This window comes from Mycobacterium sp. pUA109, assembly GCF_041287095.1.
Taxonomy (GTDB): Bacteria; Actinomycetota; Actinomycetes; order Mycobacteriales; family Mycobacteriaceae; genus Mycobacterium.
On record NZ_JBGGKS010000006.1, the window covers coordinates 55,933 to 111,637 of the forward strand.

The following is a 55,705-nucleotide window of genomic DNA, read 5'->3' on the forward strand; positions in this document are numbered from 1 at the left end:
CGTTTCATCACCGCTACACCTCGGGGCGGGTGGTGAGCCGGTTGACCAACGACGTCGACGCCATCCAGGCCATGTTGGAAACCGGATTCGACAGCCTGGTGACCGCCGTGCTCACCCTGGCCGGCACCGCGGTGCTGCTGGTGACGCTGGACTGGCGGCTGGGGCTGATGTGCCTGGTGGCCTTCCCGATCCTGGTCGCGCTGACCGGATGGTTTCGCGCCGAATCGGCCAAGACCTACCGCGAGGTGCGGGACGCCGCCGCGTTGGTGATCGTGCAGTTCGTCGAAACCATGACCGGGATCAAAGCCGTGCAGGCCTACCGGCGGGAGCCGCGCAACCAGCAGATCTTCAACGACGTCGCCGACCGGTACCGGGCGGTAAACGAGAAGACGTTCACCCTGCTGGCGGTGTTCATGCCGGGAGTGAAGCTGATCGGCAACCTCACCACCGGGGTGGTGTTGCTGTACGGCGGTTGGCGGGTGCTGCACGGCCACATGACGATCGGCACCCTGACCGCGTTCCTGCTGTACCTGCGGATGTTCTTCGAGCCGATGCAGGAGATCACCCAGTTTTTCAACACCTTCCAGTCGGCGTCCTCGGCGTTGGAGAAGCTGGCCGGGGTGCTCGCCCAGCGCCCCGCCATCGCCGATCCGGCGACCGCGGTGCCGCTGCCCACTGCCGCCGGTGCGGTCGCGTTGCACAACGTGCGGTTCGGTTACGTGTCCGGCCGACCGGTGCTACCCGACCTGACGCTGCGGATCCCGGCGGGCCAGACCGTCGCGCTGGTGGGCAGCACCGGCGCCGGCAAGACCACCCTGGCCGCGCTGATCGCCCGGTTCTATGACCCGACCGCGGGTGCGGTGACGCTGGACGGGGTTGATTTGCGCGATCTCGCCCAGGCCGAGCTGCGCCGCCAGGTGGTGATGGTGACCCAGGAGAACTTTATGTTCGCCGGCACCGTCGCCGACAACATCCGGTTCGGCCGGCCCGACGCCACCGACGCGCAGCTGCGGCACGCCGCCGAGGCGGTCGGCGCCGCGGCGTTCATCACCGCGCTGCCGCAGGGCTATCACACCGACGTGGCGTCCCGCGGCGGCCGGTTGTCGGCCGGGCAGCGGCAATTGGTCGCCTTCGCCCGCGCGTTCCTCGCCGACCCGGCGGTGCTGATCCTCGACGAGGCCACCTCCTCGCTGGACATCCCCAGCGAGCGTCAGGTGCAACGCGCGCTGCGCACCGTGCTGGCGGATCGGACGGCGGTGGTGATCGCGCACCGGCTGTCCACGGTCCAGGTGGCCGACCGGGTGCTGGTGCTCGAGCAAGGCCGCGTCGTCGAGGACGGCCCGCCGGGGGAGCTGATCACCGAGGGCGGACATTTTGCGGCGCTGCAGGAGGCGTGGCGGCGGTCGCTGGCTTGAGTGGTGCGCACGGCTTTGCGCCGAGATCGACGCTGGCGCGCGCCGCACTCGACATTTCCCGCGGTGCGGTCGATCTCGGCGCCGGGACTAGCTGGGCAACCCGATGCGCCGATAGCGGGCCAGCCGCGCGGCCAGCCGGGCCTCGTCGGGCAGGTCGCGCAGCGTGTACAGCTCGGCGGCAATGGCCCGCGACAACCGTTTGGCGAAGTCGATCGGCTCGTCGGCGGCATCCGGGTGCTCGGGCACGATCGCGTCGACGATCCCGGCGGCCAACAAATCGGCGGAGCGAATGCCCTGGGCCACCGCCAACTCGGGGGCGTGGTCGGTGTCACGGAACACGATCGCGCTGGCGCCCTCCGGTGGCAGCGGCGCCAGCCAGCCGTGCAGTGCGGCCAGCACCCGATCGGCGGGCACCATGGCCAGCGCCGGGCCGCCGCTGCCCTGCCCCAGCAACACCGACACCGTCGGCACCGCCAACGTGACCAGCTCGGCCAAACACGCCGCGATCTCGCCGGCCAGCCCGCCCTGCTCGGCCTCCACCGACAGCGCCGGGCCGGGCGTGTCGATCACCAGCACCAGCGGCAGCCGCAGCCCCGCGGCCAGCGCCATCCCGCGGCGGGCCTCCCGCAGCGCCGCCGGCCCGAGCAGGCCGCGGACTTTCTGCTGGCCCAGCACCACCGCCGGTTGGCCGCGGAACCGGGCCAACGCCAGCAGGGTGGTGGCCGCCTCGCCCACCCCCGTCCCGGACAGCAGCACCTGCTCGGTGGCGCCGTGGCGCAGCAGCCGCCCGACCCCGGGCCGGTCCGGGCGGCGCGAGGCCAGCACCGACTCCCAGGCCGGCACGTCGGGCACCGCCTCCGAAACGGGTGGTGCGGGCGGTGGCGAGGGTGGATCGATGAGCACCTTGAGCGCCCGCTCGCACGTGCGGCGCAGCCACTTGAGCGGCACCACCCCGTCGATCACGCCGTGGCGCTGCAGGTTCTCCGCGGTCTGGATGCCTTCCGGGAACGGTTCGCCGTAGAGCTGCTCATACACCCGGGGTCCCAGGAACCCCACCAGCGCGCCGGGTTGGGCGATGGTGACGTGGCCCAGCGACCCCCACGACGCGAACACCCCGCCGGTGCTGGGATGCCGCAGGTAGACCAGGTAGGGCAGGTGGGCCCGCTTGTGCAGCTCGACCGCGGCGGCGATCTTGACCATCTGCAGGAACGCCACCGTGCCCTCCTGCATCCGGGTGCCGCCCGAGCACGGCGACGCGAGCAGCGGCAGCCGCTCGGCGGTGGCCCGCTCGACGGCGGTGGTGATCCGTTCGGCGGCGGCCACCCCGATCGACCCGGCCAGGAAGTCGAACTCGCAGGCGATCACCGCCACCCGGCGGCCCCGCACCCGGCCCTCGCCGGTGAGCACCGCCTCGTCGCGGCCGGTGGCCGCGCGCACCCGGGCCAGCTCCGCGGTGTAATCCGGGTCGGTGGACACCGCCACCGGGGTGGTGTCCCAGCTGATGAACGATCCGGTATCCAGCACGGCGTCGCGCAGCTCGACGGCCCCGATCCGCTCCACGGGACAACTTTAATAAGCTGGCGCCATGATCGGTGTGATCCGCGACGGCAACGTCTTGACCCTGGAGCTGCAGCGCCCGGAGCGCCGCAACGCGCTGAACTCGGAATTGGTGGATGGTTTGCGCGAGGCGGTGGAGAAGGCCACCGCCGAGGATCTGCGGGCCATCGTGCTGACCGGGCAGGGCACCGTGTTCTGCGCCGGCGCCGACCTGTCCGGCGACGCGTTCGCCGCCGACTACCCCGACAAGCTGGTCGCGCTGCACAAGGCCATCGACGCGTTCCCGATGCCGGTGATCGGCGCGGTCAACGGCCCGGCGATCGGCGCCGGCCTGCAACTTGCCATGATCTGCGACCTGCGGGTGGTCGCCCCCGAAGCGTTCTTCCAGTTCCCGGTCGCCAAATACGGGTTGGCGTTGGACAACTGGAGCATCCGCCGGCTGACGTCGCTGGTCGGGCACGGCCGGGCCCGGGCGATGCTGTTGACCGCCGAGAGGTTGAGCGCCGACGTCGCACTGCAGACCGGGATGGCCAACCGGATCGGCACCCTGGCCGATGCCCAGGCCTGGGCGCAGGAGGTCGCCGGGTTGGCGCCGCTGGCGTTGCAGCACGCCAAGCGGGTACTCAACGACGACGGCGCCTACGAGGAGCAGTGGCCGGCCCACAAGGAACTGTTCGACAAGGCGTGGGGCAGCCAGGACGTGATCGAGGCGCAGGTCGCCCGGGTGGAAAAACGACAACCGAAATTCCAGGGGGCCTGATCGAGATGCTGCGCGGGGCGCTGCGGCTGGCCGCGGGAACGGCCACGCTGGCCGCCGGAAGCTGGGCGGTCCGCGCCCTGCACGGCGCCCCGGCGGCGCTGGGCGCCACCCCGGCCGCGATCCGGGCCGTCGCCGAGCGGTCACCGAACTACCGCGACGGGGTGTTCGTCAACACCGACCCGGCGTCGATGATCAACCTGGACCGCGAACAACAGCGCCTGGTCCTGCGGGAGCTGATCGGCGGGCGCGCGGCCAGCCGGCCCGCCGCCCCGATCCCGCTGGCCACCCCGGAGCCCCGCGAAGACCGGGAGGCCGCCGGCGGGCTGGCGGTCACATGGTTGGGTCACGCGACGGCGCTGGTCGAGATCGACGGGTACCGGGTGCTCACCGACCCGGTCTGGAGTGATCGCTGTTCCCCGTCGGACCTCGTCGGCCCCGAACGCCTGCATCCGCCGCCGCTGCCGCTGGAGGCGCTGCCCGCCGTCGACGCGATCGTCATCAGCCACGACCACTACGACCACCTCGATATCGACACGGTGACCGCGCTGGCCCGCACCCAGCGGGCGCCGTTCTTCGTGCCGCTCGGTGTCGGTGCGCACCTGCGTGACTGGGGTGTGCCCGAGGAGCGCATCGTCGAACTCGATTGGCACGAACGGGGCCAGGTCGACGAGCTCACCTTGGTCTGCACCCCGGCCCGGCACTTCTCCGGGCGGTTTTTGACCCGCAACCTCACACTGTGGGCGTCGTGGGCGGTGCTCGGCCCGACGCATCGGGTGTATTTCGCCGGGGACACCGGCTACACCACGAGCTTCGCCGAGATCGGTTCGGCCCACGGGCCGTTCGACCTAACCCTGATGCCGGTCGGCGCCTACAACGCGGCCTGGCCCGACATCCACATGAATCCCGAGGAGGCCGTGCAGGCCCACCGCGACGTCACCGGGCCCACGCCCAGCCTGTTGGTGCCGATCCACTGGTGCACGTTCCGGCTGGCGCCGCACCCCTGGGACGAGCCGATCCAGCGGCTGCTGGCGGCCGCCGAGACCGCCGGCGTGCAGGTGGCGGTGCCCAAACCGGGTGGACGGGTGGATCCCGCGCAGCCCGACGGGTTGCAGCCCTGGTGGCAGCTCTGACCGCGACACTGGCCGCCGGGCTCACCGACGCCGACGTCGCCCAGCGGGTCGCCGACGGCAAGACCAATGACGTCCCCACCCGTGCCGCGCGCAGCGTTCCCGAGATCATCCGGGCCAACGTGTTCACCCGGATCAACGCCATCCTGGGGGTGCTGTTGGTCATCGTGCTGTCCACCGGCTCGCTGATCAACGGGCTGTTCGGCCTGCTGATCATCGCCAACAGCGTCATCGGGATGATCCAGGAGATCCGGGCCAAACAGACCCTGGACAAGCTGGCGATCGTCGGACAGGCAAAACCGGTGGTGCGCCGGCAATCCGGAACCCGGGCGTTGCCGCCCGGCGAGGTGGTGCTCGACGACATCATCGAACTGGGCCCGGGGGACCAGATCGTCGTCGACGGCGACGTCGTCGAGGAATCCGGGCTGGAGGTCGATGAGTCGCTGCTGACCGGGGAGGCCGACCCGATCACCAAAAGCACCGGGGATCCGGTGATGTCGGGCAGTTTCGTGGTCGCCGGCACCGGGGCCTACCGCGCCACCAAGGTGGGCGCCGCGGCCTACGCCGCCCAACTCGCCGAAGAGGCCAGCAAGTTCACCCTGGTGAAATCCGAACTGCGCAGCGGCATTAACAAGATTCTGCAGTTCATCACCTACCTGCTGGTCCCGGCCGGGTTGTTGACTATCTACACCCAGCTGTTCACCACCCACGTCGGCTGGCGGGATTCGGTGCTGGCGATGGTGGGCGCGCTGGTGCCGATGGTGCCCGAGGGTTTGGTGCTGATGACCTCGATCGCGTTCGCGGTCGGGGTGGTTCGGCTGGGGCAGCGGCGCTGCCTGGTGCAGGAACTGCCCGCCATCGAGGGGTTGGCCCGCGTCGACGTGGTGTGCGCCGACAAGACCGGCACCCTCACCGAGAACGGGATGCAGGTCTCCGGTGTCGCCGAACTCGGCCACCCCACCGACGGTGTCGCGCAGGTGCTGGCCGCGCTGGCCGCCGCCGACGCCCGCCCCAACGCCAGCATGGCGGCCATCGCGACGGCCTATCCGCATGCTCCGGGCTGGACGGTGACCGCGACGGCGCCGTTCAAGTCGGCGACGAAATGGAGCGGCGCCTCCTACGGGGAGCACGGCAACTGGGTGATCGGCGCGCCCGACGTGCTGCTCGACCCGGCGTCGACGGCCGCCGCGCGCGCCGAACAACTCGGCGCCCAGGGGCTGCGGGTGCTGTTGCTGGCCGCCGCCGATGTGCCCGTCGACCACCCCGACGCGCCGGGCACGGTGACGCCGGTCGCGCTGGTGGTGCTCGAGCAGAAGCTGCGGCCCGACGCCGGCGCGACCCTGGACTACTTTGCCGCCCAGCATGTCTCGGTCAAGGTGATCTCCGGGGACAACGCGGTCTCGGTGGGTGCGGTCGCCGGCAAGCTCGGGTTGCACGGCGAGACGATGGATGCGCGGCAGCTGCCCACCGAGCCGGCCGAACTGGCCGACGCGGTGGCCGAGCACACCACCTTCGGGCGGGTGCGCCCCGACCAGAAGCGGGCCATGGTGCACGCCCTGCAGTCCCGCGGACACACCGTGGCGATGACCGGTGACGGCGTCAACGACGTGCTGGCGCTCAAGGACGCCGACATCGGGGTGGCGATGGGCGCGGGCAGCTCGGCGGCGCGGGCGGTCGCGCAGATCGTATTGCTGGACAACAAGTTCGCCACCTTGCCCTACGTCGTCGGCGAGGGCCGCCGGGTGATCGGCAACATCGAACGCGTCTCGAATCTGTTCCTGACCAAAACGGTGTACTCGGTGCTGCTGGCGCTGCTGGTCGGGATCGCCGGGTTGAGCTCCAAATGGTTCGGCGCCGACCCGCTGCTGTACCCGTTCCAGCCGATCCACGTCACCATCGCCGCCTGGTTCACCATCGGGATCCCGTCGTTCATCTTGTCGTTGGCGCCCAACAACGAGCGGGCGCATTCCGGCTTTGTCCGGCGGGTGATGACGGCCGCGCTGCCGTCCGGGCTGGTGGTCGGGATCGCCACCTTCGTCTCGTACCTGGTGGCCTACCAGGGCCGCGAAGCCACCGCCGCCCAGCAGCTGCAGGCCTCGACGGCGGCGTTGATCACCTTGCTGGTGTCGGCGATCTGGGTGCTGGCCGTGGCGGCACGCCCATACGAGTGGTGGCGGCTGGGGCTGGTGGTGGTCTCGGCGCTGGCCTACGTGGTGCTCTTCTCCATCCCGCTGGCCCGGGAAAAGTTCCTGCTCGACCCGTCCAACCTGGTGGTGACGGCGACCGCGCTGGGCATCGGCGCGCTGGGTGCCGCCGCGATCGAGGTGCTGTGGTGGATCGAGGGGGCGGTTCTGGGCGAAACCCGACAACTGTGGCGCAGGTAAGATCTGCGAACGCAGAGGTATGGGCTCCGCACCGAAAGGATTGAGTGATGGGATTCCTGGACAAGGTGAAAGGCCTGTTGTCGCAGAACGCCGATAAGGTCGGCCAGGCCATCGACAAGGCCGGCGACATCGTCGACGACAAGACGCAGGGCAAATACTCCGACACCGTCGACAAAGTGCAGGAAGCGGCCAAGAAGGCCGTCAACAAGGACGAGCAACAGAACTAACCTATGGCGAAACTCTCCGGATCCATCGATGTCCCGCTGCCGCCGCAAGAGGCCTGGGCCTATGCGTCGGACCTGTCGCGCTACAAGGAGTGGCTGAGCATCCACCGGGTGTGGCGCAGCGCGCTGCCCGACACCCTGGAAAAGGGCACCGTCCTGGAGTCGATCGTCGAGGTCAAGGGCATGCTGAACCGGATCAAGTGGACCATCGTGCACTACAAGCCGCCGGAGGCCATGACGCTGAACGGCGACGGCAAGGGCGGGGTCAAGGTCAAGCTGATGGCCAAGGTCAAGCCCAAGGACGACGGCTCGGTGGTCAGCTTCGACGTGCACCTGGGCGGTCCGGCGCTGTTCGGGCCGATCGGCATGCTGGTGGCCGGCGCGCTCAAGAGTGACATCAACGCATCGCTACGCAAGTTCGTGTCGGTGTTCGCCCCCGCGGCTTAGCGTGGCCGATCTCCGCGCCGAATATCCGTACCAGGATGCGGCGCTGTCGATCGAGCAGCGCACCGAGGACCTGCTGTCGCGGCTGGCGCTCGACGACAAGGTCGCGTTGATGTTCCACACCATGGCCGTCCTCGGTGACGTCGGCCAGTTCGGGCCGGAACTGCCCATCCCGGCGCTGTCGGCCCTGCTGGAGAAGGGGTTGACGCACTTCAACGTGATCGGGGCAGCCGCCGACGGGCGGGAATTCGCCCAGTGGTGCAACGGCGTCCAGCGCATCGCGCTGCAACGCGCACCCCACCCCATCCCGGTGACCCTGTCCACCGATCCGCGCCACCACTTCACCGACAACCCGGTGGCGCAGATGGTGGCCGGCGCGTTCTCGCAGTGGCCAGAAACGCTGGGGCTGGCGGCGATCGGCGCACCGGAGCGGGTGCGGCAGTTCGCCGACATCGTCCGGCAGGAGTATCTGGCGGTCGGGATCCGGGTCGCGCTGCACCCGCAGATCGATGTGACCACCGAACCGCGCTGGTCGCGCATCAGCAGCACCTTCGGCGAAGACGCCGATCTCACCGCGCGGCTGGCCGTCGGTTACCTGCACGGTCTGCAGGGCGAGTCGCTGGGCGCCGATTCGGTGGCGGCGATGATCAAACACTTTCCCGGTGGGGGACCGCAAAAGGACGGCCTCGACCCGCATTTCCCGTGGGGACGCGAACAGGTCTACCCGGGCGACAACGCCGACTACCATCTGCGACCGTTTCGGGCCGCGTTGGCCGCCGGCGCCGCCGAGGTGATGCCGTACTACGGGATGCCGGTCGGAACCGCCTGGGACGAGGTCGGTTTCGGCTTCAACAAGTCGGTGATCACCGGGTTGCTGCGCGACCAACTGGGCTTCGACGGGGTGGTGTGCACCGATTGGGGACTGATCACCGACCGCCCCGAACTCGGTGACCTCAGCAGCGCCCGGGCCTGGGGCGTCGAACACCTCGGCCGTGAAGAGCGCGTGCTGCGGGCTGTCGGCGCTGGGGTGGACCAGTTCGGCGGCGAAGAATGCACCGAGATCCTGGCCGGTCTGGTGCGCGCCGGTCGCATCAGCCAGGCCCGCATCGACGCGTCGGCGCGGCGACTGCTGCGGATGAAGTTCACCCTCGGACTGTTTGACCGGCCGTTGGTGGACGAAGACCACGCCGCGGTCACCGTCGGCCGGTCAGACTTCCGGGCGGCCGGGCTCCAGGCCCAACAGGATGCCCTGACGCTGCTGACCAATACCGCCCTCGCCGACGGGAAACCGGTGCTGCCGTTGAGACGCGGCATCAAGGTTTATGCGCCGGAGCTCGATCAGGAGGCGCTGGCCGATTTCGCCACCGCGGTGGACACCGCCGCGGCGGCCGACGTGGCGATGCTGCGGCTGAAAGCCCCGTATGAGCCCGCCGACGGCGGCATCGCGCAGTTCTTTCACCACGGCTCACTGGAGTTCGGCGCGGCCGACGTGCAGCCGGTGCTCGAGGTGTGCGCCACCGTGCCGACCATCCTCGACATCACCCTGGACCGGCCCGCCGTGTTGACCCCGCTGGCGGATGCGGCGGCGGCGATCATCGCCAACTTCGGGGTCAGCGAAACCGCGTTGCTCAACGTCCTTTTCGGGGTGTCGGGTCCGCAGGGCGCGCTGCCGTTCGACCTGCCGTCGTCGGATGCGGCGGTCGCCGCCAGCCGCACCGACGTCGCCTTCGACACCGCAGACCCGCTGTTTCGGTTCGGGCACGGGCTGCACTACTGATCCGACCGGACAGATAAATCGGTTGCGCGCAACGCCGCACCGCCGCTAGCGTGGCCGGCGTTGTTGTCCTAGGAGGTCTCGTTGTGACAGGCATCGCCGGTTACCCGCCGTCGCCCGCGCGCTGATCGCCGACGCATCACCCGAGCACACCCCCAGTTCGGTCCCGGTGATCAGCGCATCCGCTGAACCTCCCGGAGACCTGCATGGCTCATCCCGTCCCGCCCGTCGTCGCCCTGACCGACGTCGGTTACCGCTGGCCCGACGGCAGCCCCGCGCTGTCCGGGATCAGCGGCACCTTCGGCGCCGGTCGCACCGGCCTGATCGGGGCCAACGGCGCCGGTAAATCCACGCTGCTGCGGCTGGTCGCCGGCCAGTTGGCGCCCACCACCGGCCACCTGGTCACGTCCGGGGAGGTTGCCTACCTGCCGCAGACGCTGGCCCTCGACGTCGATGCGCCGGTCGCCGATCTGCTCGGCGTCAGCGAGCGGCTCGCCGCGCTGCGGGCCATCGAAAACGGGGACGCCACCGAGCGGCACTTCGACGTCCTGGGCGACCAGTGGGACATCGAGACCCGGGCCGACACGGCCTTGCAAGACATCGGGTTCGGGTCCGCCGACCTGGATCGGCGGGTCGGGGAGTTGTCCGGCGGGGAGGCGATGCTGGTGGCGCTGACCGGGGTGCGGCTGCGCCGCGCACCGATCACCCTGCTCGACGAGCCGACCAACAACCTGGACCGGGACGCCCGCGCCACGCTGACCCGGCTGATCGCTTCCTGGGCGGGGGCGCTCATTGTGGTCAGCCACGACACCGCGCTGCTGGAGGCGATGGACCACACCGCCGAGCTGCACGACGGGCGGCTGACCGTGGTCGCCGGTCCCTACAGCGCGTGGCAAGCACACCTGGACCGGGAGCAGACGGCCGCGGCGCAGACCGCCCGCGTTGCCCAACAGGCCGTCAAGGTCGAAAAACGCCAGCGCGTCCAGGCCGAGACCAAGCTGGCCCGGCGTCGTCGGGCCGGGCGGATCGCCGCGCAGAACAAGCGCGCGGCAAAAATTGTGATGAACCAAAACGCCAGCACCGCACAGGTTTCGGCCGGCAAACTGCGCGCGAACCTCGACCAGCGGGTGCGGACCGCCCAGGCCGAGCTGGAGGCCGCCGCGGCCCGGGGCCGCACCGACGAACGCATTCGCGTCGACCTGCCCGACCCGCAGGTGCCCACCAGCCGGCGCCTCGCCGAACTGCCCGGAACCGGGGGCCCGATCGTCGTGCAAGGTCCGGAGCGCATCGCGGTGACCGGCCCCAACGGGGTCGGCAAGACCTCGCTGCTGCAGTCCCTGCGGGCCGGCACCGCGGGTCGGCTGCTGACCGACCGGGTGGGCTATCTGCCGCAGCGCCTGGACGGCCTGGACGACGCGGCGTCGGTGCTCGACACCGTGCGGGCGGCCGCCCCGACCGCGTCACCGCAGGCGATCCGCGCCCAACTCGCCCGCTTCCTGCTGCGCGGTGACAGCGTGGCGCGCCCGGTCGGCACGCTGTCCGGCGGTGAACGATTCCGGGTGGCGCTGGCCCGGCTGCTGCTCGCCGACCCGCCGCCGCAGCTGTTGCTGCTCGACGAACCCACCAACAACCTCGACATGGCCAGCGTGGATCAACTGGTCGACGCGCTGGGCAGCTACCGCGGAGCCTTCCTGGTGGTCAGCCACGACGACGGGCTGCTGAACCGGCTCGATCTGTCCAAGACGTTGACCATGGCGCGGCACGGTGAACTCGCCGACAACGGCTAACCTCGCAGCTATGACTCGCCTGCACGCCGGTTGGCTGGTTGCGCTGTTCGCCGCGATCCTGTCGGTGAGCACCTGGCTGCCGTGGTTGACCACCGCCGTGAGCGGCGGCGGCCACGCCAACGCGATCGGCGGCAGCGTGGGCGCCGTGACGCTTCCACCCCGCTTCGGGGCGGGGCAGTTGATCGTGTTGCTGGCATCTGCCCTGTTGGTGGCGGGTGCGATGATCGGCCGCGGGCTATCGGCGCGGCTGGCTTCGGTTACCGCACTAGCCATTTCGCTGCTGGTCGTGGCGCTGACCATCTGGTACTACCACATCAACGTGGTGGCGCCGCTGAGCGCCGGCTACGGGCTGTACCTGGGGGCGGCCAGTGCGGTCGGTGCGTTCGCGTGCTCGATCTGGGCGTTGGCGTCGGCCACGGTGCGGTAGCGCGGCGGGAAACCCGGGCGGTCCCGCCGGCTCGTGGTCTGAACCAACGAGACCTAGCAGGCGTGTCCGTCGACAAACACACCCACCTGCTGGGCGTATTGCCCCGCAGGGGGATTGATAAACGCGCCGGTCTCACGAGGGCAGCTCATCGGGCGGTGTGACGGTGCCGATGTCGGTGTGCGCAAAGTCATCGCCCTTGCACAGCAGCGGCTGACCGCTGATCTTGGCCAGGGCATAGGAGAAACAGTCGCCGTAGTTCAGGGCCGCGCGATGTCGTCCCTTGCCGTACCGGCGGTACGCCACACGCGCGGTGCCTGCCTGGTCGGTATCGACGGGAACGAGATCGACCGCGGCGCGGTGTAGCCACAGATCCAACTCGCGCCCGCCCGGTTCGCCGAAACGGGTTTCGATCACGATCGCCGTCTCCAGGTACGACGCTGTCGACATCAGCCGGACCGGGTCGGCTTCGACCGCGGCCTCGAACTGGTCAGCTTCCGGCTCGTCGCTCAACATCGCCACCAGCGCGGAGGTGTCGATCACCATCAAGCAGGCAATCCGTGCTCGTCGTAGCCCAGGATCTGCTCTGCCGTTCGGTTGTCGATTCTCGGTAGCGTCGCGCACCGGCGGCGGATCGCCGCCAATTCCTCGCGCAGCGGGGTGGACTGCGCACGTCCTCGTTCGCGGGTGAGCCGCTCACGGAGCGCCACCACCACTGCCTCGGTCAGCGTCTCGCCGGTGCGAGCGGCGAGTTCGCGCGCCAACCGGTCGGCTTCGGGATGCTTGATGCTCAACGCCATGAGGATGATTCTATATAAGAAGCTAGATTCTAGACGCTCATTTCATTGTTCGAGCCCGCCTGCATCCGGACAGAGAAACATACTTTGACGTGCAGAAAAACGGTGAGAGTGCCCCCGGCAGGATTCGAACCTGCGACACCGGCTTTAGGAGAGCCGTGCTCTATCCCCTGAGCTACGAGGGCGGGGGACCTATTGAAATAGGTGTCGAAAACACTAGTGGATCGCCGATCGCGGTTCGCGTGCGGTTGGATGGGGCGTCGCGGGCTTGTCGCGGAGGCGCAGATGACACCTCGTGGATATGTGTGGCCTGCGGCGATCGCTCGGGGCAACGCTGCTCGACCGCTGTCCACTGTGGAGACGAGTGCGGTTGGTCGCATCGAGCGCGCCGATAGTCATGGCTGTTTTGGGTCGGGCTGGTGCATGAACTGGGACAGCATGCGCCCCACCATCGATTCGATGGTGGATTCGATGGATGCAGCCAGGGTGCCGCTGACGGCGGCGACGGCCAGGGTGCGGAAGCCGATGAGGGTGGTGATGAGTCCGCTGATTTCGGCGTCGTCGGGCAGCGGTGTGCTGGGGGTGATGCGCAGGGCGGCGTGTTCGGCTCCGGCGCGGATCAGGATGTCGCTGATCGCCTCGATGTGTGGCAGCACTTGCTCGTGCACGTCGATGAGTTTGTTCATGCTGACGCCGTAGTCGCGGATCTGGGCAAACGCGTCAAGTAGATTGGGCCGCAGAACAGTTGCGGTGTCGCCGTGCACGCTGATGAGGTTCAGTGCGACGAGGCGTTCGAACGCCGGTGGGTCGGCGACTATGTCTTGAGCTTCGGTCAGCGCAATGAGGTGGGGCTTCTCGGCGGCCCAGGTGCCCGGTGTGGTGGACGGCACGCCCAATAGGTCAGCGAGGCTCTTGCCGTCTTCCAAGGCGCCGAGTAGCTCACGAAGGTTGGCGATGGTGTATCCGCGCGCCAGCATGGAGCTGATCAGCCGTAGCCGCGTTAGGTGGGTGTCGTCGAAAAATGCCAGCCGGCCGGCCCTCCGCGGTGGCGGCAGGAGACCGCGGTCGCGGTATACCCGGATGTTGCGGGTGGTGGTACCGGCCAGCCGGGCCAGTTCGTCGGTGCGGTACTGGCCACTGCCGGCGCCTGCTGGGGCGCGGACCGCGGCGTCGAACAGTTGCGCCACCGCGGTGTCGATGATGTCGCGCCCCTGGCGGCGCACCCGCTTGGGCGCGCGCCGCAGGTTGGCCACAATGGTGGCCATCGGCCCGCCGGAAGAGTGGTGTTTGTGGTCGGAGGGCATTTCAGGCGCTCGAACGGGCAGGTGCGGGGGTGTTGGCGTCCCGCGCGACGGCGGAGTAGTCGCTGAATTGGAAGTCGCGCATCTGTCGAAGATACTGGGTGGCAAAGCCGGGATACATCGTCGCGTTGAATCCATCCTTGGTCAGATACCAGCTGCTGCATCCTGTCATCCAGGTGGTCTTCGTCAATCGCTGCTGCAGTCGCGAGTTGTAGGTGCTCTGCACGTTTTCGCGCACATCCAGGTAGCGCAGATCGTTGTCGACGATCGTGGTGATGGCCCGCACGGCGTAGTCGAGTTGGCCTTCGACGTAGACCAGCAGCGAGTTGTGGCCGGGTCCGGAGTTTGGGCCGGACATGAAGAATAGATTCGGGTAGCCGTGGGCGCTGGCACTCTTGTAGGCCTGCGCGCCGTCGCGCCATTGGGCTTGCAGGGACCTCCCGCTCAGGCCGTGCACCGGGAACGGCGGCCCGGTCAGGTGAACGTCGTATCCGGTGGCGAACACGATGGCGTCCAGGTGGTGCTCGATGCCGTCGCTGGTACGGATCCCGGCCGGGCTCAAGGTGGCGATCGGCCAGTCGATGAGTTTGCAGTTATCTTGTTGCAGGGCCGGATAGTAGTCGCTGGAGACCAGCATGCGTTTGCAGCCCGGGGTGAAGTCGGGAGTCAATTGGCGGCGCAGCCAGGGGTCCTTGACCTGCCGCCGTAGGTGGGCCTTTCCGGCCCAAGCCACGGCCTTGGTCAGCGGTGAATCCCACACCAGCGCGGTGGCGCTGGCCTCGTGCCCTATGAACAGCGCAAGACGTGCAAGCCGTTGGGTGGCGGGCATGGCGGCGAACATCTGCTGCAGGCGCGGTGGGATGGGGACGTCGGCGCGGGGCAACACCCAGCCGGGCGTGCGTTGGAATACCTTCACGTGGCCCGCTGTCTTGACAAGTTCGGGGATGATCTGGATGGCGCTGGCGCCGGTCCCGATCACCGCGACCCGTTTGCCGGTGAAGTCGTAGTCGTGATCCCAGCGAGCACTGTGAATCTTGTGCCCTTGGTAGTCATCGAGACCACGGATATCTGGGAAACTGGCGTCGCTCAATGGGCCTGAGGCCAGTATCACGGTCCGCGCCCGGTAGGTGCGGCCGCCAGTGGTGGCGATGCTCCATTGGCCGGCATCTTCGTCGAAGGTGAGCCCGCTGACTTCGGTGCCGAAGTGGATGTGGCGGCGCACATCGAAGCAGTCGGCCATGTCCTCGATGTGGCGGCAGATTTCCTCGGCCGGTGAGTAGGCGCGTGACCATGTCGGATTGGGGACGAACGAGAACGAGTAGAGCAGCGAAGGGATGTCGCAGGCGGCGCCGGGATAGGTGTTGTCGCGCCAGGTTCCGCCGACCCGGTCGGCGCGTTCGAGGATGACGATGTCGTCGACCCCGGCCTGGCCGAGTTTGATGGCGGCACCAAGGCCGGTGAAGCCCGCGCCGACGATCAGCGTGGTGTAGACGTGGGTGTCCAGAGGTGTCATGGTGATCAGGCCGCCGGCTCGTAGGTCAATTCTTTAAACCAGGTGGGGATCGGTTTGAGCAGTTTCTTCGGGTAGCGATCCGACGCCCAGACCATCGAATTGGCCAGCAGGTGGTAGGGGTGACGGGGGTTGACCACCCAGCGGGCGTGCATCTTGAGGATCTGGTAGGTCGGCACCCTCCTGGAGTACTCGGCGCGATCGCCGAGTTGCTTGAATCGTTTCATCGCGGCGTAGAGCCGTTCGGGTTCTAACCCCATCGCAACGATATTGTTGCGCATCCGGTTGAGCAGCGGCATGTACATCAGGGCTCCGATGATCACACCGGGGGAGGCGACGTTGCCGACGAACTGGATCGCCAGACGGCGCAACGTGGCGTTGCCGATCATGTTGAGGACATCGAAATCAACCGCGATATGGCGTGATTCGTCGTTGTTGATCTTCTCGAAAACCTGATGACACACCGGGTCATGAACTTCTTCGAGTAAAAACTTCAGCAACGCACCGTCGAGGGCGACCTCCAGCATCGGTATGACGGTGCCCAGGATGGAGAGCGGCATTTCGTCGGAGTGCTTGTCCAGCCATTCGATGGCCAGCCGGATATTGACGTTGGGTTCGGGGATCTCGCCATCGTCTTCGAGCATTCCCCACCGCTTCATCAGGGCCAGTTCGGCGTTGGCGTGGCGTTGCTCCTCGGCGTGGAAGTAGCGGTAAATCTCGGCCAGGGTGGGAGTGGGTGCCTTCTTGGCCAGTGCGGCGAATCCGCGGGCCCCGACGTTCTCAATCCAGCACAGATCGGCCATGAACGCCTTGAGTCGGGGCCGGAACTCATCGCTGATGGTTTCGGCGCCCGGTGCGTCCCAGTCGATATCGGCCAACGCCCACTGACGGTCTTTGATCTTGGTGAGCATGACATCCATGTCGATAGCCATCGTGTTTCTCCTCTACTTGGGCCGGTGAACGGGAAGGTTCAGTCGCTGAGGGAGCTGAACAGGTTAGGTAGCCGTGCGGCGAGGCCGATCCCACTGCGTCGATGTCACTGCAGACCACCCGTCCACCCCGCTGCGCGAGTTCGACGGCGAACGCCGCACCGATACCGCTGCCCGCGCCGGTGATCACCGCATCCGCGTTCTTGCTGACTGCGACCTTCGATCCGAACATCGCTACCGCGACTTGACCGTCACGGCAGGTGCCTCCGAGGCGTCAGGGAGCCGATTCGCCGGATTCTTCGGATGCGAGTCCTGGGGTCCGGCGGCCTGCAACGTGGCGGTGACGAACCGTGCCGCGTGCACAAGGGCCGCGGCAGCATCCCGGGTCAGACGCGGCAGTGCCTGGAACACGTGCACCTGATCCGGCCACACCTGCAACTCGCATTCGCCGCCAGCGGCTCGAATGTCCTTGGCGAGCTGCTCGGCATCCCCGCGCAGCATTTCCGCGCCCCCGGCCTGAATCAGGCTAGGCGGCAGTGTCGGCCCGCCCGCGACGTCCAAGCGCAGGCGGGGATGATCAGGGGCGATGTCGCGGGTGTACAACCGCACCAGACGTGCGGCGTCAACCACCCGGATCGCCGGATCACGCCGGACCCGCTCGCGTGCACCGGCGAGGGTGAATGTCAGATCGATCAGCGGCGAAAACAGCACCAGACCCGCCGGGCGCCGGTCGGCCGCCTCGTGCAGCAACAGGTCCACCGAGAGGTGGCCACCGGCCGAGTCGCCAACGATCACAACCTGGTGCGGCGCAATGCCGCGCGCGCCCGTCAGCCACTCCCAGCCCGCTGCGACATCGTTGGCCGCGGCCGGGAAGCGATGTTCGGGCGCCAGCCGATAATCCACGCAGAACACCGCCAGGCCTGTCGCCTTCGACAGCGCCGAGACCAACCGGCGATGCGTGCGGGGCGAACACAGCGCGAACCCGCTGCCGTGCACGAAGTAGATCGCCGCACCGGTCCTGCTGACTCCAGGAGCGCATACCCATTCGCCCCGAATGTGTTGCCCATCGGGCAGTTGGGCGCGGACCGGCTCCACGCGGGTACCGCGCAGTGGTGACCCACCGAAGTCCATGATCGATGCCACGATCCGGCGTGACAGCCACAACCCCCAACGCGGCTCTGGTGGAATGACCATGCTCAGCGGCCGCAGTGTCAGCATGCTGAGGCCCGACGCCATCCTGGTCCGTAATGACCCGCGGGCCGGGATCCTGGCGTTGCCCGAAATAGCCGAGGGTTCGACTGTCCGGGGTCGAGTCGCGTCGCTGTTCACGCCGTCACTGCATCACAATTGTCGACATTAGTCAATGTCACCAATGCAGAATGTCGACTATTGATCGCATCGAGGCGGTATCGGCAGCGTTTTCGACCAGCTCAGGTCTCTGTCGGGCCGCGGTTCAGCGGCCCGCCGATGCCGACGCGCTGTGCGTATTACGGGCCCGACCTACGGTGTCCGCAGGTCATTTGAAGATGGTCGGGAGAAGGTCCCAGTATCGACCTCGGCCTTGTTGAACCACCGGCGTAGCGTTCTTTCGACACCCCCAAACGCGTGGCGACCGCGGTCAGGCAGGCCGTGCGGCTGTGCATCAAACCCGGGGTGGTTCAGGATTCAGCATCTGGGATTCGCCAGAGGGGTAGGAACTGAGCGCGCTGTAGGGCCATCATGTTGGGCCGTCGAGGGTCCACGTGTGTTAGTGACTGATCGGAAACGCAGGCGGGGTTGATACCGGCGACTGGCTAGCGGTGAATGTGGTTGCAGTAAAGCAAGCTTGGTGCCCAAGCTGATTTGCGAGGCGAGTGCGCGTATTCCATGGCGAAGCTCGGCCGGGTGAGCGGCCAGCCCGCGCAGCAGGCGCTGTCCCACGGGCAATATTTGTCCTGGCGTTGCGGCTTTGAGGGGTTTGACTTGTTTATTGACGACCTTAGTCAACCTCTCGGCGAAATGTGGTTGAACGGCGGCATAGCCGAACAGCGCGTCACCGAGCGCTGTCGGTATGTACGGTTCGCCGAGAATGCAAGCTAGCCAGTACATCTGCCAGCTATCACTATCGCGCCAGCGCCACCATTGGATCATCTCGGTGTCGATGCAGCCTGCGTTCAAGCCGTGCCCGATATGGTCGGCGAGGCATTCGGCTTGGCGAAATGCGTCGGACATCCCTTGTCCAGGGGAGAAATCCTTGAAGTGTCCGGCATCGCCTACGAGCACCCAGCCCGGACCAGCTGACTCACGAAAGTAGCTGTGCCAGTTGCTCATGATCCGGATAGGACCGCTTTGCTGGCCTGATCGGACGACCTCGTACAGCTCAGGCCATCTACGGACTTCAGCTTCGAAGTTTGCCCTGCGTTCGGCCAAGAACGCCCTTCTGCGGTCCATGGGGGTGTTGACCGAAATCAGGTAACAGCCATCTGAGGGCATGCCGAGGTAGCCCGTTGTGCCCTTTACTCCCAAGAACGCCTCGGCGGATTCATCGTAGCTGGTGTAGTACGCCCAACTGCTGAGCCTGCCGCCAGGCAACGCTAGATATTCGCGGGAACCAACGGATTTGGCGACCACCGAGTTGCGGCCATCGGCGCCGATAACAAGGTCGGCGTAGATCGGCCCCTTGCGCGTTTCCACCCCCCTGACCCGCCCGTGTTCGATGATGACGTCATCGACTGAAAGCACTGTCCGTACGTCGGCGCCAGCTTCGGAAGCGGCCTCTGCGAGGATAGGATCCATTGTGGCGCGACGGATTCCAATCAGTGTCCCGTAACCATCCGGATCGGGTTCGAAGCTGAACGATTCGCGAGTGCTTCCTACGGTTACTCGTTTGATGACCGTCGCGCCCGAGGCGATGAGGTTTTCCAGCACTCCCAGTCGGCGCAGGACATCGACGCCGTTGGTCTGGAACGCGTTGGTAGACGGAACCTCGTTGGACAAGTGCGTCTTGTCGACCACGCACACACTAAATCCCTGCCGCGCCAGAAAGGTGGCCAGCGGAGCGCCGGCGCATCGAGCGCCCACAATCACGGCATCAAACTTCTGCACTGGATGTCCGATTCTTTTGGTAGACCAGCGGCGTAATCCCAAGTTCCGACTAGACGTTGCAGCGCCGACGCGCCCCACCGCTTACGGCTGCCGGCTTGCCTAGGCGGTACCGTCGGTATCGAGTATTTGGACTGTACTGTGGGCATGGCCGGGTTGTCCAGGCGTGGCAAGCATCAACGGAATATGCGTGCAAAACGCGCTCGGTGCGTTTCGCGCGAATGCCCTGGGGACGGTGATCCCTCTGACGTGAGCCGTTCGTATTGGTCCAGGTGTTGTGCGACTCTGATGTCCGAGGTTCGGGCATGCTGTCGATTCTTCCGAGCCGCACTCGCACCGCACCCCCTCAGACCCGTGGAGCCGCCTGTACCTCGATCAGCCCCGGGGTGCGTGCATTTTGTCGATTCCACCAGCCGCCTGCCACCACCCATACCGGCGGGCATCCCGCCGCGCAACGGACGGCACTGACCAGAGCCAAGGCCACTCCAGACTGATAACACCCGAGCAACATTGTGGCTGACGCAAGCCAACATGCATGTGCAGACGTGCTGGTGACGGAGGACGGCATGCCTGCCTGCTGCGGCTTGGCCGCGTTCCGGAATCGCAGCTACCGCATTCCGGCCCGGAGAATCGAGCCATTGTTGACCAGCATGGTCAAGGTTTTCAACAGGTCCCCGAGGGCGGGGGACCTATCGAAATAGGTGTTGAAAACCCTAGTGGATCGGCGGCGTGCGGTCGGAAGGGGATGTCGGCGGCTTGCCGCGGAGGCGCGTGTGACACCTGTGTGCAATCTGCGCTTTGTGAGGCGTATGTGACGGGCGACGAGAACGGCCGCCATCGAGCAGCCGGCGTACTTGTTCAGGCGGCGAGCACGACGGTGATGCTTGCGCTCTACACATCGGGTACCGGCGGGCCCAGCCCTTTGAGTAGCTGCCGCTTGGCAATGCTGATGTAGACGTACACGGTATGGCGCTCGACGTCCGCGTAAAAGTGGAGGAGTTCGTGTAGCGGGCGACGGCGAGGTTGGCAGTCTGACCGCGCACGTGTAAATGTCGGAAACGCCTCGCCGAAAGCGGCGGTCCGAATATCTACGGGCCGTAGGCGGGCACGGTCGAGCTATCGCGGTATCAGCGGAACGCTCCGGCTCCTCCGTCGGCCAGGAGTGTTTGTCCGGTGAGATAGCTGGAGTCATCGCCGACGAGAAATGCCACGATGGCGCCGATGTCATTTGTCGGGTCGCCGATGCGTTTGAGGGCGGTGCTGTTGGCGACTCGCTGGTAGTGGTCCGGCGCCATATCGCGCAGGACCCTTAGGCCGTCGGTTTGGGCGAGCGGGCACACAACGTTGACGCGTATTCCATCGGTACCCCATTCCAGGGCCGCGACTTTCGACATCCCTCGAATGGCCTCTTTCGCAGCGCCATAGGCACCGAAGAGAGGTTCGCCGGCGGCGCCGGCCGCGCTGCCGAGGTTGACGATGGATCCGCCGCCCCGGGCGAGCATGACAGGGTGTACCTGCTGCATCAGTCGAAACGTCGCGCGAGGGCCGGTATCGAACACTTCGTCGTAATCGGTGCAGGTGAGGTCGACGAAAGTTTTGGGCCCTGTGCTGGCGACGGCATTGTTGACCAGAGCGGTTACCGTGCCGAACGTGTCGACGGCGGCGTCGACGAGACGCTGGGCGCTTTGTGGATCTCGAAGGTCTGCGATGCAGGGTGCGACGGTGTACCCGGCAGCGGTGAATTGTGCTGTGGTGTCGGCCAAGACGGCGTCGATGATGTCGGTCACCAACACGGAGGCTCCTCGACTGAGCAGCGCTTCGGCGATGCCTTTGCCGATACCGCGGGCTGCTCCAGTGACGATGGCGACATGGCCTTCTAGCGATCGGTGGTGACTGTAGGTCGCCGCGGTGGAATCCGACACGCCAAGCCTTCCTGGTGAATGGGGGGGAGGCCCTGCTCGGCCATCTATGTGGCACGGTAACGCATATTGACACTCGGTGTCTACCGGCTCTACCGTGCCCAGTATGGGAACGAAGCCCAATGGGCGTCTTAGAGTCATTCAGTGGGCCACAGGTGGGGTCGGTCGAGCTGCGATCGAAAATATTTGCAATCACCCACAATTGGACCTGGTGGGCTGCTGGGTGCACAGCGCGGACAAGGCGGGAAGTGACGTCGGCCAACTCCTGGGCGCCGACCCCATCGGTGTACGCGCCACCGGGGATGTCGAGGAGTTATTGGCCCTGGACGCCGATTGCGTTATGTACAGCCCGCTGACAGCGGACCCCGCGGTGGTCGCATCCATCCTGCGATCGGGCAAGAACGTCGTCACACCGGTCGGCTGGGTATATCCAGATCTGAACAATCCGAAAGTCCGAGCCCTGGCCGACGCCGCGATCGAGGGCGGCGCCACACTGCATGGCTCGGGGATCCATCCCGGCGGGATCACTGAGCGGTTCCCGTTGATGGTGTCATCGTTGTCCTCGGCGGTAACCCACGTGCGCGGTGAAGAATTCTCCGACATCCGCACCTATAACGCACCCGATGTCGTGCGCCACATCATGGGATTCGGCGGCAAGCCCGATGAGGCACTCAACGGTCCGATGGCAACGATGCTGAGTTCGGGGTTCAAGAGCTCTGTGCGAATGGTGGCTGAGTACATGGGGTTTCGGATCGATCCGAAAATCCTGACGACACAGGAGGTGGCCGTCGCGACTCGCGACCTGCGGTGGGACGTGACTCCGATCAAGGCCGGCACGGTCGCCGGTCGCCGGTTTCGCTGGCAGGCTGTCGTCGACGGCAATCCGGTGATTACCGCCGCGGTGAACTGGCTCATGGGCGACGCCGAACTGGACACGGGGTGGAGGCTCGGCGAGGACGGGGAGCGCTTCGAGGTGGAGGTCCAGGGTGATCCCAATGTGAACCTGGTATTTCGCGGCCTTCATCCTGAATCGGTATCCCAGGGCCTGTTGCGTAATCCGGGTGTCGTGGCAACGGCCAATCATTGTGTCAACGCCATTCCTTATGTCTGCGCTGCAGATCCTGGCATCAAGACCTATCTGGAGTTGCCGTTGATTGCGGGGCGCCCGCTGGCGGCCTTGGCGAAAGGGCACCAATGATTCTCGATGACTTCCGGGTGACCGATCGGGTGGCTATCGTGACCGGGGCCGGTGTGGGCATCGGCCGGGCTATCGCGGTCGCATTGGCCGAAGCCGGCGCAGATGTGGTGGTTGCCGCGCGCACGCTGTCCCATCTTGATGAGACAGTGCGTCAGATAGAGAAGACGGGTCGGCGCGGATTAGCGGTGGTGACCGACGTCATGATCGAGGATGAGCTGCAAAGCTTGGTATCAACGACCGTCGAGACATTCGGCAAGTTGGACATTTTGGTCAACAACGCGGGCGGAACACAACCGCGGCCAGCGATGAAGACCTCCACGCGTTACCTGACGACGGCGCTGCAGTTCAACGCTGTCGCCCCATTCGTCCTGAGCAAGATCGCGGCTCAGGCCATGGTTGACACCAACGGTGAGGGCGCGATCGTCAACATCTCATCGCGGTCCGCTGACATGGTGATGCCCTCGTTTGTCGCCTACGGGGCCGGCAAAGCGGCCCTGAACATGATCACCCAGAACCTCGCCGCTGATCTGGCTCCACGAATCCGAGTCAACGCGATCGGGGTCGGCGGTGTACGGACCCAATCGATGGACTTCGTTATGAGCGACGACACCCTTCGCGACGAGTATCTGCGCAACACGCCGATGAATCGGATCGGTGAACCACGCGATGTTGCCGCGGCGGCGCTGTATTTGGCATCACCGGCTGCCTCGTGGGTGACCGGCGTCGTCCTTCGTGTTGACGGCGGCACCACCAAGCCCTCGTTCGCCATCCCGTCGAGTCCCCCGATCCCCACATCGATCTCAGCGCCCGACCGCGCACACTAACGAAAGCCGAGCACGAGAAATGAACACCGACGGTCCTGCGGCCGACATCGACAGCCGCACAGCGGGTTCAGTTGCGCTACCCGATGTCCGGTTCTGTCACCTCGTGGTGGGGGTATCGGATATGGATCGCGCTCTGGCGTTCTACCGGGATGTGCTCGGCATGGACGTGGTGTTCGACCAACTCATCTCAGGGGAACCTTTCGATGCCGTATTGCATGCGACACGTCAACAGCACGGGCGGGTTGTCGGTGGGCTGGTTGGGGGCCTGATGATCGAACTGCTCAGTCTGGGGTCCACGTCCGCGCCAACGACGGGACCAAAACGCGGGATCCTGGGAAACCAGAACATCGCGCTGTCTGTGCCCGACGTTGACGAGGCCTACCGGGCTGTCGTGAAAGCTGGCATGCAACCGGTTCAGGAGCCTTTTGCCATCGACAAGGTCCGTATGTTCTTCGTCAACGATCCCGATGGGACCGCCGTGGAATTCATCGAACTGCCCGCCGGCGCCCGCAGCAGCTACGAGATGCACCGTGGAACGCCAATCATGCTGGGGCCACGGCAATGACGTACTGGCATCGAGATTCCCTGGGCGGGATTGCAGTCGTCGTTACCGGCGCCGCGCGCGGCATCGGTAAAGGCATCGACACCAGCGCCGACGCCGTCATCGCGGCGGCCATCGAAACTCTCATCAAGGTCGACGGCCTGGTCAACAACGCGATGGCTACCAACGAGCCCAAGCCGTTGGTCGACGTCAACGACACCAGCCTCACACTTGACTACGCAGTTGGCCCCGCCGCGACGATTCGGCTCATGCAGGCTGTGCACCCGATCATGAAAGCCAACGGCAAAGCGTCCATCGTGAATCTGGGTTCAGGCATTCGCGTCAACATGGTATGCCCCTTCGCGGAAACCGAGGCGACGACGCCGGATACTTGACAGGGCAGACCATTCACGTCGACGGCGGGCCCGGCGTCTTCCGGTGACAGGAGCAGGATCAACGATGAACCCCGACCACGAACCCGAACAGCCACGGTCGCTGCGAGAACGCCAACGCGCAGCCATCCGTAGCGATCTCCGACGTGCGGCCTACCGACTGTTTGCCGAACACGGATACGACACAGTGAGCGTTGATGACATTGCCGCTGCGGCCGGACTGTCGCGTCGAACCCTGTTTCGCCACGTATCGACAAAAGAGGAACTTCTCCTCGGACCCGTACGCAACGGTGGCGCTGCGATCGCGCGGATCCTCGAAGATCAAGTCGTCGGCCTCAGCGCGGCCGAAGCGCTGAAGGAAGCGATTGTCGCGAGAGCGGCAGCATTTGAAGACGACGAAAGCCAGCAGTGGCTGGCAGCGGTATCCAGCGCACCTGGGCTGCTCGACAAAGTCACGATGGTCACCGCGGCCGACCGCGACCGGATCCTGAAAATCATCGCCGCCCAAATGGAAACCGACACCTCCGACTTGATTCCTGGGCTACTCATCCATCTAGCCTTCGCCGCCGGAGACTATGGATTTCAGCGATGGATCCACGACGCCGGTCGCAGCGGGCGCCCACTGCGTGACTGGGTGACCGAAGCGCTCGACACCACCATCAACCCGCCATGGACAACAACACCTTCAACCACTCATAGACCACAAGGATCCCGTCAATGACATCGCGCTACGCCCAACCTTGATCACAACCGGCTCGCGGTGCTAGTTACCGAGCCTCCGCTGTGTGGGTTTATGATGGACCGCGCGGGAATACGTTGGTGCATCTAATAATTCGGTTGCGCTGAATGGAACAAATCGTGATCGAGGAGTGGCAGGTCGCCCGGCGGCGGTTGGTGTGCGGCCGTGGGAGGAGCATGCAGGTGCCGGTGCACAACGGCAGGCGAATTAGCGTTGCCAGTGTACTGGCCCGGCCCGCAATGGGGGCGCATCCTCGGCGGGTGCGGTGTGGGAGACGGTGATCTGCACCGGAGCGGGTCGTTGGTGGGTACGGTGAGTGCGGTCGTAGTCGGCGCGGCGGCGCGGGTCACGCAGCACGGCGTAGGCGGCAAGAATTTGCCGCAGCTGTTCTTCGGCCCCGGAATTGGGTCCCTGGACGCGCAGGTCCGGATGATGGTCGCGTAGCTGGCGCCGGTAGGCGCGCGTGATTTCGGCTTGCGTCGCCGTCGGTGGCACCGCAAGCACCGCGTAGGGGTCAGTCATCGTCGCGCACCGCTTCTTTCGCCTGTGCTGATGCGTGTAGATGCTGCGGGGTGGACGCGTAGCATCCGGGTCGCATCCGCGCCCACCCCTGTGGGTGATGAGCCTCGTGCGGTCCACCCAAACTGCCACGATAAGTGGCGGTGCGCGAGTGCGTCGAGTTACGTCAGCCGCGCCGATACCTATCCACAGTCGTGGACGGCACGAGGTCACCACCTGGGCTTGTCGACGTGTCCGCGCATCACCTCCCCACAGTCACATGGCATCGTCGGAAACCCAGGCCGCGCCGACGCAACCCTGTGTCAATCGGGAGCTGGCGGCGGCGCGGCCCTGCGGGCGCTCAGGCGTTGATCGCGGTGCGCTCGCCGTCGTGGCTGATCTCGATGCGGCGCGGCTTGGCCTTTTCGGCCACCGGAATCGCCAGCCGCAACACGCCGTCGTGGTAGCTGGCCTCGATCTTGTCGGTGTCGAGGTTTTCGCCGAGGAACAACTGGCGGCTAAACACGCCCCGGGGCCGCTCGGCCGAGACCATCTCCCGACCCTGGTCCAGGTCGGGCCGTTCGGCGCGGACGGTGAGCACGTTGCGCTCCACGTCGAGATCAAGGGAATCGGGCTTCACGCCGGGCAGATCGAACTCGACGATGAACTGGTCGCCGTCGCGCCAGGCGTCCATCGGCATCACCGCCGGCCGGGCCGCGGTGCCGAGCACCTGCTGGGTCCAGCGGTCGAGGTCACGAAACGGATCTGTACGCATCAAAACCATCTTTTAACCTCCCGGTCAGGGCAGACAATCTATGTCTGCAAGCACAGGTTTGTGATACCACTTCGTGTATACTCGCGCAAGTATCAGTGAGAACTTTTTTGAAGGAGAAGTGGGTTGACCGGGGATTCGGCCACACCGCGTTCCGCGCGCGGGGTCTACGGCATCTCGGTGGCCTCCGAGCTGTCGGGCATCGCCTCGCAAACGTTGCGGCTCTACGAGCGCCGCGGACTGTTGACCCCGTCGCGCACCGATGGGGGCACCCGCCGTTACAGCGATGACGACCTCGAGCGGCTGCAGCGGATCACCGAACTGGTCGACGAGGGCGTCAACCTGGCGGGCATCGCCCAGATTCTGGCACTGGAGACCAGAAACAGCCAGCTAGAGTCGGACTACACCCAACTCGAGTTGGCCAACGCCGAACTCAAGGCGCGGCGCAAACCGACACCAAACCGGGCCGCCGCGCCCAAGACGTCAAGGAGGAGTGGCCGATCATGACCGACGTCGACAGCATCGTTTTAGCCGATGACACACCGCAAGCCGACGCGGTCGACCAGCGCCTCGCCGTCGATCCCGACGCCGAAATCGTCTTCGACGGCAGCTACCTGGACGTCGGGGGTGACCGCGACGCCAACGACGCCGACCTCATCGATCAAGCCATCATCGTCCCGGTCCCCGACGGCGACTGGGACTACAACCCACCGGCCTAATCGGACTTCAGGCCAGGGCGATTACTAGGTCGAGGACGCGAGCTGGGTCGTTAAGGTCGTCACCGAGGATCTCGCGGATCCGGTCCATGCGGTAGCGCACGGTCTGGGTGTGCAGGACGAGCTGACGGGCTACGTGCTCACGGCGACCTTGATGGAGCAGCCAGGCGCGCAACGTTTCCTCGTACCGCGCGCGGGTGTCGGCTCGCAGGTGGTCGAATGGCGCCAATGCCGCTGCCCGCTGGCGCTCCCGGGTCTGAGGGTCGGCGTGAATTACCAACTCTGCCAGTGTTTTTTCGGTGTCGATCGGCCAAGACTCCGGTTGGCAGCATTTCCGTGCGCGGGCTGCGAGTGCTGCGGAGTACTTGACGTCGAGCCACGGTTGCTCGGGCCCGACGGCCGCCTGGACATCGGTCAGGCGCCGGATCAGGGCTGGCCGGGGTGTTGCGGTGGTGACCGGAACCAGCAGTGTGGTCAGGCCCGACCGTTCCAGGCCGGGCAGCAGGTCCTCGTTGGACCGCAACGTCCGATCGTCGAGCAACGGAATCACATGGTGGGTATCGGCGCGCGCGAGGACGATCGCGACCATGGTGGCTGGGGTCTGCCAGCGGGCCAGTCGGGCGGTTTCCATGATTTCCTCGCTGCCGGCACCGAGCAGCAGTTGTTCGGCCAGCTGTTCCCGCTGACGCTGCAGGCGCCGGCTGGCGGTGGCCAGCTCGTCGGCGTGGCCGCTGACACAGGCGTCGGCCAGATCGTCGAGGTACTCGAAGTGCAGCTCGGCGAACCGCACGATGTCCGCGGTGTTCATGTCGTGGTCCTGAGCGACGGTGCTCCAGTGTCGCCAGGCGATGCGTGCTCCGAGCCGAAACGCCGCATTAAGTGGGTCGATGGAACGTCCGATGCGCGCCTCGTAGCGTCCCAGGTTGAAGGCGGCCTGTTGCACCGCCCCGATATCCACGGTTTGCCGGTCCGGCCCAGACCCGCAGGCAGCCCCGAGGAAGCCGGCCAGCATGGTGTCGATGGCCGCCTGAGCGACTTTGCCCAATTCGCTTTGGAGCGCATCAGCGAAAATCGGTAGCTGCCTGGTCACCGCCTCGACGATGTCTGCGGTGGTCGTGGGGAGCCTACGGAAGAGAGCCTCGGCGGTACTGGCCGGCACCAAAGGCGAGGCGTGTGCAGCGCTGTTCATACCGCCAGTATGAATCGCCGCCGAGGATTTACTCCTCGTGGTCAAGAAATGGCGCTTTCGGTGCAGAGACAATGGGGTAGCCGGCGAACAATCATGACCGGCCCGCAACAAACCTCCAACCACCCAACCCTTTCCAGGAGTGACGATGTCGTTCTCAGTGCAGCTCAGCGATGACGTGATCGCGGTGCGCGACTGGGTGCACCAGTTCGCCGCCGAGGTTGTCCGCCCCGCCGCTGCCGAATGGGATGAGCGCGAGGAGACACCCTGGCCGGTCATCCAGCAGGCCGCCAAGATCGGTTTGTACTCACCCGAACTGTTCGCCACGCAGGCCGCCGAACCCAGCGGGATCGGCATGCTCACGGTGTTCGAGGAGCTCTTCTGGGGCGACGCCGGCATTGCCCTGTCGATTCTGGGCACCGGCCTGGCGGCAGCAGCGCTGGCCGGCAACGGCACTCCCGAACAGCTGGGCCACTGGCTGCCCGAAATGTTCGGCACCGCCGACGACCCCAAGCTCGGGGCGTTCTGCTCGTCCGAACCGGACGCCGGCTCCGATGTCGGCGCGATCCGGACCCGCGCCCGCTATGACCAAGCAACCCGTGAATGGGTGCTCAACGGCACCAAGACCTGGGCCACCAACGGTGGTATCGCCAACGTGCACATCGTGGTCGCCTCGGTGTACCCCGAGCTCGGCTCACGCGGGCAGGCCACGTTCATCATCCCGCCCAACACCCCGGGACTCGCCCAGGGCCAGAAGTTCAAGAAGCACGGCATTCGGGCGTCGCACACCGCCGAGATCGTGCTGGACAACGTCCGGCTGCCCGAGGACCTCATCCTCGGCGGCCGGGAGAAGTTCGAGGACCGCGTCGCCCGGGTCAAATCCGGCGCATCCGCCGGCGGGCAGGCCGCCATGAAGACCTTCGAGCGCACCCGTCCGACGGTTGGGGCGATGGCAGTCGGGGTGGCCCGCGCCGCGTATGAGTACGCCCTGGAATATGCCTGCCAGCGCGAGCAATTCGGACGCAAAATCGCCGAATTTCAGGCTATCGCCTTCAAACTGGCCGACATGAAGAGCCGTATCGACGCGGCCCGGCTCCTGGTCTGGCGGGCCGGTTGGATGGCACGCAACAACCAGCCCTTCGACAACGCCGAGGGGTCGATGGCCAAGCTGGTAGCCAGCGAGACCGCGGTCTACGTCACCGACGAGGCGATCCAGATCCTCGGCGGCAACGGATACACCCGCGACTACCCGGTGGAGCGCATGCACCGTGACGCCAAGATTTTCACCATCTTCGAAGGCACCAGCGAGATCCAACGGCTCGTCATCGCACGGGCATTGACGGGCCTGACCCTGCGCTGACCGGTATCGGCCGCCGCGCCCGCGGCTAGCGCAGGCTGGCCGGTACCTGGAACCGCTTGCCGTAGCGGGCGGCGAGCTCGTCGGCGCGCGCCAAGAAGGCGGCCTTGCCGCCGCCGGGGTAGCCGGTGATGAACTGGCGCACCCCGCCGGTCCACGCCGGGTAGCCGATGGCGAAGATTGATCCGACGTTGGCGTCGGCGTCGCAGCCCAGCACGCCGTCGTCGAACACCCGCTGGGTTTCGATGGCCTGAATGAACAGCATCCGGTCGATCAGATCCTGAAACGGAACGCCGGGTTCGGTGCTGGTGCCGAAGGTTTCGCGCAGTTGCGACCAAAGCCCGGCGCGTTTGCCGTCGGCGTAGTCGTAGAAGCCGGCCCCGCCGGCTTTCCCGGTGCGTTTGTGCTGGTAGACCATGGTCTCGAGCACCCGCACGCCCGCGGCCTCGGCGTCGCTGAGCTGCTTGCCTTCCCGCGCGTAGGCCGCCACCGTTTCCTGTTGAACCTTTTGCAGCGTGGTGAAGTTCAGCTCGTCGGACAGCTGTAGCGGCGCGGCGGGGTAGCCGGCCTGCAGCCCGGCCTGCTCGATGGTGGCCGGGTCGATTCCTTCGGCCAGCATCACCCATGCCTCGGACAGGAAGGTGGCGAATACCCGCGAGGTGAAGAAACCCCGGCTGTCGTGGACCACGATGGGGTACTTCTTGATCGCCAACGTGTAGTCGATCACCCGGGCGACCGCCTCATCGGAGGTCTTCTCTCCGCGGATGATCTCGATCGGTGCCATCTTGTCCACCGGGGAAAAGAAGTGGATGCCGATGAAATCCTCCTGACGCTTGACCCCGGTGGCCAGCAGGCTGATCGGCAGGGTGGAGGTGTTGCTGCCGAGCAGCGCATCCGGGGTGACGACGTCCTCGATCTCGGCGAACACCTGATGCTTGAGGTCGGGGTTTTCGAAGACGGCCTCGATCACGAAATCTACGCCGGCGAAGTCGGCCGCGTCGGCGGTCGGCGTGATCCGGTTCAGCAGCGCCTGCGACTTCTCTGCGGTGGTGCGGCCCTTGGCCAGTGCCTTGGCCTCTAGTCCCTCGGAGTAGTCCTTGCCCTTTTGGGCTGCCTCGAGGGTGACGTCCTTGAGCACCACGTCGATGCCGGCTTTGGCGGTGATGTAGGCGATTCCAGCGCCCATCATCCCGGCGCCGAGGATGCCGACCTTGCCGATCGTGCGTGTGGCGATGCCGTCGGGACGCGATCCGCCGCCCTGCACCCGCTGCAGGTCGAAAAAGAACGCCTGGATCATGTTTTTCGCGATCGGCCCAGTGACCAGGCGGGCAAGGTAGCGCGACTCGATCATTTGGGCGGTGTCGAAGTCCACCTGCGCGCCCTCGACCCCGGTGGCCAAGATGGCTCGAGGCGCGGGCATGTTCTGGCCGTTGAGTTGCTTGCGCAAGTTGGCCGGGAAGGCCGGCAGGTTGGCGGCGAACGCCGGTGTCGCCGGGGTGCCGCCGGGGATCTGGTAGCCGTCGACATCCCAGGGCTGGGTGTGGTTGTCGGGGTTGGCTTTAATCCAGGCCTTCGCCCTCGGCACCAATTCCTCGACGCTGCCGACGACGTCGTCGATAAGGCCGGCCTGTTGGGCTTTGGTGGGTGTGAACCGGGTGCCCGGCAGCAACACTTGCATCAGGGCGTTCTGGATGCCGAGCATCCGCACCGTGCGGACCACGCCGCCGGCGCCGGGCAGCACCCCGAGCATCACCTCGGGGAGCCCGATCGCGTTGCCCGGCACATCGGCGGCGATGCGGTGATGACAGGCCAGCGCCAGTTCGAGGCCGCCGCCGAGCGCGGCGCCGTTGATTGCGGCCACGACCGGTTTGCCCAGGGTTTCCAGGCGGCGCAGCTGGGCCTTGATCTCGGTGGCCTCGTCGATGACGGTTTGCGCGTCATCGGGGCCCAGGTCCATCAGTAGTTCGAGGTTCATCCCGGCGAAGAAGGTCTTCTTCGCCGAGGTGAGCACCACACCGCTGATGCGGTCTTTCTCGGCCTCGAGCCGATCCAGGGTGGCCGCCATCGACGATTTGTACAGCTCGGTGATGGTGTTGGCGCCCGCATCCGGGTCGTCCATGGTCAGCACGACGATGCCGGCCTCGTCGCGGTCCCAGCGGATCATGGTGTCGGTCATATGGTTCGGTTTCCTTACACTCGTTCGATGATGGTGGCCACGCCCATCCCGCCGGCCACACACAGGGTGATCAGCCCGTAGCGGCCGCCGCGGCGTTCGAGTTCGTCGAGCACGGTGCCGATCAGCATTGCGCCGGTGGCGCCCAGGGGGTGTCCCATCGCAATCGCGCCGCCGTTGACGTTGTACTTCTCGTCGGGAATGCCGAAATGCTGCTGAATTTTGACGGCGACGGCCGCGAACGCCTCGTTCATCTCGAACACGTCGATGTCATCGATGCTCAGATCCGCGATCGCGAGCGCCCTGTCGACCGCGGGGATCGGGCCGTGGAACATCAGCACCGGATCGGCGCCGCTGGTCGCCGCCGACACGATCCGTGCCCGCGGCGCCAAACCCGACGCTTGGCCGGCGTCTTCGGAGCCGACCAGCACCAGCGCGGCGCCATCGACGATGCCGGAGCTGTTCCCGCCGGTGTGGACATGATCGATGGTTTCGATCCAGGGATAGCGTTGCGTGGCCACCGCGTCGAACCCACCGAACTCGCCGATCCCGGCGAACGCCGGCGGCAACTTGGCCAGGTCCGCGACGCCCGTTCCGGGGCGCATGTGCTCGTCGTGGTCGAGGATGGTCAGCCCGTTGATGTCTTTGACGGGCACCACCGATTTCGTGAAGTATCCGCCGGACCACGCTGCCGCGGCGCGGTCTTGGGAGCGCACGGCGTAGGCGTCGACGTCGTCGCGGGTGTAGCCCTCGATGGTGGCCAGCAGGTCGCACGCCACACCCTGGGGGATGAAGGAGTTGTCGTAGGCGGTCGACGGGTCCATCGCCATCGCCCCGCCGTCACTGCCCATCGCCACCCGCGACATCGATTCCACGCCGCCGGCGATGATCAGTTCGTCGAAGCCCGACCGCACCCCCTTGGCGGCAACATTCACCGCGTCCAACCCGGATCCGCAGAACCTGTTGAGCTGCACACCACCCACCGTGTCGGGCAGGCCCGCGAGATTGACCGCGGTGCGCGCGATATCCATGCCTTGATCACCCACCGGAGTCACACAGCCCAGCACGACATCGGAGATCCGGTCTTCATCCAAGTTGGGGAAGCGTTGCCGCAGCTCGTGAATCAGCCCGACGACCAGATCGATCGGTTTGACCCCGTGCAGGGCTCCGGTCTTCTTTCCCTTGCCGCGCGGCGTGCGGATGGCGTCATAGATGTATGCCTGGATCATTGCAGAGCGGTGTCCTTCCGGTTGATGTCAACGATGGGCAGCCGCAGCGCGCCGGGTGCCGATGCGGGAACGGTGGGGTGCCGGGGCGTCACCGGGGCGATCCGCCGGTAGCCCGTGCCCAGCGGCGGCCGCGGGTCGGGTTCGCCTTTGTTGGGCCACAACGCCATGGCGCGCTCGGCTTGGGCGGTGATGGTCAGCGACGGGTTGACCCCGAGATTGGCTGAGATCGTCGACCCGTCAACGACATGCAGCCCGGGATAGCCGTACAGCCGCTGGTAGGGGTCGACCACACCGGTGGCCGGTGTCTCGCCGATCACGCAGCCGCCGATGTAGTGCGCGGTGGCCGGGATGTTGACGAGTTCGGTGTACAGCGCGCGGGGCTCCCCGTCGACCTTGGCGGCGTAACGGCGGGCGACGTCGTGGGCGATCGGGATCCACTCCGGGTTGGGGTCCCCGATGCCCTGTTTGGTGGTCATCCGGTACCCGAACGGGCCGCGTCGGCGAAACGAGGTCAGGGAATTGTCCAGCGACTGCATGACCAGCAAGATGACGCTGCGCTGCGCGGCCCGGCGCAGGTCGAACAGCCGCAGAAAGCGCCACGGATGCGCCAGCGCCATCAGCACAAACCGCAGCAGCCGCCACGGGCCGCCGTCGACCAGGAACGTCGATCCCGCCACCAGGGCGTTGTGTCCGTTGCCGTATTTGCACACCTCGATGTGCGTGGCCGGTTCGGGATGGATCGACGACGTGATCGCCACCCCTTGGGACAGGTCATCGCGGGTGCGGCTGACGATCCCGATACCCGCTTCGGAATTCGTGCGGGACAGCTCCCCAAGTCGTGGGGAGACGTCGGGCAGCATCCCGGTGTCTTTCATCGCGTGCAGCAGTTGTTGGGTGCCGCGCGCGGCGGCCGAGAACACCACCTGATGCGCGGTGAAGGTGCGACGCCCTTGTCGGATCCAGCGGCCACTGCGCGCCGTCTGTACCGTGTAGCCGCCGTCCGCCATGGGACGTACCGCGGTCACCGTCGTCAGCGGATACACCTGCGCGCCGGCTTTCTCGGCCAAATACAGGTAGTTGGTGGGCAGGGTGTTCTTGGCGTTGTGTGGGCACCCGGAAAAACAACTTGCGCAGTGGATGCACCCGGCGCGGTCCGGACCGGCGCCGCCGAAGTACGGATCCGGAACCGTCTTGCCGGGCTCGCCGAAGAACACCCCGACGTCGGTGCGGTGAAAGGTGTCCGCGACACCGATCTCGTCGGCGACCTGCCGCAGTGCGTGGTCGGCGGGACCGAGTATGGGGGTGGTGGCCACCCCGAGCATCCTTTTGGCCTGGTCGTAATACGGTGCCAGCTCGGCACGCCAGTCGGTGATATGCGCCCACGCGGGATCGTCGTAGGACTCCTCGAGCGGCTCGTAGAGGGTATTGCCGTAGATCAGCGACCCACCGCCCACCCCGGACACGGTCAGCAACACCGCCTTGCCCAACACGGTGAACCGTTGCATGCCGGTCAGCCCCAGCTTCGGGGCCCACAGGTACTTGCGCAGATTCCAGTCGCTGCGCGGGAAATCCTTCGGTTCCCAGCGGCGGCCCGCCTCGAGAACCGCGACCCGGTAACCCTTCTCGGTCAACCGCAGCGCCGACACGCTGCCGCCGAAACCCGAACCGATCACGACGACGTCGTAGTCAAACGACATCACAGCACTCCCAACGCCGCGCCGCTTCACAGCGAGCGGCTGATGATTTCCTTCATGATTTCGCTGGTGCCGCCGTAGATCTTGTTCACTCGGGCGGCCGCATAGGCGCGGGCGATGGGGTACTCCATCATGTAGCCGTAGCCGCCGAAGAACTGCACACATCGGTCCACCACCTCGACCGCCTTGTCGGCGGCGACCAGTTTCGCCATCGACGCGGTCGCGGGGTCATTGCTGCCGTCGATATACCGTTGGATGCAGTAGTCGACCGTGGCCTTGATCGACAGCACCTCGGCTTTGAGTTCGGCGAGTTCGAACTTGTTGTGCTGGAACTTGATCAGCGGGCGTCCGAATGCCTCGCGCTCCTTGGTGTAGGCGATGGCCTCCAGCAGCGCGCCCTCGGCCATCCCGGCGCACAGCGCGGCGATGATGAGTCGTTCGCGGGCCAGTTGCTCCATCAGCTGGTAGAAACCCAGCCCTTCGGACTCGCCGAGCAGGTTGGCGACCGGTACCCGCATATCGGAGAAGAACAACTCGCGGGTGTCCTGCCCGTGCTGGCCCACTTTTTCCAATACCCGGCCCCGCTCGAAACCCTCAAGCGCGTCGTTGGTCTCGGCCACGATCAGTGACACCCCCGCCGCGCCCTGCGCGGGATCGGTTTTGGCGACGATCACCAGCAGATCGCAATGGGTGCCGTTGGAGATGAACGTCTTGGAGCCGTTGATGACGTAGTGGTCGCCGTCGCGGCGGGCGGTGGTCTTGACCGCCTGCAGATCCGATCCGGTGCCCGGTTCGGTCATCGCGATCGCCAGCACCTTCTCACCGCTGATGATGCCCGGCATCCAGCGCTGTTTCTGCTCGGCGTTGCCGTAGGTGTTGAGGTAGTGCGCGACGATGGGGGAGTGCACGATCCAGCCCGATGCCGTGTCGTGCGCGAGCGCAAGCTCCTCGGCGACGATCGCCGAGGAGCCGAAGTCGCCGTCGGTGCCGCCGTATTCTTCGGGCAGGTCCAGGCCCAGCAGCCCGGCGTCGCCGAGCTTGGTCCAAAATTCGCGGTCCACCATGTGCTGGGCCGCCCAGCGCTCCTGGTGGGGGGTGGCCTCTTTGCGCAAGAATTCCGCCGCGTGCCGACGCAGCTCGCGATGCGCATCGGTTTCCCAGGATGCGCGGTAGTCGGGGAACAGTTCGGACATGTCTACCTCACTCGGGTCAGGGGGATATCGGCCTGTGCGGCGATGGCCTCCAATTCGGCGGTGGTCGTCTCGGCGAAGGCGGCGCACATTGCCTCGTGGGTGCCATCGACGCCGAACGCCTGCAGCGTGCGTGCAAAGAAATGTGGTTCGATGGCGCCGAGCGCGACGTAGCCGTCGGCGGCTGGGTAGATGCCGTAACCCGGGAAGGCCCCGCCCAGGATGGCGCCGTCACCCATCAGGCCGTGACGCACCGCATCGCCGGCACGGGCCGCGGCCTCCTCAAGGACGACGCGGTGGGGACGTCCTTGGCCGGTCGCCGCGCGCATCAGCAGCGCAGCGATCGCGGTCGAGGCGGCGCGTTCGGCGCCGAGCATGTCGGCGATCGGTACCTTCGGCATGTGCGGCGGCGACAGCGTCCCGTGCACCGCTTGATAGTTCAGGTCATGACCCGGCACCTCGGCGAGATCCCCGTCGTGCCCGACGATCTCGATCAGCGACAACTGGGGGAACATCCGCTGCGGCTGGCAAAGCCCCAGCCGGGTCAGCGCCGAGGGCCGCATCGAGGTGATCAACAGATCCGCCTCGCCGAGCAGCTCCTCAAGCTTGGCCCGATCACCGGGTTGTTTGAGATCCAGGGCGACCACGCGTTGACCGGCAATCAGGCGGCGGTACCAGTCCGGAGCCGCGGCGGCCAGCGGATCCCCGGCCGGCGGCTCCACCTTGACCACCGATGCCCCCAACTCCGCGAGCCGGGCCGCGGCCAGCGGGCCGGGCAGGTTCACCGCCAGCGATACGACGCTGACAGCCTCCAGCGGTTGCATGGTGCGCACCTCCAATCCGCGATGACAATACAACTGTATTGGTATAGATGCAATCGTAACGTTGGCTACACTGGACCGAACGTTCCAGGGAGGCGAGATGGTGAACCCACGCGCGACCAACGAGGACCTGACCGCCAAGGCGCGCATCCGCAACGCCGCGCTGGACCTGTATGCGCAGTACGGCGAAGACCGGATCTCGTTGCGCGCCGTCGCCGCCGAGGCCGGCGTCACCCTGGGCCTGGTGCAACACCACTTCAAGACCAAGGCCGGACTGCGCCAGGCCGTCGACCAACTCGTCGTCGATTACTTCGCGCACGCGATCGCCGAGATCCCTCCCAAGGGCACCCCAAACCAGATCGGCGCGGCGCGCGACGAGGCGGTCCGCGCGATGCTTGCCGACAATCCGCCGGTGGTGAACTACGTGCGGCGCGCCCTGCTCGAACCCTCTGAAGACCGCATGCACCTGCTCGACGTGCTGGTCGAGCTGACCCAGCGCGAAGTCACCGCGCTGCGCAAATCCGGTCTCGCGTCAACCAAGCGCCGCGAGTCCATCCAGGTCGTCGCCGTGCTGGTCCGCCAGATGGGCGAGTTGTTGCTGGCGCCGATGGTCGATGCGGTCTGGGAGCGTGTCGCGCGGCCCGGCGACGGCGACAAGCCGCGGCTGCGGGTCACCGTCGCCGACTGATCGCCGCGTCATCGGACGTCGGCACTGTTACGACGTCGAACGGGATCTGCGGGGGATCGAACACACCGCCCGCCTGGCGAGCAGCGGCATCGATGGCATCGGTATCCCAGCGACCGCGCGCCGGGTGGATGCCGCTTCGTGCCGTCTCCCTCGACCCTTGTTCCGATACGCTCATGCTGTGTACAATACGGTTGTATTGGATCTCTCGTCCACCGCCGAAGCGAGGAATGTCGAATGGACATCGCGTCCGACCGCCCACGCACGTTGTGCGAGGCGTTCCAGGCCGTCGCCGCGGCGCGGCCTGACGCCGTCGCACTGCGCAATCTTGGTGATACGACGAGCATTACGTGGCGGGAATACGCGCGGCGGGTTCGCGCGATCGCCGCCGGTTTGGCGGGCCTCGGAATCGGCTCCGGTGACACCGTCGCGCTGATGTTGACCAACCGCTCGGAGTTTCACCTGTGCGACACCGCGGTGTTGCATGCGGGTGCGACGCCGTTTTCGATGTACAACACCAACCCGCCCGAGGTGCTCTCCTACCTGTTCGACAACGCCGAGAACCGGGTGGTGATCAGCGAACGACAGTTCCTGCCCACGGTTTTCGAGGCGATGCAGCTTGGCGGCAAGGTCGAGCACGTGGTGTGCGTCGACGGCAGCCCCGCCGGCACGATCGGCCTGGACCAGCTCGAGAACGCACCGGCCGAAGACTTCGACTTCGACGCGTCCTGGCGCGGCGTGGCACCCGACGACGTGCTCACCATCGTCTACACCTCGGGTACCACCGGACCGCCCAAAGGGGTCGAGCTCACCCACACCAACTTCATCGAAAACGCGAGAATCACCGAGGAGATGGGCGGCATCGGATTCGATGACCGCGGCTTGTCCTACCTGCCGGACGCGCACGGGGCCAACCGCTGGTTCACCCACTACCAGAACCTGCTCTACGGACTGCAGATCACCACCGTCGGCGACATCAAACAGGTCCTCGACGCGTTGACCCGGGCCCGGCCCACCCTGTTCGTCGGTGTCCCGCGGGTGTGGATCAAGGCCAAGGCGGCGTTGGAAGCCGCGGTCGCGGCCGAACCCGTGGCCAAGCGGGCGCTGGCCAACTGGGCGCTTGCCGTTGGGCGGGCCCGAGCGCGGGCGGCATCGGCGGGCCGGGGGTTCGGTCCCCTCGATCGGCTGCAGTACGCGCTGGCCGATCGGCTGGTGCTCGCCGGGATCCGTGCCCGGCTCGGACTGGACCAGCTGCGGATCGGGGTCACCGGTGCGGCGCCCATCCCACCGGACGTGCACGAATTCATCCTCGGTCTGGGTCTGCAGGTCTGTGAGGGCTACGGCATGACCGAATGCACCGCTGGCGCCACGGTCAACCGCCCGGATCGGATCAAAATCGGGACCGTCGGTGTCCCGCTGCCCGGCGTCGACGTCCGGATCGCACCCGACGGCGAGGTGCTGGTGCGCGGCGGCAACGTCATGCGCGGCTACCGCAACGATCCCGACAAGACCGCCGAGGCCGTCGATGCCGGCGGCTGGCTGCATACCGGCGACATCGGCGAGTTCGACGCCGACGGCTACTTGAAGATCGTCGACCGCAAGAAAGAACTCATCATCAACGCGGCCGGAAAGAACATGTCGCCGACCAACATCGAGAACGCGATCGCCGCCGACACCCCACTGGCCGGACCGGTGGTGGTGATCGGCGACGCCCGCCCGTACAACACCGCGCTGATCACCCTCGACCGCGACGCGGCGGCCCAGCGCTTCGGTGACCGGCCGAACAGCGAGCTGGCCACCGATCCGGCCGTGCACGCCGCCATCGAGGCCGGGATTAAGGCCGCCAACGCCAAGCTTTCCCGCGTCGAGCAGATCAAGAAATTCACCATCCTGCCCGACATTTGGGAGCCGGGCAGCGTGCATCTGACGCCGACCAGCAAGCTCAAACGCAAGCCGATCGCGGACAGCTACGCCCAGGCGATCGAGGCCATGTATCGACCGGCAGCCCGGTAGAACAAAAGCGGAAGTTGAAGGACCCAGGATGAAGATCGAAGGAAAGGTCGCCGCCATCACCGGCGGTGCGCGCGGTATCGGACTGGCCACGGCCAAAGCTTTTCTGGCTGCGGGGGCGAAGGTCGCCGTCGGCGACCTGGATGTCGAGTTGGCCGAGAAAGCAGCAGCGGAGCTGGGTTCCGAGCGGTGCATTGGGTTACCGCTCGATGTGGCCGATCACGGCTCGTTCGCCGACTTTCTGTCCGCGGTCCAGGATCGGCACGATCGGATGGACATCCTGGTAAACAACGCGGGCATCATGCCGACCGGGCTGTTTCTCGATGAGTCGCCGGCGATGACCGACCGGATCATCGCTATCAACGTTCGCGGTGTGGTCACGGGCTCCCGGCTCGCGGCTCAGCGATTCTGCGCCCAGGGCGGCGGGCACATCGTCAACGTCGCCTCACTTGCCGGTATCACCGGGGAACCGGGACTGGCCACCTACTGTGGGTCGAAGCACTTCGTTGTCGGGTTCACCGAATCGCTGCACCGCGAACTCGATCCGCACGGCATCGGTGTGAGCATGGTGCTGCCCGGTGTGATCAACACCGAACTCTCAAGGGGCACCCAGGTTCCGGCCTGGGCGAAATCCATTGCCACCGCCGAGCCGGAGGACGTCGCGGCGGCCATCGTCGCGGCGGTCGCCGACGAGAAAGTGCGGGTCACCGTGCCGAAAGCGCTCGGTGCGCTGCTGAAAACGATGTCCGTGCTGCCGGCCAGGGCCCGGTTCGCGGTGGCGCACGCGGCGCGGTTCGACCAGCTGGCCAGCGGCGCCGACCCGGAAGCGCGGGCCCGCTACCACCGCCGCATCGCAGAGCAGCAACAGTGAATGATCTACCGCACGGAAGGAGCTGGCAGGTGACCGAATGGAATCGCATCGACAAAGGCGCCGGCCGGCCACTGGTGCTACTGCACGGCGGCGGCTCTTCGGCCAACAGCTGGCTGCCGGTCATCGACCAGCTGGCGCAGCAGCGCAGGGTGATCGCGTTCGACTTCCCCGGGTTCGGCGACACCCCGGCGGTCCGCGATATGGCGTTCACGATGGATTGGGCGATGCAACAGCTTGCCGAGCAGCTGAACCTGCTCGGCATCGACACCCCAGTTGATATTGCCGGGAACTCGATGGGCGGATGGATGGCGCTGGAGGCGGCCAAGCGGGGAATGGCCCGCTCGGTGGTCGCGATCGGCCCTGCCGGACTGTGGGCCAAGGGCATGCCGCCGCTCACCCGCATCGCGTTCGCTGCCGGCATCGCCGGCTCGAGGGTGGCGGGCACCCGCGCCCGCGCCATTTTCGACAGCCCAGCTGTGCGGGCCGCGACGCTGTTCGCGCCGGTCAAGCACCCCCGTCGCCTCACCTCCGCCGAGGCGATCGGGCAGATGGTGGCCGCATCCAGCCTCGACGACATCATCCTCACCTCGGCGTTGACCGGCCTGCCCGCCAGCATGCTCAAACCCTCCATCGACCGTGTCGGTATCGACCTGGGCGCTCTGCAACGCGACGAGGCCGATGTCAGCGCGGTGCTCGCGCAGGCCGGCGTCACCAGCGTCTGGCGTGAGCTCTACAGCGCCGGACACTCGACCAGCGGCGTCAGCGACGTCCCCTTCGTCGCCGACCTTGTCGAACGAACCACTAAGCAATACTTCGCACTTGAGTCAGGAAGCGGAGACCCGACGCCATGAACGAAACCGCAGACGGCGCGTTCCACGCGGACGTGATGGCTCAGATCCGGGACAAGGGCGCGGTCGATGGCTGGCTTTCCCAGTTCGACATGTTGATCCTGCACACGCTGGGCGCCAAGTCCGGTCAGCCGCGGCAGAACCCGATGGCCTACCAGAAGTCCGAGGACGGTCGCGAGATCTTTGTGTTCGCCTCTAACAACGGTGCCGACCGCAGCTCGGCGTGGTATTACAACGCCCTGGCCCACCCAGATCAGGTTCAGGTGGAGATCGGTGACGACCGGTTCCCGGTTGCGGTGCGCGAAGTGATTGGCGCAGAGCGTGTTCGGATTTACCGCAAGCAGGCCGACACGTTCGAGAACTTCGCGGAATACGAACGCAAGACGACGCGGGTAATCCCGGTGTTGGGTCTGACACGCATCCACCGGTGACGTCGGTCGCGAAGGCAGGTGTCGCCTGTTCGGGGCAGTCATGATTTTGGGCATACAGCGGGACATTCGTATCGATCGAGAGCACGGCCGCCTCACATCTCGTTGGCGAGCTCGCGCCACAATTCTCCGGGCACACGAAACGGACCGAGTCGACCAGGGGCGGGCGGCTGCCAGGTGTCGGACGCCGCGTCGCGCCTCGGATAAATCCGCACCATGTGCTCGAGCCCGCGACGAACAACCTCGGCCAGGGTAATTTCGTGCTCCTGCGCGATCCGCTTGGCGTCGCGATAAAGCGCATCCGGGAGCTGAACTCGCGTTCGAATCACACATCGAATTTACATCTGTATCTAAACGGGGGACTACATCAAAGCGCCTCGTCCAGCATGGATCGCGGCGGGTGGGTATGAGACGATCACAGCCAGAATCCTGCCCGCTCCGGCCGAAATCGTGAGGGCTGTGAACATGAATTTTGACTATGACGTCCTCGTGATCGGGTCGGGATTCGGCGGCAGCGTCGCCGCCCTGCGGCTGACCGAGAAGGGCTACCGGGTCGGCGTGCTGGACATGGGACGACGCTGGACGCCCACCGACTTCCCGCCCAACAACTGGCATGTCCGCAAGGCCATGTGGGCGCCGAAACTGGGCTGCTTTGGCCCGCAACGCCTGACCGTGCTGGGCAAGACGTTTATCGCCAGCGCGGTCGGGGTCGGCGGCGGCTCACTCATCTACGGCAACACGCTGTACCAGCCGTTGGAGCGGTTCTACACCGACCCGCAGTGGGCGCACATCACCGACTGGAAAGCCGAACTCGAGCCCTACTACGACCAGGCGCGCCGGATGCTGGGCGTGACACCCACCCCGCACACCACCCCGGCCGACGAGGTGCTGCGGGCGGTGGCCCGCGACCTGGGTGTCGAGGACACCTACCATCCCACCAACGTCGGGGTGTTCTTCGGCGACGAGCCCGGCAAGACCGTCGACGACCCGTACTTCGGTGGCGCCGGGCCGGACCGGGCCGGCTGCATCGGCTGCGCGCAATGCTTCACCGGTTGCCCGCACAACGCGAAGAACACCACCGAGACCAACTACCTGTATCTCGCCGAACACGCGGGCGCGCAGATCCATCCGTTGACCATGGTCACCGACGTGCGGCCGCTGGACGACGGCTACGCCGTCGCCACCGTCCGCACCGGCCGGTGGCTGCGCAAGCACAAGCGGGAATTCACCGCGCGCCAGGTGGTGTTCGCCGCGGCGTCGCTGGGCACCCAGCGCCTGCTGCACAAGCTGCGCGACACCGGGTCGCTGCCGCGGCTGTCGGCCCGGCTCGGCGAACTGACCCGCACCAATTCCGAAGAGGTCCCGGTCGTGTTCGCACCCGACCGCGACGACTTCGCCCAAGGGATCGCGATCACCTCATCGATCCACCCCGAGGTCAACACCCACGTCGAGGTGTGCCGCTACGGCAAGGGATCCAACCTGTTGTCGATGATGGGCACCCACCTGATCGACGGCGGGCCGTGGCGCTTCGCCCGGCTGGTGCTGTCCATCCTGCGCCGCCCCGGGCTGCTCGTGCGCGGCCTGTTCCCGCGGCACGCGTCGGAGCATTCGATCATCGTGCTGGTCATGCAATCCCTCGACAATTCGCTGACCACCTACCGCAAGCGCGGCCTGTTCGGCACTCGGATGACCGCCAAACAAGGGGTGGGGGAACCGAACCCGGACTGGATTCCGATGGCCCACGAGGTCGCGCGGCGGATGGCCGAGAAGGTCGACGGGTTCGCCGGCGGCACCTATCTCGACGCGCTCAACATCCCGTTGACCGCGCACTTCATCGGTGGCTGCCCGATCGGCGATTCCCCGCAGACCGGGGTCATCGACCCCTACCAGCGGCTCTACGGACACCCCGGGCTGCACGTCGCCGACGGCTCGGCAATCACCGCCAACCTGGGCGTCAACCCGTCATTCACCATTACCGCGCAGGCCGAACGGGCCATGGCGTTTTGGCCCAACAACGGCGAGCCCGATCCCCGCCCGCCGCTCGGGGCGCCGTACCAACGCATCCTGCCCGTGCAGCCCACGCATCCAACGGTGCCGGAGGCCGCCCCCGGTGCGCTGCGCCTCCCACTGACGCCGGCCTGAGAGCAGCCCAGCGTTATGCGGGCACGGCTCGGGCGTGGAGTTCCTTGAGGGCCCGGTAACTCTGCGCATTGAATTCGATACCGGCCCGCTCATCGTCGGACAGTTCGCGGCGCACCTTGCCGGGCACGCCGGCGACCAGCGATCCCGCTGGGATGTCGGCACCTTGGGGAATCAGTGCGTTGGCGGCGATCAGGCAGCCGGCGCCGACACGGGCGCCGTTGAGGATGGTGGCGCCCATCCCGACCAGGACATCGTCGCCGATGGTGCAGCCGTGCAAGACGGCGTTGTGTCCCACGGATACTCCGGAGCCGACGGTCAGCGGAAAGCCGGGGTCGGCATGCAGCACACAGCCGTCCTGAATGTTCGTTCCCGCGCCGACCTCGATGGATTCCACATCGCCACGCAGCACCGCCGCGTAGAAGACACCGACATTTGCGGCCAGCCGCACCCGTCCGATCACGGTGGCGTTGGGGGCGATCCAGGTGTCGGTGCCGATGTCGGGGGTGTGGCCGTCGATGCTGCTGATCATGGTTGCCTCGCTTGATAGTGGTGGTGGAATCACTCCCATCATTGCAATTGGCGCTGCCTATAGTTGTTCGATGGAGCTGCGCCACATCCGGTATCTGCTCGCGGTGGCCGATCACGGCAACTTCACCCGCGCGGCCCAAGCGCTGCACATCTCTCAGCCGACGCTCTCCCAGCAGGTCAAGCAGCTTGAGCGCGCGATGGGGGTGGAGTTGCTCGACCGGTCGGGGCGGACGGTCCGGCTGACCGAGGCCGGCGCGGCGTACGCGCAGCACGCCCGGCTCGCCCTGCGGGATCTCGACGCCGCCGAGCGCGCGGTGCACGACGTGCAGGATCTCTCGCGGGGCCACCTGCGGGTGGCGATGACGCCGACGTTCACCGCCTATCTGATCGGGCCGCTGGTGCATCGGTTCCGCGCCGCCTACCCGGGCATCACCCTCGCCATCCGGGAGACGACCCAGGACAGCATCGAAGCCGACCTGCTGGCCGACCGCCTCGATCTCGGGATCGCGTTCGCGGGCCAGCACGCCACCAGCATCGAGTCCACCGTGTTGTTCACCGAGACGCTGAGCCTGGTGGTCGGCGCGGAGCACCCGTTGGCGGCGGCGCCGCGACCGCTACCGGTGCGCCGGCTCGGCCGCGAGCCGTTGGGCCTGCTCAGCCGCGACTTTGCGACGCGACTGCACATCGACGCCTACTTCGCCGACCGCGGGGTCGCGCCGGACATCGCAATCGAGGCCAACTCGATCAGCGCGCTGCTGGACTTCGTCCGGCGCGGATCGCTGGCCACCGTGCTCCCCGATGCCATCACCCGTGAGCACGCCGACCTGCAGCCGGTGCCGCTGGCCCCGCCGCTGCCCACCCGGACCGTGGAGTTACTGCGGCGCGGCTCCGCCTACCACTCGGCCGCCGCCCGGGCATTCGCGGAGGTCGTGCACGCCGACGCAGGTGAGCAGTGACCCCGACCGCAGTATTGGCGGCATCTATGGCTTCGAGGCGAATTAAGTATTGGACTCTATAGTCGCGACCACGCACCCTGGAGTTCGTCAGGCCGAATAGGCCACTCCGCCGGTTGGCGGCGATTCGACTCGAGAGGAACGAGAAACCATGGTGCACGCGCAGTGCGACCCCACCGCTCGCCAGGCGGTAGCGGTCGCGGCCGTCGCGGCCAAGACCGCGAAAGACCTCAGCTGGCAGCGGATCGCCGAGGCCGCCGGCTACTCGACCGCCTACGTCACCGCCGCCGTCCTCGGTCAGCACCCGCTGCCACAGCAGGCCGCCACCGCGGTGACCGAGCTACTCGACCTGGGTGACGACGCGGCGTCCCTGCTGCAGGCCATCCCGCTGCGCGGCTCAATTCCCGGTGGGATACCCACAGACCCGACGATCTACCGCTTCTACGAGATGCTGCAGGTCTACGGCACTACCCTGAAAGCGCTGATCCACGAACAGTTCGGCGACGGCATCATCAGCGCCATCAACTTCAAACTCGACGTGCGCAAGGTTGCCGATCCCGAGGGTGGCGAGCGCGCGGTGATCACCCTCGACGGCAAGTACCTGCCCACCAAACCGTTCTGATCACCCCTCAAGGACCGCAATGGACTTCGCACAACACACCATCGATCTCGCCCGCCGCAACGTCGAGCAGGGCGGACGCCCGTTCGCCACCGTCGTCGTCAAAGACGGTGCGATCCTGGCCGAAAGCGCGAACCAGGTCGCCCAGACCCACGACCCCACCGCGCACGCGGAGATCCTCGCCATCCGTGCGGCCTGCACCAAGCTGGGCACCGAGCACCTGACCGGAACCACCATCTATGTCCTGGCCCAGCCTTGCCCGATGTGCCTGGGCGCGCTGTATTACTGCTCGCCCGACGAGGTCGTCTTCCTGACCACCCGCGAGGCCTACGAGCCCCACTACGTCGACGACCGAAAGTACTTCGAGCTCAACACTTTCTACGACGAGTTCGCCAAGCCCTGGGATCAGCGCCGCCTGCCCATGCGCCACGAACCCCGCGACGGCGCGGTCGACGTCTACCGGCTGTGGCAGGACCGCAACCACGGCGACCGTCGGGTCCCCGGGGCGCCGACCGCGGGCTGATCACCGCGGCCGGTCAGCACAGTTCGGCGATGACCTTCGCGAAGCCCTCGGCGTGACTCTCCTGGACGGTGAAGTATGTCAGCCCATAGGTGTCCCGATACCCCCGCAACCGGTCAGCGATGTCGCCGGGGGATCCCGACAACACCGCGGGCATCTCCAGCAGCTGCTCGTCGGACAGCGTCGGCGCGAATCGCCGGGTCAACGACAGGTCGGGCATTCCGGAGTTATCGGCCGGTACCGCGGTGATCGCCAGGTTGAGCTCCAGCGCGCTGAACCGGTTGCCGGCGGCGTTGCGGACGAAAGAAATCCGTTCGGCCAGCGGATCATCCGCATCGGCGACGCGGGCCCCGGTCAGCCCAACGATGTCGGCGTGCCGCGCGGCCACCGTCAGCAGCCGGTCACCGTTGCCGGCGATCAGGATCGGCAGGTTCGGTTGGTGCGTGCCGAGGTACGCCGTCACATGCTCGAGGTACTCGATGCGGCGTGCGGCGCTGGGGAACGGCAACTCGGCGGCCTCGAATTCCTCGCGGACATAGCCGGCGCCCAGGCCGACCTCGAGGCGGCCGTCGGAGAGCAGATCCACCTCGGCGATGTCCCGGGCCAGCAGGGCCGGCTTGTAGAAGCAGGCGTTGAGCACATAGGTGCCCAGCCGGATCGTCGTCGTTGCCGCCGCGGCCACGGCTAGGAGCGGGAAGGGTGCCGGCGCACCGAGGTGGTCGGCGACGTTGAGCACGTCGAAGCCGAAATCCTCCAGGCGTCGCGCCTTTTCCTGCAACGCGGTCGCCGACTTGGCCCCCCGGATGCCGACGCCGAAGCGAAACTCCCTGGCCACCCACTACCTCCTCATCGCTGCCGGGGCCACTGGGCGGGATCCCAGCGGCGCAGAAAGTCAATCCACGGTTGGGGCAGCCCGTGGTGCGTCGCGCCGTCGACGATGCGTTCCAGGTATCCCGGTCGGGGCGTGCCGGGATGCACCCGATGGTCGATGTACACCCAGGCCGGCGCCGGGCCGTCGGCGGTGTGCACGGTCAGCCGGTCGCGCCGGTAGCGCACCGGCACCCCCTCGGCGCTGTCCAAGGTCGCCAGGTCGTGGTCGGACACCTGCCACAACACCCCGTGCACGCGGGAGCCGGCGAACGGGGCGACGGTGGCGACCCCGCGCTGGTTGATCAGCCAGTCGTGCTCGGCCAGCGCCGCTGGACGCGGGTGAACCGCGTCGGGGCAGCGCCGCGCCATCTGCTGCACGCACAGGTTGGACCCGTACGCGAAGTAGGCGTGGGCCGGCATCAAAGGGCGAGGTAGATCAGGGCCATGTTAAGCAGACTAATCACCGCGGTGACGATCCAGCCGAGCGCCGAGGTCAGCGGCCGGTTGACGTCGGCGCCCATCAGCGTGCGGTCGCTGGTCAGCCGGATCAGCGGCACCAGCGCGAACGGGATGCCGAACGACAGCACCACCTGAGAGATCACCAGGGCCCGACTGGGATCCACGCCGACGGCCAAGATCACCAGCGCCGGTATCAGGGTGACCACGCGACGCCACAACAGCGGGACCGTCACCCGCAGCAACCCCTGCATGATCATCGCCCCGGCGTAGGCGCCCACCGACGTCGACGCCAGGCCGGAGGCCAGCAGCCCGATCGCGAAGAACAGCGCGACCGTCGGGCCGAGGGCATCACCCACCGCGGCGTGCGCGCCCTCAATGGACCCGCTGGTGTCATGCCCGCGCAGGTTGGTCGCGGCCACCACCAGCATGGCCAGGTTCACCGTGCCGGCCACCAGCATCGCCAGCCCGACATCCCAGCGGGTCACCCGCAGCAGCCGCCGGCGCGACGGGCCGGGCTCGGGCTGGCCGTGCCGGTCCCGAGACAGCCCGGAATGCAGATACACCGCGTGCGGCATCACGGTGGCGCCGAGGATCGCGGTGGCCAGCAGCACGCTTTCGGTGCCATCGAACCGGGGCAGCAGGCCCTCGGCGACCTCGGTGGGCGGGGGCGGCGCCACCACCAGGCTGGCCAGGAACCCGATGGCGATGATCGCCAGCAGGCCGCTGGTCACCTGTTCGAAGATCCGGGGGCCGCGCCGGTCACCGATCACCAGCAGCGCCATCGACACCACGCCGGTGATCAGGCCGCCCAGCAGCAACGGCAGGTGAAAAATCAGGTGCAACGCGATCGCGCCGCCCACCACCTCGGCCAGGTCGGTCGCCATGGCCACCAATTCGGCCTGCAGCCAGTAGGCAATCCGGGTCGGCCGCCGACTGTTGGCGCCGACGGTCTCCGGCAGTGACCGCCCGGTCACCAGTCCCAGCTTGGCGGACAGGTACTGCACCAACCCGGCCATCACGTTGGCCGCGATGATCACCCACACCAGCAGGAAGCCGAACTTCGCGCCGGCGCTGACGTTGGCCGCGACGTTACCCGGGTCGACGTAGGCGATGGCGGCGACGAACGCCGGACCGAGCAGATACCAGCTCGGTTTCACCGGTGCCTGGGTGTCCTGCGCCAACCGACCCTCTTTCTATCCGGACCTACGAATAAGAAAGTTAGGGCAACCGAATCGTTTCTCCAACTCCGGTGCCGGTCCGGATTCCTGCTGGCCTGGAGAGGAAAACCGGATGTACCTGTGATCCAGTGCCAAACTGGATCACTGTGGCGACGAAGAACATCACACTCGATGCCCAAAGAGTTGGTGCGGCGCGCGAAGGTGCTGGCCGCGCAGCGCGACATGTCCTTATCGAGCCTGGTTGCGCGGCTGCTTGAGCAATTCGTCGACGAGGTGCGCGACTACGACGAGGCGTGGGAGATCGAGCGTCAGAAGATGCGCGAGGGTATCGGCGAACTCGGCCTGATCACCTGGTCCCGCGACGAGCTTCACGAACGTTGACGCGTCCACTCACCGTTGCCCGATGACGTCATCGCCACAAGAACCTTGATCAGCCGGCGCTGTACAACCCCCGCCCGGTGATTAGCGGCAGGTCCAAGGTGGTCCGGATTCCCGGTTCGGCGGCCACCACCGCGGGGATGGCGTTGACCACCCGCATCGCGGTCGCCACCAGCCCGGCGTGGTTGTGGTCGCCGTTGCGACTGGACAGGCACAGGTCCACCGCGTAGGAGGGTTCGCCGGTGATCTCGACCCGGTAGGAGCCGCCGGGCTGGGCGGGCTGCGGCCAGTCCGGGCACAGATCCTCGCGCAGCCGGGTGACGTGTTCGAGGACGACCGCCGGCGCGCCGTCGACCATCCCGAGCACCTCGAAGCGCAGCGCCGCCGCGCTGCCCTTGGCGATGTGGCCGGAGGCGATGTCGAAGTCTTCGGGCGCTGGCTCGCGCACGTAGGTCTCGGTCACCTCATCGAGGGTGATGCCCAAGCCGGCGGCGAGTTGGCGCACCACCGAACCCCAGGCCAGGCTCAGCACGCCGGGTTGCAGCAGCATCGGGATGTCGTCGATCGGCTTGCCGAAGCCCATCACGTCGAACATCACGGTGGCGCTGTCGTAGGTGGCGTAGTCGACGATTTCCATGCAGCGGATCTGCTGGATGTTCTGACAGGTTCCCGCCAGTGCCAGCGGCAGCAGGTCGTTGGCGAACCCCGGGTCGATGCCGTTGATGAACAGGCTCGAATTGCCCGCGCGCGCTGCCTCTTCCAGCGGGGCGAGCAGTTCCGGCGGAAGCACCTGCCACGGATATTGCAGGAACACCGCGCTGCTGCCGACGACGTTGACCCCGGCGGCCAGGAGGCGCCGGAAGTCCTCGAGCGCCTCGGGCAGCCGGTTGTCGGCCATCGCGGTGTAGACCACGCACTGTGGTCGGGTGGCAAGCACCTCGGCCAAATCGGTGGTGGCGGTGATCCCGGTTGAGCTGTCCAGCCCGGCAAGCTCTGCGGCGTCTTTGCCGGCCTTGGCCGCCGAGGACACCCACACCCCGGTGAGCTCGAATTCCGGGTTGCTGACCAGTGATCTCAGTGCGTGGACACCGACATTGCCGGTGCCGATCTGGGCGACACGTAGTGTCATCGCCACTCCTCCTCATCGCTTCGTCCCCCTCGCCGCTGCGCGGCTGGGGGTGCCCCCACTGCATCGTCGTTGGCGGTGGCCATTGGTTACGTCCTCACAGGTCGGGAAGGGGCAGGTCGAGGTTGGGGAAGGTGATGCCGCCGTCGACCTCGAGCACCTTGCCGGTCAGGTAGCCGCCGGCGGGGGAGGCCAAATACACCGCGGCCGCGGCGATGTCGCCGGGGTCGCCGAGGCGGCGCAACGGGGTGGCTTTTTCCATCGGGGTCCGCAGTTCGTCGTTGGAGGCCACGATGTCCAGCGCCGAGGTGAGGATCGAGCCCGGCGCGATGGCGTTGACCCGGATCCGCGGGCACAGGTCCAGCGCGGCCAGCCGGGTGTAGTGGGCCAGCGCGGCCTTCGCGGTGCCGTAGGCGGCGAACCCGCGACCGGCCACCCGCCCCATGGTCGAGGTGATGTTGATGATGGCACCGCCCCCGGAATGCTCCAGCATCAGCGGCACCGCGGCGGTGGTTAGCGCATGTGCGGTGCCGACGTTGAAGGTGAACGCGTCTTTGAGGTCTTTGGTGGCGGTGTTCAGCAGCGCGTTGGGCATGGTGCCGCCGACGTTGTTGACGACGATGTCGAGCTTGCCGAACGCCTCGACCGCTTGTCCGGCCAGTTTCGCCGTGTCCTCCGGATGGGCCAGATCGGCGACCACGACGTGGGCGCGGCGCCCCGTCGCGCGGATCTGTTCGGCGACGGCCTCTAGTTCGGACTGGGTTCGTGAGGCGATCACGACGTCCGCGCCGGCCTCGGCGAAGGCCAGCGCGATGGCCGCGCCGAGCCCCCGTCCCGCGCCGGTGACCACCGTAGTTTTGTCGTCGAGTCGAAATTTGTCCAGGATCACCGCGCCACCGTAGCAAGGGTCGGCCGTGCGCGTGGCGGCTTTGTGAAACGTGTTCTAGTTCTGGCTTCGGGCGCGGTGGCGATTCGCTAGGCGCCGCGGCCAGCGAGGGCGCCGCTGTCATCGAACTGTAGGGACAGCTGCGTTGGGGTGCCGCCCAAGTCCACCGGGCGGGTCTGGGTCGGACGACCCGTGGCCCCGACGATCAGCTGGTAGCTGCCGTCGCCCGAGCCCACGAGGTGGTAGTAGCCGTCCTGGCTGGACCGGCCGCGGGCGACGTGGCGGCCGGCGCCGTCGACCAGGGTCAGCTGTGCGTCGGCGACCGGCAATCCGTCGGCGTCGTGGATGTGCCCGTGCAGCACATCGCCTTCGGCGGACTCGACGAGCTCTTCGGCGGCCTGTTCGGCCTCTTCCTCGGTGTCGGCATGGGCCCGGTTGACCAGCTTGTGCGCGGTGGCCAGCACCAGCACCCCGAGCAGCACCGCGCTGGCGCCGACATAGAACGGCAAGGCGTCGCCATGGCGTGCGGCCAGGACGCCGGCGACCCACGGTGCCAGGCCGCCGCCGATGAACCGCAGGAAGCTGTAGGCCGCCGACGCGGTCGGCCGGGGCACCGGCGCCACCTGCATCACGGTGCCGGTCACCAAGGTGTTGTTCATGCCGATGAATGCGCCGCTGACGATGACGCAGCCGATGATCACCGCCGGTCGGTCCGCCCAATACCCGATCGCCGCCACGTCGGCCGCCATCAACAACAGCGTCAGATACAGCGAGCGGGCGGTGCCCACCCGCCGCTGGGCCCATGGCGCGACAAACACCGCGAAAATTGCGACCAGCACGCCCCAACCGAAAAACACGTACCCGAGTTCATGCACGCCGATCTTCATCGGGTAGGGCGCATAGCCCATAACGGTGAAAAAGCCCCAGTTGTACAGCAGCGCCGTCAGCGAGGTGGTCAACAGGCCACGGTGGCGCAGCGCGGTGATCGGCTCGGAGATCGACGCGCGCACCGGCGGTGGTGGGGTGGGCGCAAGCAAGGTCACCACACAGATCAGGGCGACCGCCATCAGCGCGGCGACCCCGAAAAACGGTCCCCGCCAGCTGATCCCGCCGAGTACACCGCCGACCATCGGGCCCAGTGCGATGCCCAGGCCGAGCGCGGCTTCGTAGAGGATGATCGCGCCCGCGAACCCGCCGCTGGCCGCTCCCACGATGACCGCCAGCGAGGTCGCGATAAACAGCGCGTTTCCCAGCCCCCACCCGGCGCGAAAACCGATGATGCCGTTGACGCCGTCGGCGCATCCGGCCAGGGCGCTGAATACGACGATCACCACCAGCCCGGTGATCAGGGTCTTCTTGGCGCCGATCCGCGACGAGATCCAGCCGGTGAACAGCATCGCCACCGCGGTGACCAGCAGATAGCTGGTGAACAGCAGCGACACCTGCGCCGGCGTGGCGTGCAGGTCGTTGGCCATCGTCGGCAAGATCGGATCCACCAGGCCGATACCCATGAACGACACCGCACAAGCGAACGCGACCGCCCACACCGACTTCGGCTGCCGGAAAAAACTTGTCTCGTGTCGTGTTTCGTGTTGGCTACCAATCATCGCCTAGAAATATATAGGGTAGCTATATTGATTGGCTATCAACTGTGGTCGGGATCTCGCTGCGCGATGCGCTAGGGCTGGGTGACCTGAGTGGAGACATCGGCCAGGCGCTGCATTTCCTCCGGGCTCAGCGTGACCGCCATGGCGCCGGCGGCTTCGGCGGCATGGTGCGGTTTGGATGCACCGGGGATCGCAACGACGGTGTCGCCGTAGTAGGTCAGCAGCCAGGCGAGCGCGACCTGGGCCGGCGTGGCCGAGTGTGCGATGCCGATGTGACGCAACGCGTCGATCAACGGTGCGGTGCGGTCAAGGTTCTTCTCCGAGAACAGTGCACGGCGCGTGCGCGGCATGGTGGCGACCAGCGTGCGGTCGTCGTGATACTTGCCGGTCAGCAGCCCGTTGCGCAGTGGTGAATACGCGATCAGCGTGATCCCGAGCCGTCGCGCGGTGTCGAGCACCCCGTTGGTTTCGATCTTGCGGTGCAGCAGGTTGATCTGAACCTGGTTGCTGACCAAGGGGATTCCATGTCTGGCGAGCTGCGCGTGGGCGATCTCCATCTGTCGGGCCGAGTAGTTGCTGACGCCGACGGCGCCGATCTCGTGGGCCCGGGCGAGCCGTGCCATGGCACCGATTTGGGCGCGCATCGGTGAGAGACTGCCGTAGGGCGTGTGGATTTGGTGGAGGTCCACCGGGAACGGGTCCAGCGCGGTGAGTCGATCGTCGATGGTGCGCGCAATGCTCTTGGCGGTCCGGCCGAACGGCGCCCACTTTGTCGCCGCGGTGATGTCGCCGGGTTTGATGCCGGCCCGGGTCAGCGCGGTGCTGAGGCTTCGCTCCGACGCGCCGCGGCCATACATCTCCGCGGTGTCGAACCAGGTGATCCCGCCGTCGAGCGCGGTCTTGACGATCACGTCCACCTGGTCCTGCTTGATCGGCGGGAAGAACAGCGTGGAGATCAGCCCGCCGCCGGAAAACTGCATGCAGCCCAAGCCGATCGGGGAGAGCTGGATTCCGGTGCGTCCGAGTTCTCGCGTGGCCATGAGGCAACACTACACCATTATGAGACATTTATGTCTCATAATGAGCCCACGCGGTATCGTTGGGGGATGTCTGATCGGATGCGCACGGCAATCCTGGACGCCGCGGCGCGGGTTCTCGGTCAGCGCCCCGACGCCGCGATGGCCGACATCGCCGATGAAGCCGACGTCGGGCGCGCCACCTTGTATCGGTATTTCCCCACGCGGGAGTCGCTGCTGCGCGGTGTGGCCGACAGCGGAGCCGCCGAGCTGGCCGAGGGGATCGAGGCGGCCAATCTGGACGAGCTTGCGGCCGACCGCGCGATCGCCAGGCTGACCGCGGTCTTCGTGCGCACCGGCGCCAAGTACGCCGCCGTGATGAGCCAGCTCGACGCGTACCACGATCCTGCCGAGAAAGAGCGGGTGATCAAACCGGTGCGGGAGGTGATGGCCCGCGGCATCGAGGACGGAGTGCTGCGGGGCGATTTACCCGGTGACGCCCTGTTCGAGATGTTCACCGCGCTCATCGAGCGGGCGATGTGGCTCGCCATCGACGGTGTCCTCACCCCGGAGGCGGCCACCGAGGCCGTGGTGGCGACGTTTCTCGACGGCGTGCGCTTGCCGTTGTAGCCGGGAAGTCAAAGGGGCTTTGCTGGTACCTAGGTCCTGGCACTCTCACCACCCGCCGATTCGACGGTTACAACTACTTCGGTGTGCACCCCTAGGTGCCCGACTGGTTCAACAAGTACGTCAGTTAACGGTTCGGTGGTGCCGGCATCCGCGGTCAGGACTTGGTTGCCGCTTTCTTCGCGGGAGTCTTCTTGGCCGACGCCTTCTTCGCGGGCGCCTTTTTCGCCGGGGCCTTCTTGGACCGCGATTTCACGCTGGCCTCCAGCTTGGCCAGCAGGTCGGAGACGTCCTCGGTCTCGTCTAGCTCGGCGGGCTGCTCCTCGGCGGTGAACGCCTCGCCGCCCTCGAGCTTGGCCTCGATCAGCTCATGCAGCTCTTCCTGGTAGCTGTCGTGGTAGCGGTCCGGGTCGAAATCGTCGGCCATCGACTCCACCACCTGCCCGGCCATCTTCAGCTCCGACTGCTTGATCTCGACCTTCTTGTCCAGCACTGGGAAGTCGGGGTCGCGGATCTCGTCGGGCCACAGCAAAGTGTGGATCACCATCACGTCGCGCTTACTGAAATCCTTGACCCGCAACGCCGCCAGCCGGGTCTTATTGCGCAGGGTGAAATGCACGATCGCCACCCGGTCGGTGTCGGCCAGCGTCTTGGCCAGCAGCACATAGGATTTGGCCGACTTCGAGTCCGGCTCCAGAAAGTAGCTGCGGTCATACATCATCGGATCCAGATCGCTGGCCGGGACGAACTCCAGCACCTCGATTTCGTGGCCGCGTTCTTCGGGCAGGGTCGCGATGTCGTCGTCGGTGATCACCACCATCTGGCCGTCATCGGATTCGTAGGCGCGGGCGATGTCGGCGTACTCGACGACCTCGCCGCACACCTCGCACACCCGCTTGTACCGGATGCGTCCGTGGTCCTTGGCGTGCACCTGGCGGAACTTGATGTCGTGGTCCTCGGTGGCGCTGTACACCTTGACCGGGACGTTGACCAGCCCGAAGGCGATCGAGCCTTTCCAGATCGAACGCATAACGCCAGTATGCCCACATCGCCGGGCATCTACTCGCGACGCGCCGCCGCGTCCCGGGCGGCCCGATCGGGCAGGTCAGCGCCGGCGCGGCCAACGGTGAGGGCCGCCGACAGGTTCGCGTACCCCAGTGCGGCGGTCAGCGCGTCCAGGCCGATCCGTGC

The 55,705-nt window shown here is 66.7% G+C and carries 55 protein-coding genes, 1 tRNA gene and 3 pseudogenes (2 of these 59 running past the window's edge); 28 read left to right on the forward strand and 31 right to left on the reverse strand.

Features of this window, described 5'->3' with window-relative positions; translation table 11 throughout:
* A protein-coding gene (locus ACAG26_RS08925) for an ABC transporter ATP-binding protein (RefSeq protein WP_370481361.1) crosses the window boundary here: on the forward strand, nt 1–1,415 show its 3' portion. 391 nt of this gene lie to the left of the window's left edge; 1,415 of the gene's 1,806 nt are visible here — the last part of the coding sequence; the start codon falls outside the window, past its left edge; it ends in the stop codon at nt 1,413–1,415.
* An 87-nt stretch (nt 1,416–1,502) separates the two neighbouring features.
* Here ACAG26_RS08925 and ACAG26_RS08930 read toward each other — a convergent pair whose 3' ends face one another.
* On the reverse strand, nt 1,503–2,975 hold the full coding sequence (locus ACAG26_RS08930; RefSeq protein WP_370481363.1) for a carboxyl transferase domain-containing protein: 1,473 nt from the start codon (nt 2,973–2,975) through the stop codon (nt 1,503–1,505).
* Between the two features lie 25 nt (nt 2,976–3,000).
* On the opposite strand from ACAG26_RS08930, the gene ACAG26_RS08935 reads away from it, so the two are divergent.
* The 8 genes from ACAG26_RS08935 (at nt 3,001) to ACAG26_RS08970 (ending at nt 11,899) form a co-directional block, all read left to right on the forward strand.
* Nucleotides 3,001–3,732, forward strand: coding sequence for an enoyl-CoA hydratase (locus ACAG26_RS08935; RefSeq protein WP_370481365.1), 732 nt, complete (start codon nt 3,001–3,003; stop codon nt 3,730–3,732).
* 5 nt (nt 3,733–3,737) lie between these two features.
* Nucleotides 3,738–4,862 (forward strand): MBL fold metallo-hydrolase, encoded by a 1,125-nt coding sequence (locus ACAG26_RS08940; RefSeq protein ID WP_370481367.1) that lies wholly within the window; start codon nt 3,738–3,740, stop codon nt 4,860–4,862.
* Complete coding sequence (locus tag ACAG26_RS08945) at nt 4,859–7,243, forward strand: HAD-IC family P-type ATPase (protein ID WP_370481673.1); 2,385 nt, start codon at nt 4,859–4,861, stop codon at nt 7,241–7,243. Before ACAG26_RS08940 ends, ACAG26_RS08945 begins: the two co-directional genes overlap by 4 nt.
* Nucleotides 7,244–7,290: 47 nt before the next feature.
* Nucleotides 7,291–7,470: an antitoxin gene (locus tag ACAG26_RS08950; protein ID WP_370481369.1), complete on the forward strand. Its 180-nt coding sequence runs from the start codon at nt 7,291–7,293 to the stop codon at nt 7,468–7,470.
* A gap of 3 nt (nt 7,471–7,473) precedes the next feature.
* Nucleotides 7,474–7,914 (forward strand): SRPBCC family protein, encoded by a 441-nt coding sequence (locus tag ACAG26_RS08955; protein WP_370481371.1) that lies wholly within the window; start codon nt 7,474–7,476, stop codon nt 7,912–7,914.
* 1 nt (nt 7,915) lies between these two features.
* Complete coding sequence (locus ACAG26_RS08960; protein WP_370481373.1) at nt 7,916–9,688, forward strand: glycoside hydrolase family 3 N-terminal domain-containing protein; 1,773 nt, start codon at nt 7,916–7,918, stop codon at nt 9,686–9,688.
* A gap of 203 nt (nt 9,689–9,891) precedes the next feature.
* The gene (locus ACAG26_RS08965; RefSeq protein WP_370481375.1) at nt 9,892–11,472 is read left to right on the forward strand and encodes an ABC-F family ATP-binding cassette domain-containing protein; all 1,581 of its coding nucleotides are present in this window, start codon (nt 9,892–9,894) and stop codon (nt 11,470–11,472) included.
* A 10-nt stretch (nt 11,473–11,482) separates the two neighbouring features.
* Complete coding sequence (locus tag ACAG26_RS08970) at nt 11,483–11,899, forward strand: hypothetical protein (protein ID WP_370481377.1); 417 nt, start codon at nt 11,483–11,485, stop codon at nt 11,897–11,899.
* A gap of 132 nt (nt 11,900–12,031) precedes the next feature.
* Here the strand turns inward: ACAG26_RS08970 and ACAG26_RS08975 are convergent, their stop codons facing one another.
* The 10 genes and pseudogenes from ACAG26_RS08975 to ACAG26_RS09020 all read right to left on the reverse strand — a co-directional run bounded on the left by ACAG26_RS08975 (nt 12,032) and on the right by ACAG26_RS09020 (nt 21,436).
* On the reverse strand, nt 12,032–12,442 hold the full coding sequence (locus tag ACAG26_RS08975) for a type II toxin-antitoxin system VapC family toxin (RefSeq protein ID WP_370481379.1): 411 nt from the start codon (nt 12,440–12,442) through the stop codon (nt 12,032–12,034).
* Nucleotides 12,442–12,696: a type II toxin-antitoxin system VapB family antitoxin gene (locus ACAG26_RS08980; RefSeq protein ID WP_370481382.1), complete on the reverse strand. Its 255-nt coding sequence runs from the start codon at nt 12,694–12,696 to the stop codon at nt 12,442–12,444. Before ACAG26_RS08980 ends, ACAG26_RS08975 begins: the two co-directional genes overlap by 1 nt.
* Before the next feature lie 109 nt (nt 12,697–12,805).
* A tRNA-Arg gene (locus ACAG26_RS08985) sits at nt 12,806–12,878 on the reverse strand.
* A gap of 210 nt (nt 12,879–13,088) precedes the next feature.
* Nucleotides 13,089–13,997: a MerR family transcriptional regulator gene (locus tag ACAG26_RS08990; RefSeq protein ID WP_370481384.1), complete on the reverse strand. Its 909-nt coding sequence runs from the start codon at nt 13,995–13,997 to the stop codon at nt 13,089–13,091.
* A 1-nt stretch (nt 13,998) separates the two neighbouring features.
* A complete protein-coding gene (locus tag ACAG26_RS08995; protein WP_370481386.1) occupies nt 13,999–15,507 on the reverse strand; it encodes a flavin-containing monooxygenase in 1,509 nt (502 codons plus the stop codon).
* A gap of 5 nt (nt 15,508–15,512) precedes the next feature.
* On the reverse strand, nt 15,513–16,436 hold the full coding sequence (locus tag ACAG26_RS09000) for a ferritin-like domain-containing protein (protein WP_370481388.1): 924 nt from the start codon (nt 16,434–16,436) through the stop codon (nt 15,513–15,515).
* Nucleotides 16,437–16,529: 93 nt separating this feature from the next.
* Nucleotides 16,530–16,665, reverse strand: a pseudogene (locus ACAG26_RS09005) (short-chain dehydrogenase); the annotation flags it as partial.
* A 2-nt stretch (nt 16,666–16,667) separates the two neighbouring features.
* Nucleotides 16,668–17,669, reverse strand: a complete 1,002-nt coding sequence (locus tag ACAG26_RS09010; protein ID WP_370481390.1) for an alpha/beta hydrolase — start codon at nt 17,667–17,669, stop codon at nt 16,668–16,670.
* A 429-nt stretch (nt 17,670–18,098) separates the two neighbouring features.
* Nucleotides 18,099–19,517: an NAD(P)/FAD-dependent oxidoreductase gene (locus ACAG26_RS09015; protein WP_370481392.1), complete on the reverse strand. Its 1,419-nt coding sequence runs from the start codon at nt 19,515–19,517 to the stop codon at nt 18,099–18,101.
* A 1,124-nt stretch (nt 19,518–20,641) separates the two neighbouring features.
* Nucleotides 20,642–21,436 carry an SDR family NAD(P)-dependent oxidoreductase gene (locus tag ACAG26_RS09020; protein WP_370481393.1) on the reverse strand — a complete coding sequence of 265 codons (795 nt, stop codon included), beginning with the start codon at nt 21,434–21,436 and terminating at the stop codon, nt 20,642–20,644.
* 103 nt (nt 21,437–21,539) lie between these two features.
* On the opposite strand from ACAG26_RS09020, the gene ACAG26_RS09025 reads away from it, so the two are divergent.
* The 5 genes and pseudogenes from ACAG26_RS09025 to ACAG26_RS09045 all read left to right on the forward strand — a co-directional run bounded on the left by ACAG26_RS09025 (nt 21,540) and on the right by ACAG26_RS09045 (nt 25,109).
* On the forward strand, nt 21,540–22,631 hold the full coding sequence (locus ACAG26_RS09025) for a dihydrodipicolinate reductase (protein WP_370481396.1): 1,092 nt from the start codon (nt 21,540–21,542) through the stop codon (nt 22,629–22,631).
* 17 nt (nt 22,632–22,648) lie between these two features.
* Complete coding sequence (locus ACAG26_RS09030; protein ID WP_370481398.1) at nt 22,649–23,455, forward strand: glucose 1-dehydrogenase; 807 nt, start codon at nt 22,649–22,651, stop codon at nt 23,453–23,455.
* Between the two features lie 19 nt (nt 23,456–23,474).
* Nucleotides 23,475–24,020 (forward strand): VOC family protein, encoded by a 546-nt coding sequence (locus ACAG26_RS09035; protein ID WP_370481401.1) that lies wholly within the window; start codon nt 23,475–23,477, stop codon nt 24,018–24,020.
* Nucleotides 24,017–24,438, forward strand: a pseudogene (locus tag ACAG26_RS09040) (SDR family oxidoreductase). The gene ACAG26_RS09035 and the pseudogene ACAG26_RS09040 overlap by 4 nt, the downstream one beginning before the upstream one ends.
* 17 nt (nt 24,439–24,455) lie before the next feature.
* A complete protein-coding gene (locus ACAG26_RS09045) occupies nt 24,456–25,109 on the forward strand; it encodes a TetR/AcrR family transcriptional regulator (protein WP_370481403.1) in 654 nt (217 codons plus the stop codon).
* Nucleotides 25,110–25,334: 225 nt separating this feature from the next.
* Here ACAG26_RS09045 and ACAG26_RS09050 read toward each other — a convergent pair whose 3' ends face one another.
* A complete protein-coding gene (locus tag ACAG26_RS09050; RefSeq protein ID WP_370481406.1) occupies nt 25,335–25,649 on the reverse strand; it encodes a J domain-containing protein in 315 nt (104 codons plus the stop codon).
* A 337-nt stretch (nt 25,650–25,986) separates the two neighbouring features.
* Nucleotides 25,987–26,409 (reverse strand): Hsp20/alpha crystallin family protein, encoded by a 423-nt coding sequence (locus ACAG26_RS09055; RefSeq protein ID WP_370481408.1) that lies wholly within the window; start codon nt 26,407–26,409, stop codon nt 25,987–25,989.
* A 114-nt stretch (nt 26,410–26,523) separates the two neighbouring features.
* Here ACAG26_RS09055 and ACAG26_RS09060 point away from each other — a divergent pair, with 114 nt between their 5' ends.
* The gene (locus ACAG26_RS09060; RefSeq protein WP_370481410.1) at nt 26,524–26,904 is read left to right on the forward strand and encodes a helix-turn-helix transcriptional regulator; all 381 of its coding nucleotides are present in this window, start codon (nt 26,524–26,526) and stop codon (nt 26,902–26,904) included.
* A complete protein-coding gene (locus tag ACAG26_RS09065) occupies nt 26,901–27,116 on the forward strand; it encodes a hypothetical protein (RefSeq protein WP_370481412.1) in 216 nt (71 codons plus the stop codon). The genes ACAG26_RS09060 and ACAG26_RS09065 overlap by 4 nt, the downstream gene beginning before the upstream one ends.
* 7 nt (nt 27,117–27,123) lie before the next feature.
* Here the strand turns inward: ACAG26_RS09065 and ACAG26_RS09070 are convergent, their stop codons facing one another.
* Nucleotides 27,124–28,410: a PucR family transcriptional regulator gene (locus ACAG26_RS09070; protein ID WP_370481414.1), complete on the reverse strand. Its 1,287-nt coding sequence runs from the start codon at nt 28,408–28,410 to the stop codon at nt 27,124–27,126.
* Between the two features lie 37 nt (nt 28,411–28,447).
* Between ACAG26_RS09070 and ACAG26_RS09075 the strand changes: the two genes are divergently transcribed.
* Nucleotides 28,448–29,659, forward strand: coding sequence for an acyl-CoA dehydrogenase family protein (locus ACAG26_RS09075; RefSeq protein ID WP_370481417.1), 1,212 nt, complete (start codon nt 28,448–28,450; stop codon nt 29,657–29,659).
* A 25-nt stretch (nt 29,660–29,684) separates the two neighbouring features.
* Here the strand turns inward: ACAG26_RS09075 and ACAG26_RS09080 are convergent, their stop codons facing one another.
* The 5 genes from ACAG26_RS09080 to ACAG26_RS09100 are packed head-to-tail and all read right to left on the reverse strand — an operon-like array spanning nt 29,685 to nt 36,766.
* Nucleotides 29,685–31,832 carry a 3-hydroxyacyl-CoA dehydrogenase NAD-binding domain-containing protein gene (locus ACAG26_RS09080; RefSeq protein ID WP_370481420.1) on the reverse strand — a complete coding sequence of 716 codons (2,148 nt, stop codon included), beginning with the start codon at nt 31,830–31,832 and terminating at the stop codon, nt 29,685–29,687.
* Between the two features lie 14 nt (nt 31,833–31,846).
* Nucleotides 31,847–33,058: an acetyl-CoA C-acetyltransferase gene (locus ACAG26_RS09085; RefSeq protein WP_370481421.1), complete on the reverse strand. Its 1,212-nt coding sequence runs from the start codon at nt 33,056–33,058 to the stop codon at nt 31,847–31,849.
* Nucleotides 33,055–34,755, reverse strand: a complete 1,701-nt coding sequence (locus ACAG26_RS09090; RefSeq protein ID WP_370481422.1) for a GMC oxidoreductase — start codon at nt 34,753–34,755, stop codon at nt 33,055–33,057. The genes ACAG26_RS09085 and ACAG26_RS09090 overlap by 4 nt, the downstream gene beginning before the upstream one ends.
* Nucleotides 34,756–34,781: 26 nt before the next feature.
* Nucleotides 34,782–35,945, reverse strand: coding sequence for an acyl-CoA dehydrogenase family protein (locus ACAG26_RS09095; protein ID WP_370481424.1), 1,164 nt, complete (start codon nt 35,943–35,945; stop codon nt 34,782–34,784).
* Nucleotides 35,946–35,947: 2 nt separating this feature from the next.
* Nucleotides 35,948–36,766 (reverse strand): CoA transferase, encoded by an 819-nt coding sequence (locus ACAG26_RS09100; RefSeq protein WP_370481426.1) that lies wholly within the window; start codon nt 36,764–36,766, stop codon nt 35,948–35,950.
* Nucleotides 36,767–36,863: 97 nt separating this feature from the next.
* Here ACAG26_RS09100 and ACAG26_RS09105 point away from each other — a divergent pair, with 97 nt between their 5' ends.
* Nucleotides 36,864–37,451 carry a TetR/AcrR family transcriptional regulator gene (locus tag ACAG26_RS09105; protein WP_370481428.1) on the forward strand — a complete coding sequence of 196 codons (588 nt, stop codon included), beginning with the start codon at nt 36,864–36,866 and terminating at the stop codon, nt 37,449–37,451.
* On the opposite strand, the gene ACAG26_RS09110 is transcribed toward ACAG26_RS09105, so the two are convergent.
* Nucleotides 37,435–37,626 (reverse strand): hypothetical protein, encoded by a 192-nt coding sequence (locus ACAG26_RS09110; protein ID WP_370481430.1) that lies wholly within the window; start codon nt 37,624–37,626, stop codon nt 37,435–37,437. The genes ACAG26_RS09105 and ACAG26_RS09110 overlap by 17 nt on opposite strands.
* A gap of 59 nt (nt 37,627–37,685) precedes the next feature.
* Between ACAG26_RS09110 and ACAG26_RS09115 the strand changes: the two genes are divergently transcribed.
* Genes ACAG26_RS09115 through ACAG26_RS09130 form a run of 4 tightly spaced genes read left to right on the forward strand, consistent with a single transcriptional unit; the run spans nt 37,686 to nt 41,608 of the window.
* Nucleotides 37,686–39,461 carry a long-chain fatty acid--CoA ligase gene (locus ACAG26_RS09115; RefSeq protein ID WP_370481432.1) on the forward strand — a complete coding sequence of 592 codons (1,776 nt, stop codon included), beginning with the start codon at nt 37,686–37,688 and terminating at the stop codon, nt 39,459–39,461.
* 28 nt (nt 39,462–39,489) lie between these two features.
* On the forward strand, nt 39,490–40,329 hold the full coding sequence (locus ACAG26_RS09120; protein WP_370481434.1) for an SDR family oxidoreductase: 840 nt from the start codon (nt 39,490–39,492) through the stop codon (nt 40,327–40,329).
* Nucleotides 40,330–40,358: 29 nt separating this feature from the next.
* Nucleotides 40,359–41,180 (forward strand): alpha/beta fold hydrolase, encoded by an 822-nt coding sequence (locus ACAG26_RS09125; RefSeq protein WP_370481436.1) that lies wholly within the window; start codon nt 40,359–40,361, stop codon nt 41,178–41,180.
* A complete protein-coding gene (locus ACAG26_RS09130; RefSeq protein ID WP_370481437.1) occupies nt 41,177–41,608 on the forward strand; it encodes a nitroreductase/quinone reductase family protein in 432 nt (143 codons plus the stop codon). The genes ACAG26_RS09125 and ACAG26_RS09130 overlap by 4 nt, the downstream gene beginning before the upstream one ends.
* Nucleotides 41,609–41,700: 92 nt before the next feature.
* Here ACAG26_RS09130 and ACAG26_RS09135 read toward each other — a convergent pair whose 3' ends face one another.
* Nucleotides 41,701–41,934 (reverse strand): antitoxin, encoded by a 234-nt coding sequence (locus ACAG26_RS09135; RefSeq protein ID WP_370481440.1) that lies wholly within the window; start codon nt 41,932–41,934, stop codon nt 41,701–41,703.
* Nucleotides 41,935–42,070: 136 nt separating this feature from the next.
* Here ACAG26_RS09135 and ACAG26_RS09140 point away from each other — a divergent pair, with 136 nt between their 5' ends.
* Nucleotides 42,071–43,747 (forward strand): GMC oxidoreductase, encoded by a 1,677-nt coding sequence (locus tag ACAG26_RS09140; RefSeq protein ID WP_370481441.1) that lies wholly within the window; start codon nt 42,071–42,073, stop codon nt 43,745–43,747.
* Nucleotides 43,748–43,760: 13 nt separating this feature from the next.
* Here the strand turns inward: ACAG26_RS09140 and ACAG26_RS09145 are convergent, their stop codons facing one another.
* Nucleotides 43,761–44,276, reverse strand: a complete 516-nt coding sequence (locus ACAG26_RS09145) for a gamma carbonic anhydrase family protein (RefSeq protein ID WP_370481443.1) — start codon at nt 44,274–44,276, stop codon at nt 43,761–43,763.
* A 70-nt stretch (nt 44,277–44,346) separates the two neighbouring features.
* Here ACAG26_RS09145 and cynR point away from each other — a divergent pair, with 70 nt between their 5' ends.
* From cynR to ACAG26_RS09160, 3 genes are all read left to right on the forward strand, one after another.
* Nucleotides 44,347–45,231: a transcriptional regulator CynR gene (cynR, locus tag ACAG26_RS09150; RefSeq protein WP_370481445.1), complete on the forward strand. Its 885-nt coding sequence runs from the start codon at nt 44,347–44,349 to the stop codon at nt 45,229–45,231.
* A gap of 148 nt (nt 45,232–45,379) precedes the next feature.
* A complete protein-coding gene (cynS, locus tag ACAG26_RS09155; RefSeq protein ID WP_370481447.1) occupies nt 45,380–45,850 on the forward strand; it encodes a cyanase in 471 nt (156 codons plus the stop codon).
* A gap of 19 nt (nt 45,851–45,869) precedes the next feature.
* Entirely contained in the window at nt 45,870–46,370 is a 501-nt protein-coding gene (locus tag ACAG26_RS09160; protein WP_370481450.1) for a nucleoside deaminase, read from the forward strand.
* 13 nt (nt 46,371–46,383) lie between these two features.
* Here ACAG26_RS09160 and ACAG26_RS09165 read toward each other — a convergent pair whose 3' ends face one another.
* The 3 genes and pseudogenes from ACAG26_RS09165 to ACAG26_RS09175 form a co-directional block, all read right to left on the reverse strand.
* Nucleotides 46,384–47,202: an LLM class F420-dependent oxidoreductase gene (locus ACAG26_RS09165; protein ID WP_370481454.1), complete on the reverse strand. Its 819-nt coding sequence runs from the start codon at nt 47,200–47,202 to the stop codon at nt 46,384–46,386.
* A gap of 23 nt (nt 47,203–47,225) precedes the next feature.
* A pseudogene (locus ACAG26_RS09170) lies at nt 47,226–47,657 on the reverse strand (gamma-glutamylcyclotransferase family protein); the annotation flags it as partial.
* The gene (locus tag ACAG26_RS09175; protein ID WP_370481456.1) at nt 47,657–48,877 is read right to left on the reverse strand and encodes an Nramp family divalent metal transporter; all 1,221 of its coding nucleotides are present in this window, start codon (nt 48,875–48,877) and stop codon (nt 47,657–47,659) included. The pseudogene ACAG26_RS09170 and the gene ACAG26_RS09175, both read right to left, overlap by 1 nt.
* Before the next feature lie 168 nt (nt 48,878–49,045).
* On the opposite strand from ACAG26_RS09175, the gene ACAG26_RS09180 reads away from it, so the two are divergent.
* Nucleotides 49,046–49,255, forward strand: coding sequence for a hypothetical protein (locus ACAG26_RS09180; protein WP_370481458.1), 210 nt, complete (start codon nt 49,046–49,048; stop codon nt 49,253–49,255).
* Nucleotides 49,256–49,304: 49 nt separating this feature from the next.
* On the opposite strand, the gene ACAG26_RS09185 is transcribed toward ACAG26_RS09180, so the two are convergent.
* The 4 genes from ACAG26_RS09185 to ACAG26_RS09200 all read right to left on the reverse strand — a co-directional run bounded on the left by ACAG26_RS09185 (nt 49,305) and on the right by ACAG26_RS09200 (nt 53,911).
* The gene (locus ACAG26_RS09185) at nt 49,305–50,381 is read right to left on the reverse strand and encodes a diacylglycerol kinase (protein WP_370481462.1); all 1,077 of its coding nucleotides are present in this window, start codon (nt 50,379–50,381) and stop codon (nt 49,305–49,307) included.
* Nucleotides 50,382–50,475: 94 nt separating this feature from the next.
* Nucleotides 50,476–51,267 carry an SDR family oxidoreductase gene (locus ACAG26_RS09190; protein WP_370481464.1) on the reverse strand — a complete coding sequence of 264 codons (792 nt, stop codon included), beginning with the start codon at nt 51,265–51,267 and terminating at the stop codon, nt 50,476–50,478.
* An 86-nt stretch (nt 51,268–51,353) separates the two neighbouring features.
* Nucleotides 51,354–52,871 (reverse strand): MFS transporter, encoded by a 1,518-nt coding sequence (locus ACAG26_RS09195; protein WP_370481466.1) that lies wholly within the window; start codon nt 52,869–52,871, stop codon nt 51,354–51,356.
* A gap of 71 nt (nt 52,872–52,942) precedes the next feature.
* The gene (locus tag ACAG26_RS09200) at nt 52,943–53,911 is read right to left on the reverse strand and encodes an aldo/keto reductase (protein WP_370481467.1); all 969 of its coding nucleotides are present in this window, start codon (nt 53,909–53,911) and stop codon (nt 52,943–52,945) included.
* Nucleotides 53,912–53,977: 66 nt separating this feature from the next.
* On the opposite strand from ACAG26_RS09200, the gene ACAG26_RS09205 reads away from it, so the two are divergent.
* Nucleotides 53,978–54,517, forward strand: coding sequence for a TetR/AcrR family transcriptional regulator (locus ACAG26_RS09205; protein WP_370481469.1), 540 nt, complete (start codon nt 53,978–53,980; stop codon nt 54,515–54,517).
* A gap of 154 nt (nt 54,518–54,671) precedes the next feature.
* Here the strand turns inward: ACAG26_RS09205 and ACAG26_RS09210 are convergent, their stop codons facing one another.
* Both ACAG26_RS09210 and ACAG26_RS09215 read right to left on the reverse strand, forming a co-directional pair.
* Nucleotides 54,672–55,544 (reverse strand): Ku protein, encoded by an 873-nt coding sequence (locus ACAG26_RS09210; protein WP_370481471.1) that lies wholly within the window; start codon nt 55,542–55,544, stop codon nt 54,672–54,674.
* Between the two features lie 29 nt (nt 55,545–55,573).
* Nucleotides 55,574–55,705: the 3' portion of a carbohydrate kinase gene (locus ACAG26_RS09215; RefSeq protein ID WP_370481474.1), read on the reverse strand. 795 nt of this gene lie beyond the right edge of the window; the window shows 132 of its 927 coding nt (coding positions 796–927); its start codon lies off the right edge, out of view; it ends in the stop codon at nt 55,574–55,576.

Excerpts from the sequence above, each read along its gene's own strand:
- ACAG26_RS08935 (WP_370481365.1), top strand. The coding sequence starts at position 3,001 with ATGATCGGTGTGATCCGCGACGGCAACGTCTTGACCCTGGAGCTGCAG.
- ACAG26_RS08940 (WP_370481367.1), top strand. The coding sequence starts at position 3,738 with ATGCTGCGCGGGGCGCTGCGGCTGGCCGCGGGAACGGCCACGCTGGCC.
- ACAG26_RS08950 (WP_370481369.1), top strand. The coding sequence starts at position 7,291 with ATGGGATTCCTGGACAAGGTGAAAGGCCTGTTGTCGCAGAACGCCGAT.
- ACAG26_RS08955 (WP_370481371.1), top strand. The coding sequence starts at position 7,474 with ATGGCGAAACTCTCCGGATCCATCGATGTCCCGCTGCCGCCGCAAGAG.
- ACAG26_RS08965 (WP_370481375.1), top strand. The coding sequence starts at position 9,892 with ATGGCTCATCCCGTCCCGCCCGTCGTCGCCCTGACCGACGTCGGTTAC.
- ACAG26_RS08970 (WP_370481377.1), top strand. The coding sequence starts at position 11,483 with ATGACTCGCCTGCACGCCGGTTGGCTGGTTGCGCTGTTCGCCGCGATC.
- ACAG26_RS08975 (WP_370481379.1), bottom strand. The coding sequence starts at position 12,442 with ATGGTGATCGACACCTCCGCGCTGGTGGCGATGTTGAGCGACGAGCCG.
- ACAG26_RS08980 (WP_370481382.1), bottom strand. The coding sequence starts at position 12,696 with ATGGCGTTGAGCATCAAGCATCCCGAAGCCGACCGGTTGGCGCGCGAA.
- ACAG26_RS08990 (WP_370481384.1), bottom strand. The coding sequence starts at position 13,997 with ATGCCCTCCGACCACAAACACCACTCTTCCGGCGGGCCGATGGCCACC.
- ACAG26_RS08995 (WP_370481386.1), bottom strand. The coding sequence starts at position 15,507 with ATGACACCTCTGGACACCCACGTCTACACCACGCTGATCGTCGGCGCG.
- ACAG26_RS09000 (WP_370481388.1), bottom strand. The coding sequence starts at position 16,436 with ATGGCTATCGACATGGATGTCATGCTCACCAAGATCAAAGACCGTCAG.
- ACAG26_RS09010 (WP_370481390.1), bottom strand. The coding sequence starts at position 17,669 with ATGGCGTCGGGCCTCAGCATGCTGACACTGCGGCCGCTGAGCATGGTC.
- ACAG26_RS09025 (WP_370481396.1), top strand. The coding sequence starts at position 21,540 with ATGGGAACGAAGCCCAATGGGCGTCTTAGAGTCATTCAGTGGGCCACA.
- ACAG26_RS09035 (WP_370481401.1), top strand. The coding sequence starts at position 23,475 with ATGAACACCGACGGTCCTGCGGCCGACATCGACAGCCGCACAGCGGGT.
- ACAG26_RS09045 (WP_370481403.1), top strand. The coding sequence starts at position 24,456 with ATGAACCCCGACCACGAACCCGAACAGCCACGGTCGCTGCGAGAACGC.
- ACAG26_RS09050 (WP_370481406.1), bottom strand. The coding sequence starts at position 25,649 with ATGACTGACCCCTACGCGGTGCTTGCGGTGCCACCGACGGCGACGCAA.
- ACAG26_RS09055 (WP_370481408.1), bottom strand. The coding sequence starts at position 26,409 with ATGGTTTTGATGCGTACAGATCCGTTTCGTGACCTCGACCGCTGGACC.
- ACAG26_RS09065 (WP_370481412.1), top strand. The coding sequence starts at position 26,901 with ATGACCGACGTCGACAGCATCGTTTTAGCCGATGACACACCGCAAGCC.
- ACAG26_RS09075 (WP_370481417.1), top strand. The coding sequence starts at position 28,448 with ATGTCGTTCTCAGTGCAGCTCAGCGATGACGTGATCGCGGTGCGCGAC.
- ACAG26_RS09080 (WP_370481420.1), bottom strand. The coding sequence starts at position 31,832 with ATGACCGACACCATGATCCGCTGGGACCGCGACGAGGCCGGCATCGTC.
- ACAG26_RS09085 (WP_370481421.1), bottom strand. The coding sequence starts at position 33,058 with ATGATCCAGGCATACATCTATGACGCCATCCGCACGCCGCGCGGCAAG.
- ACAG26_RS09090 (WP_370481422.1), bottom strand. The coding sequence starts at position 34,755 with ATGTCGTTTGACTACGACGTCGTCGTGATCGGTTCGGGTTTCGGCGGC.
- ACAG26_RS09095 (WP_370481424.1), bottom strand. The coding sequence starts at position 35,945 with ATGTCCGAACTGTTCCCCGACTACCGCGCATCCTGGGAAACCGATGCG.
- ACAG26_RS09100 (WP_370481426.1), bottom strand. The coding sequence starts at position 36,766 with ATGCAACCGCTGGAGGCTGTCAGCGTCGTATCGCTGGCGGTGAACCTG.
- ACAG26_RS09105 (WP_370481428.1), top strand. The coding sequence starts at position 36,864 with ATGGTGAACCCACGCGCGACCAACGAGGACCTGACCGCCAAGGCGCGC.
- ACAG26_RS09110 (WP_370481430.1), bottom strand. The coding sequence starts at position 37,626 with ATGAGCGTATCGGAACAAGGGTCGAGGGAGACGGCACGAAGCGGCATC.
- ACAG26_RS09115 (WP_370481432.1), top strand. The coding sequence starts at position 37,686 with ATGGACATCGCGTCCGACCGCCCACGCACGTTGTGCGAGGCGTTCCAG.
- ACAG26_RS09120 (WP_370481434.1), top strand. The coding sequence starts at position 39,490 with ATGAAGATCGAAGGAAAGGTCGCCGCCATCACCGGCGGTGCGCGCGGT.
- ACAG26_RS09130 (WP_370481437.1), top strand. The coding sequence starts at position 41,177 with ATGAACGAAACCGCAGACGGCGCGTTCCACGCGGACGTGATGGCTCAG.
- ACAG26_RS09140 (WP_370481441.1), top strand. The coding sequence starts at position 42,071 with ATGAATTTTGACTATGACGTCCTCGTGATCGGGTCGGGATTCGGCGGC.
- ACAG26_RS09145 (WP_370481443.1), bottom strand. The coding sequence starts at position 44,276 with ATGATCAGCAGCATCGACGGCCACACCCCCGACATCGGCACCGACACC.
- cynR (WP_370481445.1), top strand. The coding sequence starts at position 44,347 with ATGGAGCTGCGCCACATCCGGTATCTGCTCGCGGTGGCCGATCACGGC.
- cynS (WP_370481447.1), top strand. The coding sequence starts at position 45,380 with ATGGTGCACGCGCAGTGCGACCCCACCGCTCGCCAGGCGGTAGCGGTC.
- ACAG26_RS09160 (WP_370481450.1), top strand. The coding sequence starts at position 45,870 with ATGGACTTCGCACAACACACCATCGATCTCGCCCGCCGCAACGTCGAG.
- ACAG26_RS09180 (WP_370481458.1), top strand. The coding sequence starts at position 49,046 with ATGCCCAAAGAGTTGGTGCGGCGCGCGAAGGTGCTGGCCGCGCAGCGC.
- ACAG26_RS09185 (WP_370481462.1), bottom strand. The coding sequence starts at position 50,381 with ATGACACTACGTGTCGCCCAGATCGGCACCGGCAATGTCGGTGTCCAC.
- ACAG26_RS09195 (WP_370481466.1), bottom strand. The coding sequence starts at position 52,871 with ATGATTGGTAGCCAACACGAAACACGACACGAGACAAGTTTTTTCCGG.
- ACAG26_RS09200 (WP_370481467.1), bottom strand. The coding sequence starts at position 53,911 with ATGGCCACGCGAGAACTCGGACGCACCGGAATCCAGCTCTCCCCGATC.
- ACAG26_RS09205 (WP_370481469.1), top strand. The coding sequence starts at position 53,978 with ATGTCTGATCGGATGCGCACGGCAATCCTGGACGCCGCGGCGCGGGTT.
- ACAG26_RS09210 (WP_370481471.1), bottom strand. The coding sequence starts at position 55,544 with ATGCGTTCGATCTGGAAAGGCTCGATCGCCTTCGGGCTGGTCAACGTC.